Origin of the sequence: Blautia caccae (genome assembly GCF_040095955.1) — a bacterium.
GTDB lineage: Bacteria > Bacillota > Clostridia > Lachnospirales > Lachnospiraceae > Blautia > Blautia celeris.
In genome coordinates, this window is record NZ_JBBMFP010000007.1 from 115343 (window position 1) to 173013 (window position 57671).

The 57671-nt window shown below is 46.3% G+C and carries 44 protein-coding genes and 3 riboswitches (2 of these 47 running past the window's edge); of the genes, 34 read left to right on the plus strand and 10 right to left on the minus strand.

What is annotated here, in order from left to right; genetic code table 11:
* From murA to WMO65_RS09675, 19 genes are all read left to right on the plus strand, one after another.
* Window positions 1-53 carry the final stretch of a UDP-N-acetylglucosamine 1-carboxyvinyltransferase gene (murA, locus tag WMO65_RS09585; protein WP_033142610.1) on the plus strand. Its footprint begins 1240 nt before the window's first position, so only the last 53 of its 1293 coding nucleotides appear in the window; the start codon falls outside the window, past its left edge; the stop codon is at window positions 51-53.
* 92 nt (window positions 54-145) lie between these two features.
* Window positions 146-985 carry an AraC family transcriptional regulator gene (locus WMO65_RS09590; RefSeq protein WP_187370559.1) on the plus strand — a complete coding sequence of 280 codons (840 nt, stop codon included), beginning with the start codon at window positions 146-148 and terminating at the stop codon, window positions 983-985.
* Window positions 986-1056: 71 nt separating this feature from the next.
* A complete protein-coding gene (locus WMO65_RS09595; protein ID WP_148392007.1) occupies window positions 1057-1869 on the plus strand; it encodes a leucine-rich repeat domain-containing protein in 813 nt (270 codons plus the stop codon).
* A gap of 447 nt (window positions 1870-2316) precedes the next feature.
* A riboswitch (cobalamin riboswitch) is annotated at window positions 2317-2501 on the plus strand.
* 151 nt (window positions 2502-2652) lie between these two features.
* Window positions 2653-3177, plus strand: coding sequence for a hypothetical protein (locus WMO65_RS09600; protein ID WP_148392006.1), 525 nt, complete (start codon window positions 2653-2655; stop codon window positions 3175-3177).
* A 78-nt stretch (window positions 3178-3255) separates the two neighbouring features.
* A complete protein-coding gene (locus WMO65_RS09605) occupies window positions 3256-8502 on the plus strand; it encodes a hypothetical protein (RefSeq protein ID WP_148392005.1) in 5247 nt (1748 codons plus the stop codon).
* Window positions 8503-8517: 15 nt separating this feature from the next.
* Complete coding sequence (locus WMO65_RS09610) at window positions 8518-12573, plus strand: Ig-like domain-containing protein (RefSeq protein WP_148392004.1); 4056 nt, start codon at window positions 8518-8520, stop codon at window positions 12571-12573.
* A gap of 65 nt (window positions 12574-12638) precedes the next feature.
* A complete protein-coding gene (locus tag WMO65_RS09615; RefSeq protein WP_148392069.1) occupies window positions 12639-13823 on the plus strand; it encodes a DUF4430 domain-containing protein in 1185 nt (394 codons plus the stop codon).
* The gene (locus WMO65_RS09620; RefSeq protein WP_148392003.1) at window positions 13816-14862 is read left to right on the plus strand and encodes an energy-coupling factor transporter transmembrane component T; all 1047 of its coding nucleotides are present in this window, start codon (window positions 13816-13818) and stop codon (window positions 14860-14862) included. The genes WMO65_RS09615 and WMO65_RS09620 overlap by 8 nt, the downstream gene beginning before the upstream one ends.
* The gene (locus WMO65_RS09625) at window positions 14816-16615 is read left to right on the plus strand and encodes an ABC transporter ATP-binding protein (RefSeq protein WP_207708204.1); all 1800 of its coding nucleotides are present in this window, start codon (window positions 14816-14818) and stop codon (window positions 16613-16615) included. Before WMO65_RS09620 ends, WMO65_RS09625 begins: the two co-directional genes overlap by 47 nt.
* The gene (locus WMO65_RS09630; protein ID WP_243128790.1) at window positions 16612-17481 is read left to right on the plus strand and encodes an ECF transporter S component; all 870 of its coding nucleotides are present in this window, start codon (window positions 16612-16614) and stop codon (window positions 17479-17481) included. The genes WMO65_RS09625 and WMO65_RS09630 overlap by 4 nt, the downstream gene beginning before the upstream one ends.
* 3 nt (window positions 17482-17484) lie before the next feature.
* Window positions 17485-18309 (plus strand): class B sortase, encoded by an 825-nt coding sequence (srtB, locus tag WMO65_RS09635; RefSeq protein WP_148392001.1) that lies wholly within the window; start codon window positions 17485-17487, stop codon window positions 18307-18309.
* Window positions 18310-18341: 32 nt separating this feature from the next.
* Window positions 18342-19430, plus strand: a complete 1089-nt coding sequence (locus WMO65_RS09640; RefSeq protein ID WP_148392000.1) for an adenosylcobinamide amidohydrolase — start codon at window positions 18342-18344, stop codon at window positions 19428-19430.
* 74 nt (window positions 19431-19504) lie between these two features.
* Window positions 19505-19695: riboswitch (cobalamin riboswitch) on the plus strand.
* A gap of 339 nt (window positions 19696-20034) precedes the next feature.
* The gene (locus WMO65_RS09645; protein ID WP_148391999.1) at window positions 20035-20586 is read left to right on the plus strand and encodes a DUF2284 domain-containing protein; all 552 of its coding nucleotides are present in this window, start codon (window positions 20035-20037) and stop codon (window positions 20584-20586) included.
* Window positions 20587-20852: 266 nt separating this feature from the next.
* Window positions 20853-21881, plus strand: coding sequence for a LacI family DNA-binding transcriptional regulator (locus WMO65_RS09650; RefSeq protein WP_148391998.1), 1029 nt, complete (start codon window positions 20853-20855; stop codon window positions 21879-21881).
* Between the two features lie 174 nt (window positions 21882-22055).
* Window positions 22056-23327, plus strand: a complete 1272-nt coding sequence (locus WMO65_RS09655; RefSeq protein WP_148391997.1) for a uroporphyrinogen decarboxylase family protein — start codon at window positions 22056-22058, stop codon at window positions 23325-23327.
* Between the two features lie 33 nt (window positions 23328-23360).
* The gene (locus WMO65_RS09660; protein WP_148391996.1) at window positions 23361-24695 is read left to right on the plus strand and encodes an ABC transporter substrate-binding protein; all 1335 of its coding nucleotides are present in this window, start codon (window positions 23361-23363) and stop codon (window positions 24693-24695) included.
* 21 nt (window positions 24696-24716) lie between these two features.
* On the plus strand, window positions 24717-25589 hold the full coding sequence (locus WMO65_RS09665; RefSeq protein ID WP_054352961.1) for a carbohydrate ABC transporter permease: 873 nt from the start codon (window positions 24717-24719) through the stop codon (window positions 25587-25589).
* Between the two features lie 9 nt (window positions 25590-25598).
* On the plus strand, window positions 25599-26429 hold the full coding sequence (locus WMO65_RS09670; protein WP_158587241.1) for a carbohydrate ABC transporter permease: 831 nt from the start codon (window positions 25599-25601) through the stop codon (window positions 26427-26429).
* A gap of 31 nt (window positions 26430-26460) precedes the next feature.
* Window positions 26461-29310, plus strand: a complete 2850-nt coding sequence (locus WMO65_RS09675) for a beta-N-acetylhexosaminidase family protein (protein ID WP_148391995.1) — start codon at window positions 26461-26463, stop codon at window positions 29308-29310.
* 124 nt (window positions 29311-29434) lie between these two features.
* Here the strand turns inward: WMO65_RS09675 and WMO65_RS09680 are convergent, their stop codons facing one another.
* The 5 genes from WMO65_RS09680 to WMO65_RS09700 all read right to left on the minus strand — a co-directional run bounded on the left by WMO65_RS09680 (window position 29435) and on the right by WMO65_RS09700 (window position 33892).
* The gene (locus WMO65_RS09680) at window positions 29435-30181 is read right to left on the minus strand and encodes an EFR1 family ferrodoxin (RefSeq protein WP_148391994.1); all 747 of its coding nucleotides are present in this window, start codon (window positions 30179-30181) and stop codon (window positions 29435-29437) included.
* A gap of 29 nt (window positions 30182-30210) precedes the next feature.
* Entirely contained in the window at window positions 30211-30555 is a 345-nt protein-coding gene (locus tag WMO65_RS09685) for an ArsR/SmtB family transcription factor (RefSeq protein ID WP_103731387.1), read from the minus strand.
* A 15-nt stretch (window positions 30556-30570) separates the two neighbouring features.
* Window positions 30571-31344, minus strand: coding sequence for a nitroreductase family protein (locus WMO65_RS09690; protein WP_148391993.1), 774 nt, complete (start codon window positions 31342-31344; stop codon window positions 30571-30573).
* Window positions 31345-31569: 225 nt separating this feature from the next.
* On the minus strand, window positions 31570-32838 hold the full coding sequence (locus WMO65_RS09695; protein WP_103731385.1) for a nickel-dependent putative hexonate epimerase: 1269 nt from the start codon (window positions 32836-32838) through the stop codon (window positions 31570-31572).
* A 31-nt stretch (window positions 32839-32869) separates the two neighbouring features.
* Window positions 32870-33892: a zinc-binding alcohol dehydrogenase family protein gene (locus WMO65_RS09700; protein ID WP_033142621.1), complete on the minus strand. Its 1023-nt coding sequence runs from the start codon at window positions 33890-33892 to the stop codon at window positions 32870-32872.
* A 357-nt stretch (window positions 33893-34249) separates the two neighbouring features.
* Here WMO65_RS09700 and WMO65_RS09705 point away from each other — a divergent pair, with 357 nt between their 5' ends.
* The 6 genes from WMO65_RS09705 to metK all read left to right on the plus strand — a co-directional run bounded on the left by WMO65_RS09705 (window position 34250) and on the right by metK (window position 41755).
* Window positions 34250-34945, plus strand: a complete 696-nt coding sequence (locus WMO65_RS09705; protein WP_033142622.1) for a GntR family transcriptional regulator — start codon at window positions 34250-34252, stop codon at window positions 34943-34945.
* A 208-nt stretch (window positions 34946-35153) separates the two neighbouring features.
* Complete coding sequence (locus WMO65_RS09710; protein ID WP_103730931.1) at window positions 35154-36551, plus strand: GntP family permease; 1398 nt, start codon at window positions 35154-35156, stop codon at window positions 36549-36551.
* A gap of 244 nt (window positions 36552-36795) precedes the next feature.
* Complete coding sequence (locus WMO65_RS09715; RefSeq protein ID WP_033142623.1) at window positions 36796-37491, plus strand: FadR/GntR family transcriptional regulator; 696 nt, start codon at window positions 36796-36798, stop codon at window positions 37489-37491.
* Window positions 37492-37755: 264 nt separating this feature from the next.
* Window positions 37756-39477 carry a dihydroxy-acid dehydratase gene (gene ilvD / locus WMO65_RS09720; RefSeq protein WP_054352972.1) on the plus strand — a complete coding sequence of 574 codons (1722 nt, stop codon included), beginning with the start codon at window positions 37756-37758 and terminating at the stop codon, window positions 39475-39477.
* Between the two features lie 5 nt (window positions 39478-39482).
* Window positions 39483-40253, plus strand: coding sequence for an SDR family NAD(P)-dependent oxidoreductase (locus WMO65_RS09725; RefSeq protein WP_033142625.1), 771 nt, complete (start codon window positions 39483-39485; stop codon window positions 40251-40253).
* Between the two features lie 70 nt (window positions 40254-40323).
* Window positions 40324-40424: riboswitch (SAM riboswitch) on the plus strand.
* A 143-nt stretch (window positions 40425-40567) separates the two neighbouring features.
* Window positions 40568-41755, plus strand: a complete 1188-nt coding sequence (gene metK, locus WMO65_RS09730) for a methionine adenosyltransferase (protein ID WP_033142626.1) — start codon at window positions 40568-40570, stop codon at window positions 41753-41755.
* Between the two features lie 52 nt (window positions 41756-41807).
* On the opposite strand, the gene WMO65_RS09735 is transcribed toward metK, so the two are convergent.
* From WMO65_RS09735 to WMO65_RS26540, 3 genes are all read right to left on the minus strand, one after another.
* Window positions 41808-42050, minus strand: coding sequence for a helix-turn-helix transcriptional regulator (locus WMO65_RS09735; RefSeq protein ID WP_033142627.1), 243 nt, complete (start codon window positions 42048-42050; stop codon window positions 41808-41810).
* Window positions 42051-42164: 114 nt separating this feature from the next.
* Window positions 42165-43559, minus strand: coding sequence for an ATP-binding protein (locus WMO65_RS09740; RefSeq protein WP_148391992.1), 1395 nt, complete (start codon window positions 43557-43559; stop codon window positions 42165-42167).
* Between the two features lie 129 nt (window positions 43560-43688).
* Window positions 43689-43802 (minus strand): DUF6783 domain-containing protein, encoded by a 114-nt coding sequence (locus WMO65_RS26540; RefSeq protein ID WP_353963995.1) that lies wholly within the window; start codon window positions 43800-43802, stop codon window positions 43689-43691.
* A gap of 47 nt (window positions 43803-43849) precedes the next feature.
* On the opposite strand from WMO65_RS26540, the gene WMO65_RS09745 reads away from it, so the two are divergent.
* From WMO65_RS09745 to WMO65_RS09770, 6 genes are all read left to right on the plus strand, one after another.
* Complete coding sequence (locus WMO65_RS09745; protein ID WP_033142628.1) at window positions 43850-45346, plus strand: sensor histidine kinase; 1497 nt, start codon at window positions 43850-43852, stop codon at window positions 45344-45346.
* Window positions 45339-46028, plus strand: coding sequence for a response regulator transcription factor (locus WMO65_RS09750; protein WP_033142629.1), 690 nt, complete (start codon window positions 45339-45341; stop codon window positions 46026-46028). The genes WMO65_RS09745 and WMO65_RS09750 overlap by 8 nt, the downstream gene beginning before the upstream one ends.
* Before the next feature lie 295 nt (window positions 46029-46323).
* Window positions 46324-47196: a hypothetical protein gene (locus WMO65_RS09755; RefSeq protein WP_148391991.1), complete on the plus strand. Its 873-nt coding sequence runs from the start codon at window positions 46324-46326 to the stop codon at window positions 47194-47196.
* 310 nt (window positions 47197-47506) lie between these two features.
* Window positions 47507-48424 carry an ABC transporter permease subunit gene (locus WMO65_RS09760; RefSeq protein WP_033141246.1) on the plus strand — a complete coding sequence of 306 codons (918 nt, stop codon included), beginning with the start codon at window positions 47507-47509 and terminating at the stop codon, window positions 48422-48424.
* Between the two features lie 9 nt (window positions 48425-48433).
* A complete protein-coding gene (locus WMO65_RS09765; RefSeq protein WP_033141245.1) occupies window positions 48434-49306 on the plus strand; it encodes a carbohydrate ABC transporter permease in 873 nt (290 codons plus the stop codon).
* Between the two features lie 37 nt (window positions 49307-49343).
* Window positions 49344-51104, plus strand: coding sequence for a type 2 periplasmic-binding domain-containing protein (locus WMO65_RS09770; protein WP_148391990.1), 1761 nt, complete (start codon window positions 49344-49346; stop codon window positions 51102-51104).
* A 90-nt stretch (window positions 51105-51194) separates the two neighbouring features.
* Here WMO65_RS09770 and WMO65_RS09775 read toward each other — a convergent pair whose 3' ends face one another.
* Window positions 51195-53042: a cache domain-containing sensor histidine kinase gene (locus WMO65_RS09775; RefSeq protein WP_148391989.1), complete on the minus strand. Its 1848-nt coding sequence runs from the start codon at window positions 53040-53042 to the stop codon at window positions 51195-51197.
* Window positions 53043-53056: 14 nt separating this feature from the next.
* Window positions 53057-54646, minus strand: a complete 1590-nt coding sequence (locus WMO65_RS09780) for a response regulator transcription factor (RefSeq protein ID WP_187370558.1) — start codon at window positions 54644-54646, stop codon at window positions 53057-53059.
* 155 nt (window positions 54647-54801) lie between these two features.
* Here WMO65_RS09780 and WMO65_RS09785 point away from each other — a divergent pair, with 155 nt between their 5' ends.
* The 3 genes in view from WMO65_RS09785 to WMO65_RS09795 are tightly spaced (at most 16 nt apart) and all read left to right on the plus strand, a layout consistent with a single transcriptional unit that may run on beyond the window.
* Window positions 54802-55821 (plus strand): Gfo/Idh/MocA family oxidoreductase, encoded by a 1020-nt coding sequence (locus WMO65_RS09785; protein WP_148391987.1) that lies wholly within the window; start codon window positions 54802-54804, stop codon window positions 55819-55821.
* A 16-nt stretch (window positions 55822-55837) separates the two neighbouring features.
* The gene (locus tag WMO65_RS09790; protein ID WP_148391986.1) at window positions 55838-56734 is read left to right on the plus strand and encodes a D-psicose 3-epimerase; all 897 of its coding nucleotides are present in this window, start codon (window positions 55838-55840) and stop codon (window positions 56732-56734) included.
* Window positions 56721-57671, plus strand: partial view of an L-fucose/L-arabinose isomerase family protein gene (locus tag WMO65_RS09795; protein ID WP_148391985.1) — the 5' portion only. Its footprint extends 468 nt past the window's final position; only the first 951 of its 1419 coding nucleotides appear in the window; it begins with the start codon at window positions 56721-56723; the stop codon falls past the right edge of the window. The genes WMO65_RS09790 and WMO65_RS09795 overlap by 14 nt, the downstream gene beginning before the upstream one ends.

The window sequence follows — 57671 nt, forward strand, 5'->3', positions numbered from 1 at the left end:
AGAAGGTTTCCAGTGAAAAGGATATACAGAAATTCCAGCTTCGTGTAGGTTGACAGGAAATAAAAAAACAGGGATGCTGCGCAGGGCGTGCGGCATCCTATTTTGTTTATCGAAATATGTCGAAAAAGCATGGGGGAAGGTACATATGAAAAAGATCATGGAAGATAAGATACTGGCCTATATAGAGACACATTTGGATATGGAGTACGGGCAGGATGATATTGCAGAAGCTTTCGGCTATTCCACAGATCATTTTCGCCACCTTTTCCGCATGTATTACGATATGCCTCTGGGAGAGTATATACGCAGGAGGCGGCTTCTCAAAGCAGCAGCCAGGATTGGGGACGGAGAACAGATTGGGAATGCCGCGTCAATGTATGGTTTTGAGACAGCAGCCGGGTTTGCCAAAGCGTTTAAGAAGGAATTTGGTTTTCCTGCCAGTGAATTAAAGCGGCAGGATGATATCAGGCTGGATGTGCTGCCTGAGCCGGAATACGACAGGAATCAGATACGCATTTCATTTCTGGAGACACAGGAGCTGAAGATGGCCGGACGGTCAGTCATTCCGGAGGAAGGAGCAGATATTGACCTTCTGGAGGAGGTGGCTTACTGGCTGGACCATGAGTTTCCGGAAATAGATAACGCGGAGCTTTCCGGAATGCAGTGTTTCAAGGATGATTACATAGCCATGTGGTATCATCCCCTGGACAGCCAGGAGATCACATATCTTATGGGGCCTGTCGTCAAAAATTTCTCCTGTGTGCCCGAGGGTCTCATAACTGTGACCATACCGGGGAGGCGCTATGCTGTGTTCGAGACAAAACAGGATTCAGACAAAAAAGAGCTGGCAGAGACCGTGAGATATCTCTGCAAATACATATTCAGGGAATGGGTGCCTGCAAATGATGTCATTGCAGACAGAATGGGTTTTACATTTGAACGGTATTACGGAAATAAAGTTACTGTTTATCTTCCTTTAATATAACCAGTTTGGACAACAAAAATATTCCCTCTCTATGTTATAATGGCACATATGCAAGGCGGGAGTGAAGAAAGATGGAATATTGTGTACTGGAACGAAAAAATGTTATTCGCGCAGCGGAGGAGGATATGCAGATACCAGCCTGTTACCAAATGCTGGGCGTGTGTTTTCTTAAGAATAATATCAAGGTAAAGAACATAAAACTGCCCGCTGTCCGTGTCGTGGGTACAGAGGCGTTTTTTAACTGCACAGCTCTCAGGCATGCAGCGCTGCCCAGAGTATATGTGATCAAGAAGGGTGCCTTCGGCAACTGCAGCAATCTGAGGGAGATACTGCTGCCGAAGACGGTGAGGGAATTGGGAAAAGGCGTATTTGACGGATGCAGGAGGATGGAGAAAGCCCTGTTTGACCCCATGGGAAACTGCAGGATACTGCCGGACATGACATTTGCCAACTGCCGTGCCCTTTCCAATGTCACACTGCCCGAGGTGATGTGGACCATTGGGAATCAGGCATTCTATAAGTGCGAGTCCCTGGAGGATATAAAATTTCCCGAAAAACTGCACAGGATAGAAAACCAGGCATTTTATCAGTGTGGCTTCAAATCCCTGCATTTTCCGGAACATCTGGAAATGATCGGTGAGAGTGCATTTCTAAAATGTAAGAAGCTGGAGTATGTTTTCATTCCGCCGTCGGTGCAGAAGATAGGAAAATGGGCTTTTCATGGCTGCAATAACCTGAAGGTGCTGGAAATCCTCCATGACCCACAGGATGTGGGGGAATGGCTGACCAATAAGAACTGTGTCATCCGCTGCCGCCGGGGAAGTAAGATGGAGACCTATGCGGCGCAATACGGCATCCAGGTGGAATATGCCGACGGCATCTGAGAAATAGTGACATATGGTTACTGTTCACTGCGTGCCCAGTAACACGCTTCGCGATGCACACAAAATGCAATAAATTGCATTTTGGCGCTGGCTAACTCGGGATTTTGCTTCGCAAAACACCTCCCGGGACATTGGCCGTGAATTGTAACGACATATGTACAAAGTAAGAAAATTATTGCGCAGTATATTGACAAATATTACCAAATGAGTTAGAATGTAGCCATATCGAGAATATAGAAAAAAGATTGCAGTTTATTCTGATGCATAATGTCAGAATAATAATGGGAAATCCGATGAGAGTCCGGAACAGATGTAAATCTACTGTAAACAAAGTCAGTACCCGCTGTTTTCCTGTCATGTACAAGGGAGCAGTCTGGGTATATTTATTATGAATCCATAATGCCTTCCTGTATGTACGGGAAGGCGTTTTATAGTTTGAACAGAAAAATTAAATATATCTTCTGTGGTCAGGGCAATAGCCCTGTTTAAAGGAATCCGGTGAGAATCCGGGCAGAACATCCCTGCTGTAAGGGGGACGAACAAAGCAGCAAAGCCACTGGGAATCATTCCCGGGAAGGCGCTTTTAGTAGGACGAACCCAAGTCAGAACACAAACACAGTTGTGGCAAACCAATTATTTGCAGTGTCCGAAGGCATGACGGACGTGTATTTTTTGTACCATTTTTTGAAAAACTTAATAGATTATGATAAGACGAGGGCCCAGTCTTGTTGTGATAGATAGTGCCGGAAGGCAAAAACAAAAATATCATAAGGAGGAAACAAAATGAAAAAAGGTATAAAACGGTTTTTAGGTATCGTATTGGCAATGGTGATGGTGCTGTCGATGAGCATCAGTGCATTTGCGGCTGATACTGATGTTTCGGTAACGGTAACATTGAACGCAGTAGCGGACGGTACACATCCTGCTTTGTCTGGAGAAACCACAGTTTATGTGGCACCTGGAACAGATGTTGAGACAATTGTAAAAGAAGCTTTACCAAAATTAAATCTTAATATTACCCAGGGATACTGGAAGGTGGTGCCGGATTGGCAGGATCCAACAATCACATATAATGCAATAGATGGACTGTATATTGGCGGAACTGGGGAATCGAACCTGTTTTATCAGGGGGCAGCTTACGAATCAGATACAGCATACTATGGTGTTGGCTGGACATATTCTGGCAAAGATGGAGAAACACCTTTGAATGAAAATAATTATATGAGCCAGAATACTATTAACAATGATGGTTCCAGAGTTATACTCAGCTATGCTAACTATTATTATCCAAAAGCAGCTTCTAAATAAAAAGCTATTTTAGAGGTCAGGGCGGTATTTTTATACCGTCCTGTTTTTGGATGAACGAATATATTCTGGAGGAAGATTATGAAAAAAGTATTAAAAGTTTTAAGTTTTATATTTTTAATATCACTGTTTGGATTTGATGTGACCAATGTATGGGCTGCACATGCTGCGGAAGATAATGGCCTGGTACAAATGAGTATAAAAATAGGAAATAAAGAGATTGAATTACAGCCATCTGAGGAAAATTCAAGTATATATGTAGGAGATGGAGGCTTTCAACAATTTTCCGGCGGGTATAAGGTAATCATAGAAGGTATTCTTACAGATTCTGAGAATAAAGTTTCTGAGGTATTTAGTTCGTTAGATATTTATAATGAAGCCGGTACTATGTTTCATAGCTCAGATAAAATAATAGAAAATAAAGTGGTGGATGGCAAGACTCATTTTATCATAACGTATTCTAATATTATGAGTAATAGCCAGATGTACTCCGGAACAGCAATAGTGGGCGCATTTTATTTTGATATTAAAACGGAGAGCCAGGACGGGAAGGAAAATGAATATATTGCTGTATTAGATAATAAGCAGTCATCTTTTGATGAAAATTCCGGGTATCCCATATTAGTTGAATATGTAGGTGTAAATAATAATGAGACAGGAGAGATCCTGTCAGGGGACACAGAGATGATAAACACCTCTGACAGTAAATATCATTATGCCGTAATACCAGACGATGTGAATGATTTTTCTATAGTGGTTAACAGAAAGCAAAACAAAATGGAGACGATAAATTTTAGTGCCATTACAAAAAGTTGTTTTTATTGGATGGGTATAGGAAATAACCATATCTCTGTAAACGGCAGTTCATTTCAGCGGTTTGATGTGAATAGCAATATTTATCAGGGAAAGTATAGCAGTCCGGCAATACAGGCACATAAAGGATTGAATGTAGTCAATCTGTCATTTATGATAGGCGTACCGCCTATAGGCATGGATTTAGATTGGAGCACAATGCCTCCGGTAATGAAAATCCTGGATACAGACATTAACGTACCTGGGTTAGACAAATCAGGTAATTTTAAGGGGAGATATGTACTTAATATACCTTACATCTTTTATTGGGATGGGGAGGAGACGGAAACAGTACAAAGCAGTGATACAAGTATATCTGAAATAAAACCGGTATCTTTTCCGGAAAATTATGTATTTCCCATAGAATATAAGATAGCCTTAGATAAGGATACGGGTGATTATATTCTCAATATTCCTAAAACATCAAAAAATAATAAGCTGCTTTTAGGGATACTTCCTTCATCTGCGGGAGCACAGGTAAATGTCATTGGCAATGAGAAGAGCGAAGGCGGATATTTTGACGACGGTAAGGGGGAATGCGGTAATTACTATGGGATTAATTTAGAGGACCCCAGTATTGAAACAGATGAGAATGAAAATAAAATAATTAAAGTTGAAGTTACGGCGCCGGATGGGAAAAGCAAAGAGATACATAAAATAAGGGTAATGCGTAAATCAAGTGAATGTGTATTAAATTCTCTGTCTATAAATGGCGGTTCTGTGGATTCGCTGGATGAACAACTAAAAAGCGGAGAAAAAAGCTTTATACTTGAGCTTGATTCTGACGATGGTCCGCTGACATTTGAAGATATACAAATATCAGATAATGCCTCTTGTACCGTAAATGGAGAGGAGATAGAAGGAAGCGCGGTAACGGTAAATGCAGATGATATCACCCGTCTGGAAGTCACGGCAGAAGATGGATTAAATTCAACATTATATATTTTCCTTCACCAAAAGCAGGATGGCGCACTTCCATATTATTCTATATCAGATGAAACAAAATCTCTGGCAAAAGATATACTGGAAGGCTGGTATGACCGCCCGGAAAAGGATAAAAAGAATTTGGCTGGTTCCTGGCCCATATTTATGGCAAGTGCAACAGCTACAGAGGAAAATAATAATTTAGATGGTGCGGCTGTTAATGATGTGAACAAAAATACATATAATCAGCCAACGGATTATGCCAGGACAATTCTCCAGTTGATCATAACGGGTGAAAATCCCTATAATTATAATGATGATAAGGGAAATAATCTGGTTGAACATTTGGAAAAGAACTGGACGGGGCCTTATGCAAATACAATATGGGCATTAATGGGACTGAGAGCGGCAGGCGCGAATATACCGGATGGATTGGTAGATGATGTAGTAGGACTGGCTGCTTCAGATACCTTTGATCTGGACATGCGGGCATGGGCATTGGGGGCTGTCGCAGATTTGGTGTCCCCGACAAAGCTGGCATCGCTGGTAGAAGGATTCCGTTCGACACTGATTACCGAGGGAGACGAAGCCGGAATGTTTTACAACTTCTGGTATAAGTATGCGAATACCATATCTCACGGCTGTGTACTTGAAGGAATGGCAGCAGCAGGAATAGATATTGAAAAAGTCTTTGCAGTAAGCGATACAATTACACCATTAAAGGCGCTCCAGAGATATCAGTTGGAGGATGGGTCCTTTTGGTATGATATCAGCCATACAGAATCTATGTGGTCAAAAGATGCGATTATAGGTTTGGGAGATACTGTACATGGTGATAACGTATGGAGTCGTTATGCCCTGACTCTTGACAAATATGATAACCTGATTGATACGGCCATGGAGTGTTATGGCGAAGACGGTTCCTCTATTACTGATGAAACCAAGAGAAAAGCTCTGGAGGATGCTCTGAATACAGCAAATTCGGCACGTGCAGATGCGGAAAGCATTCAGGGGCTTGGGGACGAATATTATGCGTTATACGCAGCCGTTGCAGATGTGGATTATACATTGGTAGGACAACCTCAGGTAAGAGTCTGCAGTTATGAAGAGTCCCTGCAGATTGACGCTGTAATTGAGTCTATCAGTAAATTGGAAGATTTAGCTTCTGTAACAAAAGAATCAGTTCAGACTGCCGGAAGTGCCTATGAAGCCCTTGGCGGTGATGATGCAGAATTAAAGGAAAAGCTTCAGGGGTATGTTACAAATAAGAGCATTTTGAAAAAAGCAGAAGCCTATCTGAATTTCTCCGAATTAGTGGATGTTGTGGGAGAAGTAACCTTAGAAAGCGGACAGGCTATTCAGGATGCGGAAGCTGCATATGAAAACTTAGATGTGTCCTATAAAGACGATCAGTCATTTGCGGACAAGTACCAGGTATTGCTGGGCAGCAGAAAAGTATATGATGTACTGTCAGCTATTGCGGCTCTGTCGTCTGAGATCACTTTGGATGATGCAGATACAGTGGAAAGCATCCGCACATCATATGACGCTCTTACAGATGATTTGAAATCAAAAGTTAGTAATGCGTCCGCTCTTATACAGGCTGAAAAGACAATAAAAGATTTAAAAGCAGTTAAGAGTGTGGAAGCGCTGATCGCAGAACTGCCTTCTCCGGATGAGGTGACGGCAGAGGATGAGGCTGCTATTCTGGAGGCATACAGTAACTATAATCTGCTGACATCTGAACAGAAAGCAATGGTAAATGCTGAATTGTCGGAGAAACTGGAAACGGTTTATTCTGCACTTGATCAGGCGAAAAAGGATGCGGCAGCTGTAAAAGATGTGATTGATAATATTGCAAAACTGGAAAATTTTGATGATGTCACACTGGAGGATCAGGAGTTTATCAGAAATGTGCGCAGTCTCTATGATAATTTGTCCTCAGATGCACTTCGTTCGCAGGTGAGTAATTATGATCTGCTGGTTGCGGCGGAGAAGAAACTTGAGACACTTGCCAAAGAAAATTTGTTGAATAAAGTTGAGAACCTCCCGTCACCGGATGAATTGGAAGGAACAAAGCCGGATGGATCTGATATCCAGATGACAGAAGAAATCCTGCGGGCAATTGCTGATGCAGTCAGCACATATCAACAGATGGATGATGCACAGCAGAAGATATTTGCGAATGAGAATCCCGATGCATATGAAAAGTTAATGACATTAAATACGATTGCGGAGCAGTACGAAGGATACGTGAATGAAGTCCTTGCACCTATTGTTGCAAGAATCGCAGCGTTTGAACTTCCTGTAACAAAATTCAATCTGGGAGAGGCTGGCGATCTGCTTACAAAATATGAGGCCAATGAGGATGCACGTACTTATCTTGACAGCATTGTCTGGGAAGACGGAACAAAGCTCGTTGACAAGATGGCTGCTCTAAAAGAGCAGATAGGACAGGTGAATGAGGATCTTACGCAGGCAGCAGCAGTAGATGCTATGATTGAGAAACTGCCGTCTGAGGTGACTGCAGATAATCTGTCGGATGTGAAAGCGGCACTGGAAGCGATCAAAACTGCTTATGAGGCATTAAGTGAGCAGGCGCAGGAGTATGTGAATGATACAGGCACATGGAACACTGTGGAGTCATTGGTAAAGAACTTCGAGAAATCACAGGAGAATGCAGAAAAAGTACTTGAAATGATGAAGGATGCTGTGGATGAAGATGCTTATGAGCTGACATCTGAAGAAATTATTACAGTGTTGAAAAGTGCGCAGGAGGCATACGATGCCCTGACACCGGCTGAACAGGCATTGATACCGGCTGATGCTGTTGGGAACATGGAAACTTTGAAGGAGAAAATATCCAAGACTAAGACCAAGGATTCTTCAGAGAACAATCTGGTTACATACAAGGGAAACATTCCATGGGATGTAGTCATCGAGATAGAATCAGTGGCACAGTCAGATAATTCCTATACAACACTCAGTGGAAAGCTGGATACAGATAAGAAAGCTTCTGTTATGAAAGTATTTGAAATCAAAGCGTACAGAGTACTTGCCGATGGAACGAAAACAGATTTCATGGTAAGCGGAGGATTAACCTTTGTTGTACATACAGGAAATGATCTTACGGGTAAAACCATAGTTCTCGCTCATCTTCTGGACGATGGAACCATCGAGTATCTGGACTGTAAAGCAGATGGCAGTGATCTTACATTTACTGTGAAAAGTCTGTCCGCGTTTGCAGTCGGAGAGGTCAAGACAACATCCGGAACAGATGATGAAGAGAAGGGTAACAACAATAATAACAATAATAACAACACAAACGGAAGCGGAAATAATTCTGGTTCCGGAAATAAATCAACATCCGGCTCTTCCAACAATAATTCTTCAGGAAGCGGTAATAAGTCCACTACTACAGGAGGAAGTACCGGTGTACCTAAAACAGGAGATACACTGGCATCTCAAATGGACATTATGAATCTTCTTGTACTTGCCGGAAGCTTTATCCTGTTTGCATGCCTGAAAAAAAAGAGAGAGAATAACAGATAAGAAAAGAGGAAGCATATGAACAGAGGGAAAATGACATTAAAAAGAATATGGGCTTTCCTGATGGCATGCTTTCTTGGGCTGGGATTGGCGCTGGGAAATCCGGCGCCGGTTATGGCCAAGGATGCGTCCAGCTCCGTGATTTTATCCGTAGAGCGTTTTGCTCTGGGGAAGGGATGGGTGACAGTGCCTGATGTGGTGCCGCTGCAGAACGGAGATACGGTGGCTACGCTTCTGGAACGGTATATGGAAGAACAGGGATACCCTTGTATTGTTAAGCGGGATAGCTCCTATGGGTGGTACCTGGAGGGAATTACTGATGCGGATGGGGATGGACTTCCTCTCAGCATACCTCAAATTATCAAAAACAAAGCAAAAAAAGATGGATATAAGCTGGATGACAGCCTGATAAATGAGTACAAACCAAACCTCACAGAGTATTCATATTCAAAAGAAAGCGCAGGAACCACAACATCCGGATGGATGTATTCGGTCAATGAAGAGTTTCCGGGATATAGTATGAACGGTTATAAACTGCAGGGCGGAGATGTTGTCCGGGTGCAGTTCAGTTTATATGGGACGGGGCTTGATGTGGAAGGGACTAATGCCTATGATTCCATTTACAAAAAGGCTGATAAATCACAATTACTGACTAAGATTGCTTATATTAATCAGGATACAGAGTCCTGGCTTCCGGAAGAAGCAGACAGAGAGGCATATGATACAGCGCTGACAGTAATGCAGAAGCTGAATGCCTCACAGAGTGAAGTGGACAAAGCACTGGAAAATCTGCCTCAGACACAAACAGTTTGGCCGGAGACCGTGGTTTTGTCAAGCAGTACCCTTAGTTTGTATGATAATGACAGTGCAGTGCACCTCAGTGCGGATATATATCCTCAGGAGACTTTATTTAAAAAAATTGCCTGGAGTTCTTCTGACGAATCCATAGTCAGTGTTGACAATAATGGAAATATTATACCTCATGCACCTGGAGAGGTGGATATTACAGCAACCGCTCAGAACGGCGTGAGTTCTTCATGCAGGGTTACGGTTACTTACAGGCCATATACAGCCATTGGATTGGATAAGACGGCATTATTCTTTCAGGCAGAACAGACATACCAGTTCCAGGTGACCGGCACACCATCTAATGCGACAGAAGAACTCCAATTGGAGTGGAGCAGCAGCGACGAAAATGTGGCTGTAGTTTCCCAGGAAGGGCTTGTGACTGCAGTCTCAGCGGGAAATGCAGTTATTACGGCTGTAAAAGCAGGAAGTCAGATATCTGCGTCTTGTCAGGTCACAGTGGGTAATGCTATGGAGATGGCAGAAGCAGCAGCGGGGCTGATCAGAGCACTTCCGAAAGCCGGAGAACTGACGATTCAGGATTCCGCTCAGGTGGCAGTAGCATCGGGAGTATATCAGTCGTTGTCTGAGGAGGCTAAAACGTATCTTGAAGACCGGGCAGAGCTGGAACAGAAGCTGGACAGGTGTGTATCCATGATGGAGGCTCTGCAGAAGAAGTATGCAAATGTAGCAGCAGCAGAAGAACTGATAGGGCAGATTCCTTCTTTATCGGCACTGACCATTGACAGCAGCAAGACAGTGGAGGAAGCCCTGACCGTATATGAAGGTTTGAGGGCAGAAGAAAAGATTTTGATCGATACTTCACTTAAGAACAAGCTGGACAGCGCAGTAAAACGTATGGAAGAATTAAAAGAGCACGTGAATACAGTAAACAGTATCCTGGCATCTCTTCCTGAAACGTTAACCCTGGAGGAAGCTGAGCTGATTGGTCAGGCCGCAGAAGAGTATAATAATTTGGATGACGCGCAGAGGGCACAGCTTTTTACCGGTGCCGAGGAACGGCTGTCACAGGCACTTTCTGCATTGAACCAGTTGATCACTGAGGCAGCGGAGGTCATGGACACTACTGCTAAAGTAAATCTTGAGGCGGCAGAGACAGCAAATTTTCTCAAAGCAGCAGAAGCTTTTGATCAGTGGAAGGATTTGCTGGCCGTAAGTGAGAGTACAGCCAAAAAGATTCAGGATGTTAAGAATTGGATTGGAAGCAGTATCCATAGCCAGAACGGTGTGACTGCAGATAGTTACTGGTATATTAAAACAAATGCAGAAAAAACCGGGGATACCCGGGAGGCTGAAAAAGCAATCCGTAAAAAATATAAGAACGCAGAGGATTGTAAGTCAGCATGGAATTTGTCTTATACTGACATCAGAGATGGTAATAGTTATGAGCAGGAAAAAAATGTAACCATGACTTTTTCAGTGAGCAAACTGTCTTCTATGGAGAATCCTGTCCTTTTTTCCTATAAAGATGGCAAACTGAAAAAAATGAAGGCGGAGATAAATTCTAAAGCAGATACGATTTCCACCAAGGCAAAAACAGATGGAATGTATTTGATAGTGAATGTCCCTGTTCCTCTTACCGGGCTGAGTATGGAGAGTCAGATCCAGATTACAAAAGGCAACAGTAAAACGCTGACTCCAGAAAAAGTACCGGCAGATGCAACCAGTAAGGTGAATTATGTGTGGAAAAGTTCAGATTCTTCCGTTGTATCTGTGGACAGCAGTGGTGTAATTACAGCTAAAAAAGAAGGTACAGCCACTGTGACAGCTTCGGTTAAAGGCAGATCATCTATTAAGGCATCTGTAAAAGTAAAAGTCATAACAAAAGCGGACTCTCTGTCCCGTTCCGTGTCAGATGTACTGGCAGAGACAAAGGCATATGTTCTTGCCACAGATAAAAACCCCACTGTTGGAAGCGAATGGTATGTGATCGCTCTTGCACGGGGAGGGATGGATTTAAATGACAGTTATTTTTCTACATATTACAATCATCTGGCAAATTATTTAGCAGTGAAGAAGGGGGTGCTGACTGACACTAAAAAGTATTCTGAGTACAGTAAAACTATATTAACAGTAACTGCAATAGGCAAAGATGCGCGGAATGTGGCAGGTTATAATCTTCTTGAATATCTGTCGGATTTTAACAATGTCAAGGCACAAGGCCGCAACGGCCCTATTTGGGCTTTGATCGCCCTTAATTGTCATCCGGATTATACAATCCCTGAAAAGTCAGGAGTATCCAATCAGACAACAGAACAAAAACTGATAGATTATATTGTGGATGCACAGGTAAGGGACGGCGGCTGGACACTGACCGGATCAACAGCAGATTCGGATATGACAGGAATGGCACTTCAGGCTTTGGCACCCTATTATAAGAAAGACGGATATGATAAGGTGACAAAGGCAGTTGATAAAGCTCTGGATAATCTCAGTTCCATGCAGTTGTCAAGTGGTGGATTTGGTACCATGAATGTGGAAACCTCAGAGTCGGGAGCACAGATTCTTACAGCGCTGAGCGCATTAGGGATAGATCCTCAGACAGATGCAAGGTTCATTAAAAATGGTAAATGGATTGTGGGGAATATGATATCTTATCATATTAAAGACAGCGGGTTTATGCACGTGAAGGACGGAGCGGAAAACAACGGTGGTGCCGAGCAGGGAACAGTGGACGGTCTTGCAACAGGGCAGGGGTTCTATTCCCTGGTAGCATATCAGCGTTTTCTGGATAAGAAGACAAGCCTTTACGATATGTCGGATTTGATTGTGCAGCCGGGAGGCCCAGGTGATGGAAGCGGAACCGGTCTGCCGGAGGAAGAAACTTCAGAATCAGTGCAATCGAAGCAGACGGGAACTTCTCAATCGTCATCTTCAGGCAGCAGTAAGACAGCATCAGGAAGCAGCAATAAGAAGACAGCGGCCGGCAGTACAGCTAAGAAAAAGACTGAAGAAAACGATTCCAAGAAAAAAGAGAAGGATACACTCTGGAGTTTCAATGGGGACACATATGAGCCGGAAGTCAGAGAAGAAGCCGGAACGGATGCGTCTGAAGATACAGAAGAAACAGCAGCGGACAGCAGCGGAGGTGAGAGTAAACAGGGACTGGCCAGGATTTTCAATAAAAATACACTGCCGTATATTCTCTGTGTAGCCTGCGGAGCAGCAGTCATTGGTGTCTGCGTTTATTTTAAAAAGAAAAATTAGCATTGAAAAGAGGGAAAGTGCATTAGGGCACTCTCCCTTTTGGTGCTGTGTTGGAGGCGAAACAAATGAAAAGGAAGAGAAAAGTATTCCTGGTCCTTTTAATTGCTTTTGTAATTTTAATAACCGGAGGATGCAGCCAGAAGGTAAAAAGTGATCAAATCACACAGCTTGACAGAGTAGAAACCACAGAGAAAAAGGGTACATCAGCCAAAAAACTTGAAAAGATAAATCAAATACCAGATGACGGTATTATTACAGCCGCTCAAATGGATACGATATCCGGTGAAGATGGTCAATTCCAATTTTCCGGAAAGGATCAGGATAAAGGGATTACTTATGTATGGACCTATGAAGGAAAACGAATCAAAAACCCTGTTGATCAGAATCTAAAAGTTGAATTTTCTGATGCCAAGATAGAAGAGGTAAAAAAAGCCGGGGGAAATGCTCCGTATGGCCTGGCCATTACACTGCAGAAAATGAATTTGGCGGCGCCGGCAGCTCTGGGCCTTACTTTAAATGAAAAGTGGGATGCAGATAATGCCGTTTTATGCAAATATGTGGATGGAGAAGCAAGGAAGGTTTGTGATGTGGTTGTAGGATCTGTCTCCGGAGTCGGGGATAAGGCGCTGACTAATCTTGCTTTTAATGTTTTAGAAGTAGGTGACACTTATTATATACTTGCCGGCAAAAGTAAAGAAGATAATGAGGAAAACAAAGGCGCAGAGGAGAAAACAAAAAATAACGGAAACAATAATCAGCAAAGTCATGAGGTAGACAATTCACCGACAGGTAATAATCAAAATGACTCAGAACAGGCTGCAGAGACTCAGAGCGGGCAATCGTCCCATACCTGCACCATATCGATTGAATGTTCCACAATTCTCAATAATTGGGATGATTTAAATGAAGCAAAAGCGGATTTTGTACCCTCAGATGGGTGGATTCTATATACCTCTGAGGTAGAGTACTCTCCGGGTGAAACTGTGTATGATGTCTTGTACCGGGTGTGTAAAGATACTTCCATCCAAATGAGTGCAAAGTATACACCTGCCTATGGTTCTTACTATGTGGAAGGCATCAACCAGCTCTATGAGTTTGACTGCGGCGAATTGTCCGGCTGGATGTACAGCGTGAATGGCTGGTTCCCAAATTACGGCTGTTCTCAGTATGAAGTCAGCGATGGTGACATAATCGAATGGCGCTACACCTGTGATCTGGGCCGTGATGTGGGAGATCAGTATTATGAATAAACGGTCGGATGCATTTTCAGCCTGCCATCCTGCTGTAAATTTCTTTTACTTCATGCTTGTACTGCTGGTCACCATGTTTCTCAGCCATCCGGTCCTTCTGGGCATTTCCTTTTTGGGCGCATTTTTCTACGCGGTGCGCCTGAAGGGGTGGAAGGCTGTGGCAAAATTCAATTTGATCTTCACGCTTCCCGCTATGGTGATCGTGGCATTTATCAACCCGGCGTTTAACCACTATGGCGTCACTACGCTTTTTTATCTGAAGACAGGGCCGGTGACGTTGGAGGCTATTGTGTATGGAATCGTTCTGGCCTCCATGCTGTTTATTGCTATATTGTGGTTTTCCTGTTATAACGAGGTTATGACCACAGATAAGTTCGTCTACCTGTTTGGCAGGGTGATTCCGGCGCTTTCCCTGGTGCTTTCCATGGTATTCCGCTTTGTGCCGAAATTCAATGCACAGGTAAAGGTCATACGAAACGGGCAGAAATGCGTGGGACGTGATATGAGCAATGGAAAACTGATAAAGAAAATCCGTTATGGACTTACGATCCTTTCCATCCTGATCACCTGGGCCTTGGAGAACGCCATAGACACCTCAGATTCCATGAGGGCCAGAGGATACGGCCTGAAGGGCCGCTCTTCGTTCTCCATCTATCACTTTGACAGAAGGGATGTGACGGTCACAGGTATTCTGGCCGGGCTTCTTGGGGTATGCCTCTTGGGATTTCACTATGGGTTTTCCTTTGCGCAGTATGATCCGGTGATTAAGATTGGCGGTATCCCGCTGACGCCTTGGAGCGTAATTACCTATCTGGCCTGGACGTTTATATGCTTTTTCCCCTTCCTGCTGGGATTATGGGAGGATGAGAGCTTTAAGAGACTGGAGAAGGAAATGCGTATGGATAGGGATATCCCCTGGTACTTAAAGGAAGATGAACCGGGCAGTGAGCAGAAGGTTTTGAAGACAGACATGACATTTACAGAATATATGAATGGCGGGAAAGAAACAGAGGGAGGAACGGAATGTGAATTGTATTGAAATAGAAAAGTTCAGTTTTCTGTATCCCCAGCAGACGGTACCTGCGCTGGCCGGGGTTGATATGACAGTGGAGGAGGGCAGCTTTGTTGTGCTGTGCGGAAAAAGCGGATGCGGAAAAAGTACACTTTTGAGACAGATGAAGACAGTCCTTGCCTCCCATGGACAGAAAAGCGGATGTATACGGTATTTTGGAACAGAGCTTGAAGAGGTGGATGAGAGAACCCAGAGTGCGGAGATTGGTTATGTGCTTCAGAATCCTGACAACCAGATCGTGACGGACAAAGTCTGGCATGAGCTGGCTTTCGGACTGGAGAGTCTTGGCTATGACAGTGCCACCATACGGCTCAGAGTGGCTGAGATGGCTTCTTATTTCGGAATACAGGCATGGTTCCTGCGCAATGTAAACGAGCTGTCAGGAGGCCAGAAGCAGCTTCTGAATCTGGCCTCTGTTATGGCTATGCATCCGAGGCTGCTGATCCTGGATGAGCCTACATCCCAGCTTGACCCCATAGCAGCCTCGGATTTTCTGGAGACAGTGAGGAAGATTAACAGGGATGTGGGAACCACGGTCATCCTTACAGAACACCGCCTGGAGGATGTGATCCCCTGGGCAGACCAGGTATATGTCATGGATGGCGGCAGAATGATCGCTGACGGCACGCCCTCAGAGATAGGGCGGAAACTCAAGGAGCTGGGGCACGATATGTTTCTATCCATGCCCACGCCTATGCAGGTATATGCCGGGGTGGAGAGCAGCCGGGAGTGTCCCCTGACCGTAAGGCAGGGAAGGAGATGGCTGGAAAAGGAGCTTGAAGACCTTCAGCTAAAGGCCGCCGAGTGTGAAGAAAACAAAGGCGGAAACGGCAGGGAAACAGAATCCGTTCATCATGAGGCAGAATCCGTCAGGAAGAAAACCCATGTATCTTCAGAGAAGGAAATACCGGAAATACGTCTCAGAGATATCTGGTTCCGCTATGAGCGTGAGCTGCCCGATGTGGTGAAGGGACTTTCCCTGGATGTAAAGAAACGGGAAATCTTCGCGCTGGTGGGCGGCAACGGCACCGGCAAAAGTACCACCATGAATCTGATCGCCCGTATCCGCCACCCGTACAGAGGGAAAATATGGCTGGAGGGGAAGAGTATAGATAAATACACGGATAATGAGCTGTATCATGGCTTCCTCGGCGTAATGCCCCAGAATCCCCAGAGTCTTTTTGTGAAGAAGACAGTGCGGGACGATCTGTATGAAATGATTGACGGGAAAAAAGAAAAAAAGAGCGACGCTTTTTCCATAGAAATGAGCAAGAGAGATGCTATTGCGGGAATTGTGTCCCTGACAAAGCTGGAGAATCTTTTAGACCGTCATCCCTATGATCTGAGCGGCGGAGAACAGCAGCGGCTGGCACTTGCAAAGGTGCTGCTGCTGCGCCCCAGAATCCTGCTCATGGATGAGCCTACGAAGGGGATAGACAACCACTATAAACAAGAACTGGGAGAAATCCTGCGGAAGCTGACAGAACATGGTGTTACCATTCTTCTCATTTCCCATGATGTGGAATTCTGTGCGCAGTACGCGGACCGGGTGGGTCTGTTCTTTGAGGGAAATGTGGTGACAAATAAACCGGCAAAAGAATTTTTTGCGGGAAACAGTTTCTATACAACCGCTGCAAACCGTATGTCACGACAGTTCTTTCCTGACGCGGTGACCGTGGAGGATGTGGTTGCAGGAGTGGATGCATACGTCAGGAGGTGAACAGTATACTACGGGATGATAAATTAGATGATTTTCTGGATGTATTTTGGGATGAGAAGAATGCGGACTCCGTGGATACGGATTTTTGGGAGGAGCCTCAGGAAAAGGAGAAACTTAATTATCTGGAATACAGTGACTTGATGGCTGTCCCGAAAAATAAGGGGAAACTGCCGCCCAGGACTCTGGCGGCTATATTTCTGATCGTGGTCATGATACCTGTGACCATATGGGTGGGGATACATTTTTTCAATGACAGGAAATATCTACTGATCAGTCTGTTCATTGTGTTCTATTCTATGATACCGTTTTTTCTAACCTTTGAGAGCCGAAAGCCACAGGCCAGGGAAGTGTTGATCATCGCAGTGCTCACAGCCATAGCGGTGGCCGGCAGGGCGGCGTTTTTCATGGTACCCAGTTTTAAGCCGGTCATGGCGTTTGTGATCATATCGGCAGTGTGTTTTGGGGCGGAGTCCGGATTTTTGGTAGGGGCACTTTCCATGCTGGTGTCAAATATGCTGTTTGGGCAGGGGCCATGGACGCCCTGGCAGATGTTCTCCATGGGCATCATCGGGTTTCTGGCCGGAATACTGTTCCAGAAAGGATGGCTGAAGGCCAGGAAGGTTTCTCTCTGTATCTTTGGTTTCTGGGCAGCCCTGTTTATTTACGGAGGAATCATGAACCCGGTGTCGCTGCTTATGTCCTCCTATGCCATAACGAAGAGGAACCTTCTGGCTATCTATATATCAGGGCTGCCGGTGGACATGGTGCACGGGGCTGCGACGGTTATCTTTCTTCTGCTTGCCAGTAAACCCATGATCGAGAAGCTGGAGAGAATCAAAATAAAATACGGTTTGATTGAGGAGTAGAGTATGACAGAAGAGAAAAGGACGGAAGAGAAAGAAGCGGAAGACATAAAGTCTGCGGATAAAAAGAAAAAAAATAGGATTCTGAATATTGTGATACTGTGTGCGGTATGCATCATCGCCTATGGAGTCTTCAATATGATATCCCTGCAGAAGCAGTATAAACGGGCCGGGGAGGAATATGCCCGGGTGCAGAAGACTGCCGGTATGGATCAGGCAGAGGATGTTCCGGCTGATCCGAAGAAGGATGACGGGGATGCGGATGTTCCGGATGTGCAGGTGGATCTGAAGGCTCTTCAGAAGGAGAATCCGGACACGGTGGCCTGGCTCTATTACCCGGCTCTTGGTATTAACTATCCGGTCATGCAGGATGAGGATAATACATATTATATCAAGCATACATTTTCCGGGGATAAGAACGCGGTGGGAAGTATTTTTCTGGATGCGTACGGAAATAAGGATTTTTCAGATGCAAATACCTTCATCTTCGGCCACAACATGAGGGATGGCTCCATGTTCGGCAGTATGAAGAACATACGGGATGAGGGGACCGTCAAAGAGAACCCGTATTTCTGGATCTATACAGCGGATGGCTGGAGCAGATACCGGATATTCTCCTATCATGATGCCAACGCCACAAAAAAAGATATGGCATTCCAGATCAAGTTTGAAAACGAGCAGGCGCATCAGCAGTTTCTGCAGACCATACTGGACGCTTCAGAAGAGAAGCTGGGTGTGGAAGTGACGATCAAGGATAAAGTGGTGACCCTGGCCACCTGTACCAGTGACGCATCCGTAAGGCTTGTCATTCACGGGGTACGGAAGGATTAAAAAGTATAAGGACGGCGAAAAGGAAAAGATATATGATGCAGGATAAAAGGTTTCTGCCCGGCAAAGGGGATAAACTCTATAGAGATGAAAAATATATTGCCGCGGTTTTCGGAGGAAAAAGGAAGGTTCTGAGCACCTCGCCCCAGAACGGGGGATTGAGGACAGACTTAAAAGCTGTATATAATTATGACGGCGGACAGGAGGGAGAAAAGGAGATACGGCTTGAGGGAGGGACCTATGAAAGTCATATGCGTTATGTCTCTGACAGCATCATAGGTTTGTCAGCGGACTCGTCATCAGGTATTATGACAGCCGCCTCTATGAAAAATGCCTCTTATGTCAGGACACAGTACAGGGATATTGCCGTCAGTGTGATCGCAACAGGCGGTATTGAAGTCAACGGCGGGCGTGCAGGGGACCGGGCATCCTGGTACGAGAAGGACGGGGCCTGGGTGGACCTGGACGGGGAATGCAGGCATACACTGGGAACAATCAATCTTATGATCTTCCTGAATGCGGACCTGACAGACGGAGCCATTGCCAAGGCCCTGATAACCTGTACAGAGGCAAAAACAGCCGCGATTCAGGAGCTGTGCATAGCCAGCAGATATTCCCACGGGCTCGCCACGGGTTCCGGTACAGACGGCACGATCATTGTGGCTGACATGGAGTCTGATTTTAAGATCACGGAGACGGGCGCACACAGCAAAATAGGAGAAATGATAGGATGTGCGGTGAAAGAGGCTGTGATGGAATCCCTGTTTCTGCAGACCGGCGCAGGTGCCAGGATGCAGCACAATGTCTTCCGAAGGCTGGAGAGATTCTGCATAACGGCAGATGCGGCAGCCTCCCGTGCTGTGGAGACGGGCGTCATAGAGCCGTCAGAACAGGCGGATTTTAAGCGGCAGGCAGAAGAGTGGGCCGGCTGCGGAGATGCAGTTTCATGGGCCGCTCTTGAAGCGCATCTGCTGGATGAGAGGGAGTGGGGGATGCTGAAGGAAAGGGAAGTGCTGGATGCGGAGAGGAAGCTTCTGTGTGCATTCGGGATGGACAGTCCCCGTATGGGAGAGGATGCTGTTCTCATGGATCATATTATTTTTGCGATTAAAGAAAGAATATGAGCCGGAAGAATTGACAGATACCGGCCATTGTGCTAAAGTAATCATGTGTATAAATTCCATATCAGCTTGCCAAGTGCATCAGGATTTAGTTTTGCCCTCTTTTAGAAAATCCTGGTGAAAAGGGAATCAGGTGTAAGTCCTGGACGATCCGGTCACTGTGAGCGGGGAGCGAAGCGCATAAGTCCATTGTATAAGAGATTATATGAGAAGGAGCGCCGAACGAAGATCCGTGAGTCAGGAAACCTGCTTGGATGAGTAAAAGGTTGAGACTTCCGAAGAAAGTTTTCCATCCATTATGTTATTTGATATGGAATGCCTGCTTAGAACGTGAACGAAACGGGAACCTGTGTGAGGAATTTATGCATCCATGAAAAGCAGGAGGAGCCCAAGAGACGATTTTGCTTCTATATGTTTTATCCTCCGCACCCCAAATGTATAGATTGGTCTGACATCATCCGCTCATGGGCCTCCTGCAGGTAAAGGAAATAGTGTTAGAAGCTGCTGCGGGATAACTGCCTGTCAGCAGCTTTATTTATGACAGGGACAGCCGGCAGAGCGTCCGTGCGAGACAGACCGGAGGGATTCAGAAGGGAGAATCAGTAATATGCGTGAAGAAGATTTGATTGCAGTCGCTGAGGATGCGGGGTTTGCGAAAGCCGCCGTAATGAACACGGAAGATTTAGAATTTGAACATGAGTTCCGCAAGTTCTGCGAACAGAACGACTGTGGAAATTATGGCAATAACTATGGATGTCCACCCTACTGCGGAACCCCCGAAGAGATGGAGAACAGAGTTATGCAGTACCGCCAGGCGGTAGTTTTCCAGTCCAGAACACCTGTTAACAACATCTTTGATGATGCGGAGACAAAACAAATCAAGAAGATACACACCCGGATGACACTGCGCACAGTAGAAGAACTCAAGAGAAGAGGACTGGATGAGGACGGCATGTTCGTCATGTGCGGACCCTGCAACCTGTGCGACGCATGTAATATGCCGGAAGGAAAACCATGCGTGCAGGAGCAGAATCGTTTTTCCTGTCTGTCTGCGTATTGTATAGATGCGGCGAAGATGGCGAAACACTGCAATATGAATATGCAGTGGAATGGGGATGTGGTTTCGTTTTTTAGTATGTATCTTTTTGATAAAAAATAAGAAATAACGGATTGCAGAGAAGGTCAGATACGGAGCAGTCCGGACTGATAATTATATGAATATTAGATGGTACTTCGTAAATGGAGTACCATTTTTTTAATGTGTTTTGTATCATATCTGCTGATTGAGACAGAGCATTCCCCAAAATTAGTAAATATTCACGAAATTTAATGACAAATTTCGCATATTATAGACAATTGCCAAAAGCGATTGTATAGATTATAATACAATTATTAAACGTGCACGGACACGGTGTAGGAGAAACCATGAAAGTTACAATCCGAGAAGTCGCAGAAGCAGCGAATGTATCAAGAGGGACAGTGGACCGGGCCTTAAATCACAGGCCGGGTGTAAATCCGCAGGTAGCGGAAAGAATCATAAAAATAGCAGATGAGCTGGGGTATAAGCCCGATATGGCAGCCAGAACACTGGCAAATAAAAAGTATACCAAGACAATAGGAGTAATCCTTTGTTCGGAAGGCAATCCCTTTTTTAATGATGTTATCAATGGTGTCAACAACGCACTGGAGGAAATGGGGCACTTTGGAATACAGAATATTGTCAGAAAGATTAAAGGGTTTGACGCAGACCTTTTACTAAAAGAAATAGATGGACTTCTGGCAGAAAAAATATCCGGTCTTGTAATAACTCCGGTTAATTCCCAAAATGTGGCGCAGAAGATTCAGGATTTGGAAGACGCAAATATACCGGTAGTGACTATAAATACAGACATATCCAGTGTAAAACATCTTGCGTATGTGGGGTGCGATTATATAACCAGCGGATGTGTGGCAGGTGAACTGCTGGGTATGATGAGCAATGGATTCGAGGAACATGTCGCCCTGATCATCGGTTCCAGTATGGTCATGGCACAGGAGCAGCGTCTCAGGGGAATAAAGAAAACCCTGAAAAGAGATTACAGTAATATAACAGTGGAAGCAGTTATTGAGAATGACGACGATGACCAGAAATCATATGAACAGGTGAAAGCGCTGCTGAAAGAGAAGCCTGAACTGACTACGATCTGTTTTGCATCAGCAGGTGTGGAGGGTGGTATAAAGGCCGTCCGTGAGTCGGACTGCGGAAGAAAGCTCCGTATAGTAACGTATGACCTTACGGATATTGTGCGGGAAAATTTGAAATCCGGTGTTGTCTCAGCCACCATTTGTCAGGAGCCCTTCAGGCAGGGATTTCTGGGAGTTGAAATTTTAGGGCGTTATCTTTTATATGGCACAAAACCAAAGGAATCTACAATAAAGACGCATATATTTATAGCAACAAAATATAACTTATGAAAATTTCTCTTTATCCGATCAAGGGTAAAGAGAAAAAATTTAACCTTTATCGTGCACGGACACGAAAGAAAAGATTAGTTTTAAGCGTATGCTTTTACTAATAAATTTCAAAGGGTTTTATGAAACTCGAGATAGTAAAATTCTTTGATGAACTACATTGGAGGAGGAAGAAAAATGGCAACCAGCAGAGAAAGGCTGAATCAGACACTGAATCATATTGAGCCGGAAGAAGTGGTCGTAGATATGGGGTCGACACCAATTACCGGAATCAATGCAAATGCTCTTGACCGGTTAAGGAGGGCACTGGGCCTGGAGGAAAAAAGAGTAAAGATCAACGAACCTCTTCAGTTATTGGGGGAAGTGGAAGAGGATGTTCGTCAGAAACTGCATCTTGACTGTGTGGAAGTATCCACAGGCATGAACATGTTCGGATTTTCCAATTCGGGCCGTAAGCCCTGGGTATTGCAGTCCGGTCTTGCAGTTGATGTTCCCTTGAATTTTAATACCACAGTAGATGAGACAGGTCGTACATATCTGTATCCCCAGGGGGATTTAAGCGTACCGCCATCCGGTATGATGCCAAAAGGGGGATTTTTCTTTGACAACATTACCAGAGGAAATATCGAGTTTGATGAAGACACAGACAGTGCGCGGGAGGATTTTAAGAATGACTTTGCTGTCATTACAGATGAACAACTGGATGAACTGAAACGGCAGTGTGACTATTACTATAACAATACAGATTACGGAATTGTTTACAGCGGTGCCATAGCCTCAATAGGTGATTTTGCAACGGTTCCCGGACCGAATGTGAAATATCCGAAAGGAATCAGGAACCTGTCAGATTTTATGATGGCTCATCATGTATGTCCGGACTATTTCCATGAGATTTTTGAGATGCAGGTGGAGACGGGATTAAAAAATGCAGAATTGATCCGCCAGGCCTGCGGTGACAAGATCCAGGTGATTTACATATCAGGGACAGACTTTGGAACTCAGAACGGGCCGTTTATGTCATTGGATTCCTTTAGAGAGTTTTACAAACCGTATTATAAAAGGATCAATGACTGGGTGCACAAAAATACAAATTGGAAAACATTTTATCATACATGCGGCGCAGTCATGACATTTTTACAGGACTTTTACGAAGCGGGGATGGATATTCTGAATCCTGTCCAGCTCTCAGCCAAAGGAATGGATGGCAAGATCCTGAAGGAAGAGTGGGGCGATAAATTTGTTTTCTGGGGTGGGGGTATTGATACCCAGCATACGCTGCCTTTCGGAACACCGGATGAAGTATATCAGGAGGTAAGAGAACGCCTGGAACTATTTTCAAAGGGCGGCGGATTTATATTTAACACAACGCACAATATACAAAGTCCTACAAGTGCAGAGAATATGCTGGCAATGTTTCAGGCAGTTGAAGATTTCAAGAATACGAAATAGGTCTCGTTTTGGAGAGGAAAGTGGGGAAAAACTATGAAAAAAATGGCGATGTTTTTGGGAACGGCAATGCTGATGACTACAATTTTAACCGGATGCGGCGGCACAAGCGAAGAGACAGATAATGGGGGGAAGGAAAATCAGGCGGATACAGGTACAGGGGGAGATACAGAGACAGTAACAGATACGAATTCAGATGATATTGTCATATGGGCATTCGCAGAACCACATGCGGAATATTTCAGATGGGTGACAGAGGAATATAAGAAGGAACATCCGGATGTTAATTTTACCATTGAGATCATGACAACAGATGCGCTTTCTGAGCGTTTGGCAGTGATCAATGCATCCGGGGGAGAAGGAGCCCCCGATTTGGTAGATCAGGAACAGGGTTTTTTCTCACGCTTTATGTCCGAGGAGCAGATGTGCTATTATCCTCTTGACGAATTTATGGAGCGGGACGATGTAACGGATAAGATGGTCAAGAACCGCTTGGACCTGTATGCTTATGATGGACATTATTACGGCCTGGAGCATGCTCTGTGTCTGGCATACAGAAAAGATTTATTTGAGGAATATAATATTGAAATTCCAACCACATGGGAGGAATATAAAGCTGCAGCAGAGGAATTTGCAAAACATGATATTTATATTTCGGCAACAAAGGATATGTCAATGGGCGGCGAACTTGACGAGATTGTTTTACTTCTGCGCGCTGCCGGTCTGGACTATGTGGACGAAAACGGCAAACTGAATATTACAGATGAATTTAAAAACATTGTCATGGATTATGTCCAAATGCAGCAAAACGGAATGATGTATGCCTGGGAGACACAGGACGAGGCATGGCCGGTGGTAGCGGAAGATAAAGTGGCAACCTATTTTACCGCTGACTGGGCAGCAGGGTGGCTCAGGGATAATGTTCCGGAACAGAGTGGAAAATGGCAGATGGCACCATTGCCGAAGCTTACAGATACAGCTTCTGTGGTATCCGTCAGGGGAGGTACAGGCCTTTGTATGACAAAGTATACGGACAAAGATAAAGAGGAGCTTTGGGACTTCATGAAGTTTGCACAGCTGGATAAAGATAACTGTGTAAAGAAATACGAAATGATCGCATTATATCCACCGGTTTACGATGCCATGCCTGAATGTAACAGTCCGGTAGAGTATTATGACAATCAAAATCTTGGAGAACTCTATGAAAGCCTTGCGGACGAGATACCTGTACAGTATCAGGCAGACTGGAGAAATGCCTTTACGGAATCCTTTAATTCCAATGCCTACGATCTGGTAGAGGGAAATATAAGTATTGATGAGCTGACAGATATATTGACAGAGGCGGTGAATGAATATAACGAATCAAAATAACATACAGGAGGACATGTAAATATGAAGAGAAATAAACGAAAAATTATGCCGTATCTTTTCATATCACCGTTTTTTATCCTGTATGCGATCTTTGGATTATATCCTGCAGTTTCAGGTCTGATATTGTCTTTGCAGACAAAAGCCGGACAGTTTACATTTTCCAATTATCAGACAGTGTTTATGGACTCCAGGTTCTGGAAGTCTGTAACGAATGCTGCCATTTATATGCTGGGGAGTATATTTATTATACTTCCCGTTGCATTAATTGCCGCGCTGATGCTGAACAGTAAATTTATGGGTAAGAAAAGCGGCTTTGTTTCAACCGCATTTTTCATTCCAAATGTAACATCTGTTATTGTAGTAGGCATTGTATTTAAATTGATCCTTAGAACTAATAACGGGTTGATCAATACAGCTTTACAGGATATGGGTATCATAGAAAGGGCGGTTAAATTTTTAAGTGATCCGGTGTGGGCGATTCCTTCCGTGCTTTTGATCGGATGTTGGAGATATTTTGGTATTAACAGTCTGTATTTTCTGAGCGGTTTACAGGGGATACCCACGGAACTTGGGGAGGCGGCCAGAATCGATGGTGCGGGCAAGTGGAAAGAGTTCTGGTATATTACACTGCCTTTGCTGAAGCCTATTATGACATATATCGTATTTATTGCGATTACGGGTTCTTTTGCCATGTTTGGCGAAGTCATCACCCTGGTTCAAAACGGTTCATCTGTGGGTTCAAGGGATTCCATGCTGTATCCCGTTATATACCTGTACAATATGATGTTTAAAAATAATCAGGTAAACCGCGCGGCTACGATGGGATATATGATAGCAGTTATCCTTCTGGTAATCACAACTATACAGAGATATCTGTTTCGTGAGAAAGACTGAGGTATGCGGATGAAGAAAAAAAGAGTGATTGCAAGTATCCTTTTCCATATAGTATTGTTGGTGGCTGTGCTGTTTATCCTGTACCCCTTCGTATTTATGATATCAGGAGCACTTAAGACGGATCTGGAGATGAACAGGCATATATTACGGCTGATTCCGAGGGAGATAACCCTTGATAATTTTAAAACCCTATTTGAGACTATCCCGTTCTGGAAGCAGTTTATGAACAGCTTTTGTGTGGCTGCGGCTGCTGCGGTTCTTGCTATGCTGGTTGACGGGCTGGTGGCATATGGATTCACAAGATTTGAATTTAGAGGAAAAGGTATTCTTATGAGCCTGATACTGGCAACGATGCTGATACCTCCGCAGGTGCTGATGGTTCCCCAGTTTCAGATGTATAAAACCATGGGGCTGTTCGGATCGTATGTACCCCTGATCATACCGGCACTGATAAACGCATTTGGAATATTTCTGCTGTGTCAGATCATGGGACAGATTCCAAAAGATTTATATGAGAGCGCAATGATTGATGGGTATGGTGAGTTTAAGATATTCATGAAGATAGCAATACCCTTAAGTAAGGCAGGAATTGGCATACAGGGTGTTCTTACATTTATGAATACATGGAATGATTTTATGACGCCTTTGATCTATCTGAATGCGGAGGAAAAGTATACACTGCCTATTGGCCTCATGCGTCTTCAGAGTTTTTATAAGATATCTTACGGGGCACCTCTTGCAGGGGCGTTACTGTCATGTATTCCGGTCATCATTATACTGGCTGTAGTGGGGCAAAAATATTTTGTGAAGGGACTGATGGCAGGGGCCGTCAAGGGTTAAGTAAGCAGAAGGGATAAGTGTGTAGGTAGATATGAAAAGCTATATAGTGACAGAAAAGGGAATGGACCTGCTGACAGGTCTGGCAGCAAAGGAATTAAGGCGTTATCTTTATGTGTTGGGTTTGGAGCTGCCGCTGATAGTGAATAAAATGCCGGATAGCGGGAATGCGATAATTGCCGCATGTAAAGGAAGCCGCTTATTAGAATCATATGGACATGTTCTGGACTATACAGATCTTGGTGAAGAAGGATATATTTTGTATGGTTCAGGTACCGGAAAGGATCCGGTCATACTTACCGGAAATACGGAGATTTCTGTACTTTACGCAGCGTATCATTTTTTGGAGCTGCTGGGAATCAGATTTTATCTTCATGGGGATACCATACCGGAAGAGGATTGTGCTGTTGACATATGGAATAGGAAGATAAATATCAGAGAAATACCAATTTTTAAGGAGAGAGGAATCCATCCGTTTCATGACTTTCCGGAGGGACCGGATTGGTGGAATAAGGATGATTATTATGCGATTCTGACACAACTGCCGAAGATGCGGGCTAATTTTTTTGCACTGCATACCTATCCTGAAAACAGGGAAGCACCAAAGGCAATGACCGCAGAACCACTGGTCTGGATCGGAAAGAAAGAAGACTGTAATGAAGATGGCACGGTAAAGTACAGTTATCCGGTCCAGCATTTTAAGACCAATGGAAACAGCTGGGGATATCATCCTATGAAGACAAAGGATTACCCTTGCGGGATGGGGAATATATTTGAGAAAGACTGTTATGGCCCAGATTATATGCAGGGGTATGAAGACGAAATATACAGTCATGAAATACACGAAGCAGATGTTCCGGCCGAGAAGTATAATCGGATGTTTAACGCTTATGGTAAAGTTTTGGCAGAGACCTTTTCTTATGCTAAAAAGATGGCCGTTAAGACATGTATAGGAACAGAAGCTCCCCTGACAATACCGGAAGCAGTAAGAAAACGTCTGGGTATTACAGAAGAGCCGGATAAAGAAATGATTCAAAGCCTTTATGAAGGTATTTTTGAAAGAATCAAAAGGACCCATTCCCTTGATTATTATTGGATGTGGACACCGGAAGACTGGACATGGCTTGGAAATACAAAGGAAGATACAGAAAAAACCATAAGGGACTTTTCCTGTGCCTTGGAGGCAAAAGAGAAGGTGGATGCCCCCTTTGAGCTGGCTGTCTGTGGCTGGACATTGGGTCCACAGGAGGACCGCGCGGCATTTGACAAGTATCTGCCGGAGAATATGCCATTTTCATGTATTAACAGAAATGTAGGCTTTGATCCGATTGAGCCTAAATTTCAGGATTTGAAAAAAGACAGGCCATCCTGGGCAATACCCTGGCTGGAGGATGACCCTGCCATGATTTCTCCCCAGTTATGGGTGGGCAGGATGCGCAGGGATGCCTTCGACGCCAAACGATACGGTTGTGACGGACTTCTTGGGATTCACTGGAGAACAAGCAGTATTGCGCCAAATATTAAAGCACTGATGGAAGCCGCCTGGGAGCAGCCCTGGGATGAGTCAGTGTCTGAAAAAATATGTCTGGAAGGATATGTGGGAGCGGATTCTTATACAGAGGAATACCCTGAGTGCAAGGGCGTTTTGAACACAGCCAGAAAGGGGTGTTCAGGGTATGTTTTAAAACTTCCGCCGGGAAATTATACAGTATGTATGGTATTCCAGAAGTGTGATGCAAAACTGGATATTAAGATCAAAAACCTGATTTTACGTGATAGAATGATCAGTGAGGAAAATAATGAAATTTGTGTCCCTGATATAGAGGTGGAACAGGATACGGTCCTTTCCATTGATTTTATGGTAAAAGAAGGATGCCCGGCAATTTCCGCTGTCACAATTGAGGGAGCGACCAAAAATAACCAGCTTGCGGGCAATGATTTCTCCAGGAAAATAAACTGCGGAGGCACAAGTTGGCAGGACTATGAAGCCGATTTGGAACTGTATAAAAAAAATGGACGCTGTGCTCCGACCGGCGACTTTTACCGAAATTTTTCTGTAGCTGAATTTGGTAAAGGAGCGGGGGAAAAAGCAGCAGATATTTTTGCAGAACAGGATGGAAATATGCCCAGGCCAAGCAGATGGGAAGATGGACCGGGGAATATATACTGCAATGAGATTCCCTGGGACGATATGAAGAAGCAGTATGACTTTGTGGATGAATTCGAGAAGCTGGGAACTTTGATACACAGTGCAGGTGAAAAATCACGTTATGATTATTGGAACCATACATTTCAGGCAATGAAGCGGACTGCTGAGATCGGATGTCTGTGGGGAAGCTTTGAAATACACTGTAAAGCAGACAGCCATGAAAGTGCATTGGCAGATTATAAAGAACTGCTCAGAGCGGTGGAAGAGCTGGAATATCATCTGCTGATGGCTGTAGAATCCAATGGAGACATGGGGGTTATAACGAATATACAGCAGAGAGCGGTTACGCCTATACTGAGACAATGCAAAGATAAACTGACAAAGTGGTATTCTGATCTGCCGGAGTTGAAGGGGAATGTGGTAGACAAGGCATTAAGACTTGTTGTTCCTACGGCCAGAACTTCCCTGCAGAGAGGAGAGGATTTAAGGCTGAAGGTAATTGTCATAGGCGGCAGTGAAATATCGCCGGTTTTGGATATAAGATATATAGGATGTTCGGAATACAGGAGGTATAAGTTTGCAAAGTGTGAAAGGTGGGTGTACTCCCTGACAGTCCCGGCGGCAGAACTGGCGGAAGATTTTGAGTATCATATTTCACTGGAGGAAAATGGCAGGCGGCTGGTATACCCCTGCAGTTCTAAACATCAGGACCAGACAGTAGTTATAGCAGATTGATCTGCCCATTTCTGGAATTACTATATATAGAAATACAGACAGGATATTTTCTGCAGAGATCAGCGGAAATATCCTGTCTATGTTTTTACGGATCAGCGGAGAAACAATCGCCCCCGCATTACTCCTATTTCGGACAAATATACCGCGGCAGCCCCATACTATGCCTCCCATACTCAATTGCCTCTTTCGGACAGCGGCAGATACATGCCATACAATGCGTACAATCTTCCCCCCACACCGGTTTCCCGTTATCCATATGGATATTCCCCAGCGGACATATATCCGCACATTTTCCGCAGGAGATACAGGAGTCCGCTGCGTAAAACTTCTTTGCATGGACAAACACCGGATAAAAGATATCGTTGACAATGCTGCTGTTTATTTTATCTTTTACGGTAAGGTGACTCTGCGGGAACTTTTTTCCGCCCTTTATCAGGCGTGCGGCATTGTCTATATGGTCTTCCGCAAGGCGGATGGTTTCCAGCGCGTCTTCTCTGCCGGGAGTGGAGAACATGGCTATATAATTCTCCGGCATGAGAAGGGGAAAGCATCCTGAAAAATTCATGTTTTTAGAACTGCATAGTTTCTTTAGATACTTTTCCGCATTTCCGATACTGCCGCCGCAGGTCATGAGAAAATAAATCTCCCTGCTGCCGGACAGCGCAGTCTTTTCCAGCCATGCATGCAGAATGCGGGGGATTCTCCATGCATAGGTGGGTGAGACGATAACCCACGGCCTGTCAGAGCGCATGGCTGAAAAGTCATGGTTTCTGATCCTTTCAAACAGATTCGTAACTTCATCTCCGATTTCTTTACCAATCCGCTTTGCAGCATATTCACTGTTGCCTGTTCCTGAAAAATATAAGATCATGGGACTGTCCTCCAAAATATAAAAAATTGTTATGACCGTGAGCTGATGTGCCGGATACTTCCATAGATAAGGTTAACTAAATCAGCGATTTCCTTCCACTGCGTCTCCTCTGCACTCAAATAATAATAGTTTTTTGTTCCTTCTTTCCGCATTGCGACGATACCGGATTCTTTGAGGATCTGAAGGTGATGGGATACAGAAGGTCTTGTCAGATGCGTCTTTTGCGCAATCTCTCCTACCCGAATACCTGACAGGTCGCTCTCCAGCAGAACAAGCAGGATGAGCTGCCTTGTATCATCTCCAATGGCAGAAAAGGCATTTCTGTTCTTTTGGAATCCGTCTACTATTTTTTTCAGTCTTTCTTCACATTCCATATTGCACTCCATTTTCTATAGATATCTTACATCTAAGGGTTCGCGCTGTGCCGGGCGGAGGTATTTTACATCCGGATATCCTAATACCAAAGTCATGGCAGCATGCTTTCCCCGTGGTATTTTCAAAGCCTTCCTGATTTTGAAAGAACGGTTGGCCGCTGTTGTAAAAAAGCCGCTGTATAAAACGCCAAGTCCGTTTGCCTCTGCAGCGAATTCCATATTCTGGGCCGCCAGAATACCGTTTGTTTTATTTTTCGCCAGAATGACAATAACGGCGGGGGCACGGAAAAAGAAAAAGTGTTTATCAATCTTATTACGCCTTGCCATGGGGCTGAATAGGTCAGCAGCAGGTTTTATTTTTTGAAAGAGGCTGACTGCCATCTGTTCTATGTTGTCTTTTTCTTTATCGAGGACAACAAAGGATACGTCCTGCATATTCTTTGCTGTATGGGTGAGTCTTCCGGCTTCCAGAATCTGGTCCATGATCTCTTTTGGTATCTTTTTATCCCGGAATTGCCGGATACTTCTTCGGAAACGGATCGTATCCAGAACTGCCGGGGGGTCTAAACGCACTTCAGGGTTCCTGTAAGTGTCCTCATGTTCATAACCGCTTATGGAAGCGGCCTCTTTGGGACAGACAGCGGTGCACTGCCCGCACATAAGGCAGTCATCCAGTACGATTTTGGCCTTTTTATTCTTCAGCTCTATGTTATGTGCCGGGCATGTCTTCACACATAACCCACAGCCAACGCATTTGTCTGTATCTATTCTTACCTGATGTTTTTTCACGGCTGAAATCCTTTCGTTTAAGTATGTTAACCATTATACAGAACAAAAATGCCGGATACAACATTGGTAAAGAAATCGGTTACCATAAAAATGATCCCCGGCCGCTGTTCATTTCGTGCCCGGCAGCACGCTTTGTAATGCACAGCAACGGGGTATTTCTGCGTATATTTACAGAAATACCCCGTTGTTTATAAAAAATGCAAAGATTCAATTTATATTTTACAGTCAGTCCACTTTCCAAAGCCCCAATGCAGGTGTCTTCACAAAATAAATCTCTTCCCCGTTCTCCAGTGTGTTCCACCCGTCGTGCAAAGTCTCCGGATCGTACAGGGATGCGGCTTTTTCATAATCCATCCACTGATAGCCCACACTCTCAATCTCTTCTTTTGAAAGATTTTCCGGTCTGGTACAGTATGTAATCCGGAATCTTCCGTCAGAGGAGCCCTGGATCAGATGGGCGGCAGCCATGATCCTGTTCTCAAAAGCACCTTCATTGAACAGTTTCAGCACATAGTCCCGGCCCTTGTAGCCGTATGTCCTGGTCATATGATCCATCTCTTCGTTTTCGCCGAAGGCCTTGACGCCGGGAGCCAGAATGATCAGGTCCCCTCCGTCGGCGACTGCCATTCTTGTGCGGTAGATGCCTTTGTTTCCCACCCATGTGGTTTTCAGTTCATAGGGGTCCAGATAGGTGACAAGTTTTTTTGCCCTGCGCTCCACATGGCAGATGTTCAGTTTTTCGGAGAGCTGGACCGCAAGCTCAAATGGTTTTCTGGAAGGCCCTGTGTAAAGTCCGTTCAGGCAGATTTCCTCATCCTTTAAGGTGGTGACAGTCTGAATATACACCAGGGGGAGTTTTCCGTCCAGGAAATGCTGCTGGGCATAGTCGAAGACTTTCCTTGCGGGGGAGTCCGCAACACCCAGGGCCTTCTCCATACCGCAAATGGCGCTGAGCATGTGGGATTTGTTGATCATCTGGCGTCCGCCCACACCTACGAAGATGTTCTTGCTGTAATTGGCCATGCCCACAACCTCGTGGGGAACCACCTGTCCGATGGAGAGGATCAGGTCATATCCTCCGTGGATGAGCTTTTCATTGACCTCCACTTCAATGTCCGTGGAATACAGCCCTCCGGAAATTTCCTCGATGACTTCCTTAGGCACTTTTCCGATGGAAACGGTGTCTGTCTGCCAGTGGTGTACTAAAAATGCTTCCTCAGGCACGACATGGCCGAACATCTTTTCCTTCTCCTCTGCGTCCATTGCCATGTGGGTGCCCAGGGCGGGCATCACATGTACGGTGGCGGTGGGGGACAGCTTCTTATAGAGAATCTGTGTCAGTTCCCCGGCATAGGAGTAGCAGCGGGTGAAATCCGGCGGTATGATAAGCACCTTTTTTAGGTCCGGGTACTGGGCCAGCAGTTCATCCATGCATTTCTCCACTTCAGCGGGAGTGATACCGGAAGTTTCATTTGTCAGGTATATCTCGTTCATAGATTCCTCCTGTTTCTGTCAATGGATTGATTTAGTCTTCAAACTTCAGGACAAGCTTCAGTACATCCTGGGGATGTTCCGTGATCATGGTCAGAGCTTCCATTATATCTTTGTAATTGTAGGATTTTGTCATGAGCTGTTCCGGATGGAGGGTGCCGTCCTCAAAACCGGCGATCACTTCGTCGAAACAGTTGTTGTTCAGACGTGAGCCTGCAATGGTCAGTTCCTTTTTGGTGATGTCAGCCATAGTGATCTGGGATGGAACATTCTTCAGTCCGAGAACTACAATACGTCCGGCCGGGCAGGCAAGCTGTACACTCTGCTCAAAGGAGGAGGGGATGCATACAGTGTCTACGATCACCGGGATTCCTTCTCCGTCTGTGAATTTCAGGAGACGTTCCTCCAGGTTCTCCTCAGATACCAGAACCACTTCGTCTGCACCCATGGAAAGGGCCTTGTCAAGGCGTTCTTTTACCAGGTCTGTCATGATGACTTCAGCGCCGTTTCTTTTAGCAACCTGCATAGCAGCAATACCGATAGGGCCGGAACCCATGATCAGCACCTTGTCGCCCTTTGTGATCTGGCCTCTTCTGTTGATCTCCACACCGATGGTGAAAGGCTCGACCAGTCCCAGGAAGGATTCATCAAAATCCTTGTGGAATTTGTGGATGTTGGCTTCCGGAGCGCATACGAACTCAGCAAAGCCGCCGTCCCTGTGAACGCCCATGACTTCCAGGGTAGAGCATACATTATGACGTCCGATTCTGCAGGCATAGCAGTGGCCGCAGCTTATAACCGGGTCAACGGCAACCTTGTCGCCTGCCTTTACGGATGTTACATTTTTACCTGTCTCTGTTACGATTCCACCGAACTCATGGCCGATCAGACGCGGATAAGTTGCCAGTGAATTGGTTCCGTTATATATACCGATGTCAGACCCGCAGATACCACCGGAGGTGATGCGCACGATCACATCATCATCATTTTTGATCTCCGGCTTGGGGACGTCGACGATTTCAACTTTGAATGGTTCGATTACTTTAATGGCTTTCATGTGATTAGAACACTCCTTTTTATTTGAAAAATAAACGTTGATATAGAACACGTTCTGTATATTGCAGCGCAACTGATATATTAATTCTCGGCTGTTGTTCTCAAGAATATGAAGAAAACAAGCCGAAATGGAATGGATGAATGCAATAAATTGATATATCAGTTATCCTGAAACTACTATAACAAATGCAGAAGCAAAGTACAATATGAAAAAGTGCCAACATATAAATGAGATTTATGTATAGAATTCACAAAACGTATGACGTCTCTTGTCTTATGATGCTGCTTGAGTTGACGCGGTGTCCAGGGTATGTTACGCTTCAGTAAAAGAGAGAATATACAGGACAGAGGACAGATTATGACCATTAAAATATCAGAGAAGAGAGAAAAGGAAAATAACCGGGAATATGCCTACAGGCTGCTGAGAAGCAACATCATGACGCTGCAGCTCATGCCGGGGGCCACATTAAATGAAGGGGAGCTGACTGAGCTGCTGGGCATCAGCAGGACGCCCATACATGAGGCGATCATTATGCTGAAGGAGGAATCCCTTGTGGATGTTTTTCCGCAGAGCGGTTCCAGGGTTTCCATGATTCATATAGATATATTGAAGGAAGGGTATTTTGTCAGATCCGTGATTGAACCGGAGATCATCCGCCAGATTGCAGGCAATATAAAGGAAGAGGGAATGAAAATCCTGAAGGACAACCTGGACAGGCAGAAGGCAGCGCTGGAAGATGAGGAGAAGATAGACCCCTTCTTCAAGCTTGACGATGAATTTCATCATCTGATCTATACCATGGCGGGAAAGCAGAAGACCTGGTATGCCATGAAAAAGGTCAGTTCTCATTACGACAGGGTCAGGTATCTGGATGCGATCATGAACAAGACTGACCTTACAGCCATTCATCAGGAGCACAGGGATATCTATCATATGCTGCTTCTGGGACTCTCCGTGGACTTTGATCTGAAGATTTTTTATGACAGGCATTTGGGTACCTACCGGAGACATTTCCAGGAAATACTTGAAAAGTACCCAGAGTATTTCTGCTAGCAGCGCGTTAAAGTGAAATGCGATATAAAAAGTGCACAAAAAGTTTATGGAAAATTTATAATAAACTTACATAATTTATATTTACCCTTGACGTGTGACGTCTGATTTGTTATAGTCGAACTATGGAATGGATGAGAGGTCATACGTGTTATTACTTGCTGAAGAAGTGACAGGGATAACAGGAAAAGGGAAAAGGAGGAAAACGTATATGTTTTCAGGAGAAATGGTAACAGGGCCATTGCTGATAGGTATTTTTATTCTTGCAATTGTAGTATTATTGTTGTTGATCATTAAATTTAAGCTGAACGCTTTTGTTGCGCTGTTGATCACCGCATTTGGCACAGGTGTGCTGGTGAATATGCCGCTGGCTGATGTGGCGCAGACCGTTACAGACGGATTCGGCGGTACTCTGGGCGGTATCGGTATGGTAACAGGTCTTGGTGTAATGCTGGGTAAGTTCATGTTCGAGTCCGGCGGTATTGAGTCAATTTCCAATAAGATATTAGGTGCATTCGGTGAGAAAAAATCACCTATCGCCGTAGCACTTTCAGGATTTATCACAGGTATTCCGGTATTCGGCGATGTTGTTTACATCATGTTTGCCCCAATGCTCCGTGTGCTTTCCAAAAAAACAAAGATCTCCATGGTAACATTTGCCTGTGCGATCTCTGTTGCAACAACATGTACTTTCGCATTAGTGCTTCCTACAGCGCCGCCGCTGGCTGTTGCTGAGGAGCTGAATATTGAAATCGGTATTTTCTTCTTCTATGCATTGATCTCCGCATTTGTGGGAATGATCGTGGGCGGTATCTTCTATGGTTCTATCCTGAACAAGCAGGACCACAAGAACAACCACTTCTATACATTTGAGGATCTGGATGAAGAAGAAGCAGAAATGTCCAAGAGCGGAAAAGGAAAAGAGCGCGCGAAAATGGGCGCAGGCAAGGCACTGTCCATCCTTCTTGTTCCCATCGTACTGATTCTGCTGGGAAGTTTTATCCCTCTTGCAGTGGGAAAAGATTCCGCGATCGTTCCGTTTGTGACATTTATCGGAAATAAAAACTTTGCCATGATGGCAGGTGTTATCTACGCTGCAGTCATTTCAAGAAAATACATCACTAAGACAGCCACAGACATTATGACAGAGGCTGCCGACCAGGTTGGTCTGATTCTGTTGATCACAGGTGCAGGCGGAGCTTTCGGTAAGGTTCTGCAGGCTACAGGTATCGCTGATTATGTTGCAGGTTCCCTGTCACAGTTCAGCATTCCGATTCTGGTACTGTGTTTCCTGATCGCACAGATCATCCGCTGTGCACAGGGCTCCACAACCGTAGCGCTTATGACAACAGCAGCGATCATGTCCAGCACAATTGCATCCGGCGGTGTATCCCCGATTCTGTGTGCAATTGCTATCTGTGCAGGCGGTATCGGCCTTTCACTGCCGAACGACTCCGGATTCTGGGCAATCAGCCGGTTCTTTAAGATTTCTGTTACGGATACTATCCGTGGATGGAGTATCGGCGGTTTTGTTGCCGGCGTGGCAATTCTCATATTTGTATCCATACTTTCTCTGTTCCAGGGCTTCCTGCCGGGACTTATGATGTAAGTGTGAGAGCATAAGGTTAAAGCTGCCGTCCGGGGGATGCGTTTCTCCGGACGGCATTTTTTATGCTGTGCCTGGTAGACTTTCTTTAAACGAACATGCTATAATATGTAAACAAATGCTGAAAAATGCAGAAAACCTTCGACAAAAAGTACCCCTGACAGGGTTCCGTCTGTGATACACGTACAGCAAAACAGTGGTTATGAGGGTGCAGGATCATTATAAACAGGTAAAGAGGTAATTATATATGTTAGAATCGTTGAATGAAAGTAAAAAATTACTGCCTGAGAGAGTGGCAGAGCAGATTATCAGCCTGATAGCGGACAGGGCGCTGAAGGCGGGGGATAAGCTGCCGAATGAATTTGATATGGCACAGCAGTTATCCGTGGGAAGAGGTACCATAAGGGAGGCAGTGAAGATCCTTGTCTCCAGAAACATCCTGGAGATCCGCCGGGGCTGCGGGACTTTTGTCTGTGAAAATCCCGGAGTGGTGGATGACCCGCTGGGATTTGCCTTTGTGGATGATAAGAAAAGGCTTGGCCTTGATCTTTGTGAAGTCCGCATGATCATTGAGCCGGAAATCGCAGCGCTTGCCGCAGAGCGGGCCATGCCGGAGGAAATAGAAGAGCTGCAGCGGATCGAGGATGAGGTGAAAGAACTCTGCGACAAAGAGGAGCCTCATATGCACAAGGACATTGAGTTCCACGAAATGCTGGCAAAGATGAGCAAGAATATGATCATGCCGAATATCATTCCTGTCATCCAGTCAGGTATTTCCCTTTTTATAAATATCACGGACTATTCCCTGACAAAGGAAACCGTGCGCACCCACCAGATGATCGTGGATGCCATCAGAGAACGCAATCCCAAGGCTGCTAAGGATGCCATGATAGAGCATCTGGCAAGCAATCAGGATAAGATAGAGAGACTTTCCGGGCTGTAACAGGCCCGGATTTTTTATTGCACACAGCGCAGAAGGAAAAAGCCCCGGGTGCCGTGCATGAAAGCGGCCTCTTGTTTTGTGAAATATGCATAAATTTCGGAGGGTAAAAATAAGCAAAAGGGATAAAATAAGTGAGCCTCTTGACCCCGGGGAAAAGAAGTGTTACTATACAAACAGATACGACGTATGATGTCTTCAAAAAAACCAATCCATTCCAAATCAAGCAGCGATTCATCAGATTCACTTAGTCAAAGGAGAACGATTATGAAGTTAAGAAGCCAGGAATTAAGAAAAATTGCACCGGAATTAGACCCGCTCCGTCTGGGAACAGGATGGAAGCTGGAGGATTTGTCAAAACCCCAGATTATGATTGAGAGTACCTTTGGTGACAGCCATCCGGGCAGCGGACACCTGCTGGAGCTTGTGGAGGAGGCCAGGGCAGGAATCGCTGAGGCGGGCGGACACGGCGCCAGATATTTTACCACGGACATCTGTGACGGCGAGGCCCAGGGCCACGATGGAATCAACTATTCCCTGGCATCCAGAGATATGATCGCCAATATGATCGAGATCCATGCCAACGCCACACCTTTTGACGGCGGCGTGTTCGTTGCAAGCTGTGACAAGGGAATGCCGGCGCACCTGATGGGCGTGGGAAGAGTGAACATTCCTTCCATTATTGTGACAGGCGGTGTTATGGACGCAGGTCCTGACCTTCTGACACTAGAACAGATTGGTAAGTATAATGCCATGTGCGAGCGCGGGGAGATCACGCAGGAGAAGCTGACCTTCTACAAGCAGAACGCATGTCCCTCCTGCGGTGCCTGCTCCTTCATGGGAACCGCATCCACCATGCAGATCATGGCAGAGGCACTTGGCCTGATGCTGCCGGGAAGTGCGCTTATGCCCGCTACTAGCAAGGACCTGCGTGTAGTGGCAAGGGAAGCGGGAAAACAGTCAGTATGGCTGGCAGAGCATGATCTGACACCGGACAAGATCGTGACCATGAAGTCCTTTGAGAATGCCATCATGGTGCACGCTGCAATCTCCGGCTCCACAAACTCCCTGCTCCACCTTCCGGCTATTGCAAGGGAATTCGGCATTGAGATCGACGGCGATACCTTTGACAGACTCCACAGAGGCGCACATTATCTGCTGAACATCCGTCCCGCAGGAGAGTGGCCGGCACAGTTCTTCTACTATGCAGGCGGCGTTCCGACCATTATGGAAGAAATCAAGGATATGCTGCATCTGGATGTGATGACAGTCACCGGTAAGACATTGGGCGAGAACCTGGAGGAACTGAAAAAGAACGGCTTCTATGATAAATGCGACAGCTACCTGGAAAAAGTGGGTCTGAAAAGGGAAGATGTGATTCGTCCTTTTGACAAACCTTTTGGAACAGACGGCAGTATTGCCATTCTCTACGGCAACCTGGCACCGGAAGGGGCTGTGGTAAAGCATACCGTAGTTCCGAAAGAAATGTTCGAGGCTACCCTGAAAGCACGTCCTTTTGACTGTGAGGAGGATGCCATCCACGCGGTGCTGACTCATGAGATCAAACCCGGTGACGCGGTGATCATCCGTTACGAGGGACCGAAAGGAAGCGGTATGCCGGAGATGTTCTATACCACAGAGGCCATTGCGTCTGACGCGGAGCTGGGCGCTTCCATTGCCCTTCTCACAGACGGAAGATTTTCAGGAGCATCCAAGGGTCCTGCAATCGGACATATCTCTCCGGAAGCGGCAGAGGGCGGTCCCATCGCTCTGGTTGAGGAGGGCGATCTGATCGAGGTGAATATTCCGGGCCGCGTGCTCCGCATAGTGGGAATCGCAGGTGAGAAGAAGACACAGGAAGAGATTGAGGCTGTTTTAAAGGAACGCAGAAGCAAATGGCAGCCAAAACCTGTAAAATATGAAAAGGGTGTCTTGAAAATCTTCTCAGAAAGGGCCGTCTCTCCTATGAAGGGCGGATACATGGAGTAAAGCAGATGCACGCACAGGATTTATTTGATATCAGCGGAAAAAAAGCCATTGTGACCGGCGGGACAAGAGGACTGGGTTACGGAATGGCGGAAGGCTATATGGAAGCAGGCTGTGAGGTAGCGATCGTGGGTACCTCTGACAGTGTGTTCCGGGTGGCTGAGGAATTTAAGAGCCGTGGATTTAAATGCCACGGAGTCAAGGGAAATCTGGGGGACAGGGAGGATATATACCGTGTTTTCCGGGAGTGCCTGGACAGTCTGGGCGGTGATGTGGATATTCTTCTCACTGCCCACGGAATCCAGAGACGCCACAGTGCGGAAGAGTTTCCGTTGGAGGAGTGGGATGAGGTCATCCGCGTGAACCTGACCAGCATTTTTATCCTCTGCCAGGAGGCAGCCAGGGTGATGCTGAAAAAGGGTTACGGCAAGATCATCAACATTGCCTCTATGAATTCCTTTTTCGGCGGCCAGACCATACCTGCATACGCGGCATCCAAGGGTGGTGTGGCACAGCTTACCAAGGAACTCACCAATGACTGGCTGGCAAGAGGAATCAATGTGAATGCCATTGCGCCGGGGTATATGGCGACGGAGATGAACAAGGCGCTTATGGATCCGGAAAATCCAAGATTTGCGTCTATTTCTGAGAGAATCCCGGCACACCGCTGGGGAACCGGGGATGATATGAAGGGCGCGGCTATTTTCCTGGCCTCCCATGCAAGTGATTACGTGAGTGGTGCGGTGATCCCGGTCGACGGCGGGTATCTGGTGAAATAAATCCATTACCCATTGACAAACCATAGAAAAAGCGTTATCGTATATAAGACAAGTGAATAGGTTATAATTTCTCTTATTCAGAGTGATGGAGATACATAGGATCTGTGAAGTCACGGCAACCCCTTGCAAAAGGAAGGTGCCAACCTGAGCGAAATAGTCGAACAATAAGAGGATTCATTTATGTAAGATATGGGTCCGCTTAAGCGGACCCTTTTTATTGCATACGGCGAGCAAGAGGAACATAACCGCAGGCGGCCGCGCTTCGGCGCAGGAATCAGCCGCAGGATAAATCAATCTTAAAAAAGGAGAACAACATGGAAAAAAGATTATTTACATCCGAATCAGTAACTGAAGGCCATCCGGATAAAATGTGCGATGCCATTTCTGACGCCATTCTGGATGCATTGATGGAAAAAGACCCCATGAGCCGTGTGGCCTGCGAGACCTGCACCACAACGGGTGTGGTTATGGTAATGGGCGAGATCACAACGAATGCCTATGTAGATATTCCGAAGATCGTAAGGGAGACCGTACGTGAGATTGGCTATACGAGAGCCAAATACGGCTTTGACGCGGATACCTGCGGTGTGATTACCACGATTGATGAGCAGTCAAAGGATATCGCCATGGGTGTGGACAAGGCTCTGGAGGCAAAGGAAAACAGCATGTCTGAGGAAGAGATCGACGCCATCGGCGCCGGTGATCAGGGTATGATGTACGGCTATGCCACAGATGAGACAGAGGAGTTCATGCCTTATCCCATCTCCCTGGCACATAAATTGTCACGCCAGCTGACAAAGGTTAGAAAGGATGGCACACTGACTTATTTGAGACCGGACGGCAAGACACAGGTGACGGTTGAGTACGATGAGAATGACCGCCCGATCCGCCTGGATGCAGTGGTACTCTCCACACAGCATGACCCGGATGTCACACAGGAGCAGATTCACGAGGATATTAAGAAATACGTGTTTGACCCCATCCTTCCGGCAGACATGGTGGACGCAGAGACAAAATTTTTCATCAACCCCACAGGACGTTTTGTTATCGGCGGACCTCACGGGGACAGCGGCCTGACAGGACGTAAGATCATTGTGGATACTTACGGCGGATACGCCCGTCACGGCGGCGGTGCTTTTTCCGGTAAAGACTGTACAAAGGTGGACCGCTCCGCAGCATATGCCGCCCGTTATGTGGCAAAGAATATGGTGGCAGCAGGTCTTGCAAGAAAATGTGAGATTCAGCTTTCCTATGCCATCGGCGTTGCGCATCCCACATCCATCCAGGTGGAAACATTCGGCACAGGTAAACTTTCAGACCAGAAGCTGACGGAGATCGTACGTGAAAACTTTGACTTAAGGCCGGCCGGAATCATTAAAATGCTGGATTTGAGACGTCCAATCTACAAACAGACCGCAGCTTACGGACATTTCGGAAGAAATGATCTGGATCTGCCCTGGGAGAGACTGGACAAGGCTGAAGACTTAAAGAAATATTTATAAGAAATTAAAAGGTTCCGCATTCTCTGCTTGAAGGAATGCGGAACCTTTTCTGCTATTGCTGCTGCTCACGGAAATTGAACAGGTCTCTGGGCTGTATGTCCAGTGCATCTGCAATATCAAACAGACTTTCCAGGGAAAGGGATGTTTTGATCCTGGGCGCTTCGATATTACTGATGTGTGTACGGCTCAGACCAACGGCATTTGCAAGCTGTAATTGTGTGAGCCCTTTCAGTTTTCGGTAATACGATATAGTCAGTCCCAGTTCCCGAAACTGGCGTTCTCTTTTCTCGTCCATTTCTGCCGTGTCTCCTTTTTTCTTTTAGTATATCCAAAAGGAAACTTGATAAAAACTAACTGATAATTGACATTTATATCGTAAAAATTGTCATGTGCATCTATTTTACCAATTTTAGCAGATATCTGGTGTGCAGACAACGGCATCTGCCCGGGTACACATCTGTTCCAGTGTAAAGACTTTCACAGTGTCCCCGAAGATGGTTTCCATGCCGGAGACAAAGTCGGATTTGGCAAACAGGCAGTACCAGATTGTACTGTGCGGGAACAGCCCGGCATGTTTTTGAAGACCCTGCAGGCCCTCCAGATCGATCCACTGGTCTGTCCAGAAACAGTCTCCCAGAAGCATGTTGCTGTCATCCGAGGCAGCGATGGGGACGTACTCGGTGCGTTTTCTGGTGGGATGCTGTCCCCACCAGCTTCCCGCGTGGTCATAGGGGAAAGGAGCCTCTCCCAGACAGGCGAGAAGATCCAGATACTGCCTGCAGATATCCTCAAAGGTCTCTTTGGAGTAGCTGTCCAGGGCAGGGAGTATTTCCTTTTCAAATACATCTCTTCCGCACCCGAGTTCAATGGCGCTGCGGTGAGGCGCGGCAAAGGTATACCAGAAGCGGAATACGCCGTCAGCGATGCGGTAAAGCGTCCTGCGGCTTCCCGCGTCTTCCGTGACGGGAATGATCTTATCCACCAGACCAAGCAGGTCCAGGGTATTCATAAGACTTCCCGCGGCGCTTGGGGTCAGTTCTGTCCGCTCGCAGATCTCGTGGAGCTTGCGCCTTTTTGCGCCGAGACACAGAAGGGCAGAGTGGGCCAGTTCCGGCTCGGACAGATGTACTTTTAAAAACTTGGTGGGACGTCGGTAAAAGGCACCTTCCTCCGTGAAAAATAACTGATACAGATTCTCCTGAAATGGCCTGCCATTGACAAAGTAGGCCAGATAGCCGGGCACGCCTCCCGTAATGCCGAATATACAGATTTGCTGTTCTATGGGCAGATGGCGGAAGAGCTGCCGCGTCTCAAAGAAAGTAAAGGGCTTTAAGAGCAGTGGATTGGCAGCCTGGGTGCTTTCTTTTTCGTACAGGGAAGCAGGTTTACATAAAATTACAAAAAGTTTGGAAGTTTTCCACTCTTTTGTCATATAAGACTGGATCAATGTGGATAGTCTGCGGTTTTTATTGATGAGATGTGGAAAATCGTCAATAATAAAGAGCAGAGGTTCCTCTTTGGCGGATCTTCCTATGGTGCGGAACAGTTCCGCGAATCTTTTGGCAGCTTTCAGTTTTTCCAGAGCACCAAGCACACGGATAGCCTCTTCCTTCAGGGCCAGGAAGTTTTCACGGTCCGTAGTCTCCAGGGGTTTGAAATACAGGGTGCGTTTTCCGGCTGAAAATTGTCTGAGAAGAGTGGTCTTTCCCATACCGGCGTCACAGTAGAGGGAGGCGGACTGAAAGCAGTTCTGCCCGTACAGTTCATTTAATTTTGCGAGATGGTTATCTTTATCTAAAAACATAGTTTCTCCTCGGTGGGTCCTGCGGTCTGGCCGCTTTTCCTGTTGATTATATTTTAGAAGGTGTTTCAGGTAAAGTCAAAGGATTTTGCAGGGTTTTTTATAGAAAGTTTAGATTTGATTCACTTTTGTTTAGAAGAAAATGCAGCAAATTATGCTATAATATTTACCAGAAGACATTATGCCCGTTTTAGAGCGTGTTTGAAAATTGCTTTCGGCAAGCTGTGCGCCACAGTTTGTCGGAATGAATTTTCAAACACGCTCTAGGGCAGAGGACAGAAAGGTGCCGGAACATGAAATTAAAGACAAGGATTATCGTTTCTTTTTTCATCATCATACTGGAGCCTCTGCTGTTTACCGGTGTGGCGTTCTGGGGTTTCAGCCAGTATCAGCTCAAGGCCATAGAAAAGCAGTATGGAATTGAGAATGCCACATATGAAAGCCTGACCAACACGGCAGAGGTGATCAACAGCATGACGAGCGGCGCTATCGGCCGGTTGTCGGAGGCAGCCAAGGAATCTCCCAAAGATTTGGAAAATATCGAATATCTGGATTCCATTAACAAGGAATTGGAGCAGGTACACTCCTATCTTATTGTGCGGGAAGATGATAAAATAAGATATATAGGATGTGATCCCTACCCGTCGGAGCTTATCAGCAGGCTGCCGGATTACAAGGATGACAGCGGTGACAGCAGCGATGGTTTTTATCTGGGAGGCAAGATAAAGGCGCTGGTTAAGCAAATTGACTTTGAGACCAGCGAGCACGGAAAAGGCAGTCTTTTTGTGGTTTCCAGTGTGTTTAAAACGCTGCCGCAGATAGAGGAGCTGATTCGGAATATGCTGGCAGCCGTGGTGATCATCCTCACGGTTACGGCCCTGGGGCTTACCTGGTGGATTTACAGGGGCGTTATCTCACCCCTTGATAAGCTGCGGACAGCGACCCAGAAGATCAAGGAAGGGAACCTGGACTTCTCTATTGCCAGCGAGGGTGTGAATGAGATATCTGATCTGTGCCAGGATTTTGAGGCCATGAGGCAGAGACTGAAGGAGAACGCTGAGGAGAAGCTGGAGTTTGACAAGGATAATAAGGAACTGATCAGCAATATTTCCCATGATTTGAAGACACCGATCACTGCCATCAAGGGATATGTGGAAGGAATCATGGATGGCGTGGCAAATACACCGGAAAAGATGGACAGATATATCCATACAATCTATAATAAAGCTAATGACATGGACAGACTGATCAATGAACTGACGTTCTACTCCAAAATGGATACCAACAGGATACCCTACACCTTCAATAAGATTTCTGTGACGGAATTTTTTGATGATTGTGCAGAGGAGCTGGATTCTGAGCTGGAATCCAAGTCCGTACAGTTCCAGTATTCCAATTATGTGGGACCTGAGGTGCTTGTCATTGCCGATGCGGAGCAGATTAAAAGGGTTATAAACAATATTGTGAGCAACTCCCTCAAATACATGGGCAGCAGCAGAGAGCGGAGGATCAACCTGCGGGTGAAGGACGTAGGGGATTTTGTCCAGGTGGAGATTGAGGACAACGGAAAAGGAATCGCAGCGAAAGACCTGCCCAATATTTTTGACAGGTTTTACCGTACGGATGCTTCCAGAAATTCTTCTAAGGGAGGAAGCGGCATTGGCCTCTCAATAGTCAAGAAGATCATGGAGGATCACGGAGGCAAGGTCTGGGCAACGAGCAAGGAGAATATCGGAACGGTTATGTACTTCGTTCTTAGAAAATACCAGGAGGTACCGATGAATGAGTAAGATATTAATTATTGAAGACGAGGAGGCAATTGCCGACCTTGAAAAGGATTACCTGGAGCTGAGCGGCTTTGAGGTGGAGATTGAGCACCGCGGTGACGTGGGGCTTAAGAAGGCGCTGGAGGGAAATTATGATCTGTTCATTCTGGACCTGATGCTTCCGGAAGTGGACGGATTTGAGATCTGCCGTGAGATCAGGAATGTAAAGAACAATCCGGTGATCATGGTCTCCGCCAAAAAGGACGATATTGATAAGATCCGCGGTCTGGGTCTGGGAGCGGATGACTATATGACAAAACCGTTCAGTCCCAGTGAGCTGGTTGCCAGAGTGAAAGCACATCTGGCCAGATATGAGAGACTGATCGGTACAGGTGTGCAGGAGAATGACATTATTGAGATCCGCGGCCTGAAGATTGACAAGACGGCAAGGCGTGTGTGGATCAACGGTGAGGAGAAGAATTTTACAACCAAGGAGTTTGATCTGCTTACCTTTCTGGCACAGAATCCCAACCGGGTATTTACCAAGGATGAGCTGTTCAAGGAAATCTGGGCCATGGAGTCCATCGGTGATATTGCCACAGTGACAGTGCATATTAAGAAGATTCGTGAAAAGATTGAATTTAATACGGCGAAACCGCAGTATATTGAGACCATATGGGGTGTTGGATACCGGTTTAAGGTGTGAGAGGATTTGAGGATAGCAGTTGTGAGTTTTATGCACTGCTATCCTTTTTTACTGCCTGTTGAAAGGAACCTTTCTCTGTGATATACTGAATACACTTATGATTTATCAGTTCATAAGTTCTGCTTTTCGGCCGAGAGGCTGTCAAATGGGGAGTTCCCCCGAATTTACCAAATCAAAATAAAATAAGGGCCGTTTTTCAGGGGAAGGTCTTGAATAATCTATAGGTTTTTTCTATACTATAAAATATAGAAGCAAGTCTTCCTTAGGTCATATGGCCTGTAAAAGGAGGGCATTTATGGCAGCAAAAGAGAACCAGAAGTACAAAAACAGTGTATTTGTGGATTTGTTTTTCAAGGATGAATCTGCGGAGAAAAATGAGATTTCACTTTACAATGCACTGCATGACGAACCCCTTCCGGAGGGGACGAAAGTCCGGAAGATCAGAGTGGATGATGTGCTTTATATGAATTTCTGCAATGACGTATCCTTTGGTATTGAGGATAAGGTAATGGTGTTTGGCGAACACCAGTCAACGATCAATGAGAACATGCCGCTGCGGGAACTGCTGTATATAGGAAGGGCCTTAGAACAGATTGTTCCGGTGCGTGACCGGTACAGAAAAAAGACGGTAAAGATTCCGACCCCTGAGTTTTATACCTTTTATAATGGGAAGGACCCCTGGGCAAAGGAGAAGATGCTGTACCTCTCGGATGCATATGTGCAGAAGGAGGATACCCATTCCCCCATGCTGGAACTCTGTGTGAAGGTCATCAATATCAATCCGGAGCAGGGCCATGAGATCCTTGACAGGTGCAGCATACTGAGGGAGTACAGCGAATTTGTAGAGATTCTAAGAAAACACCAGCAGACAGGCAGCTCTGATGCATACAAAAATGCCGTAGAGGAATGTATGAAGGCAGGAATACTGACCGATTATCTGAAAAAGAAAGGCAGTGAGGTGGTAAATATGCTGATAGCAGAGTACGATTATGATTTGGATGTGGAAGTACAGCGTGAAGAAGCTTATGCGGCTGGAAGACAGGAGACGCTGAAGGAATTAGTAAAGAGAAAGCTGGAAAAAGGAAAATCCATAGATGTAATTGCGGAAGAACTGGAGGAAACCACGGAGGAAATCGCCAGGATCATCAAGAGTATGCAGGAGGCATGAGATATGGCCCCCGAGACATTTCTATAAAAGAAACCATTTCTTCCCCTGCGTGATCACTGCAGGGGAAACACCTTTCATGTGATCAGTTCTGATATTATAAATCAATAAATTTCCTAAAAATCATAAAAATCCCCTATATTTCTAATCCTCATAATGATTTATTTTCCGTTTTAACGGCCCCTCTTTTTTTATATACGAATTTTCTCCGGAAAATCATAATTCTCTCCATTGAGACACCCCCTTTCGGACAATATAATAGAACCATCAACAAGAGATACGAATCCGGAGCGTATAAAATAAGAGAGGAGGAATGAAAGTGGGAAAATTTAGGGCTGGAAAGATAAAACCAAAGTACAGGCTTTTTTTCATGGCCCTGCCCTTCATAATCTTTGTATTTGCATTTGCTTATGTACCTATATTTGGCTGGATGTATGGCTTCTTTGATTATAAGCCGGGACTGGCGCTTAGTGATATGGAGTTTGTGGGACTTAAGAACTTTATGAAAATCTTCACTGATTGGAGAGATCTGTCGAGAGTCCTGCGCAATACGCTGGTTATGAGCGGTCTGGGACTGCTTGCGGCACCGATACCCATGTTTTTTGCAATATTTTTAAATGAGATACGGAGGCCGTTTTTTAAAAAATTTGTACAGACGACAACCACACTGCCTTACTTCATCAGCTGGATCATTGTATTTGCGCTGAGCTTTGCCGTGTTCTCCAATGAGGGTCTGATCGCCAATATCCTGAAGATGATGGGGTCAACAAAGGCTTTCACCAATATTCTGGGAGAAAACGACGCGGTATGGTGTATGCAGTGGGTACTGGGAATCTGGAAATCCGTTGGATGGAATGGAATCATCTACATAGCAGCCATCGCCGGTATCGACGCGGAACTCTATGAGGCTGCCAGAGTGGACGGTGCGAGCAGGTTCCAGCTTATCAGGAATATTACGATTCCAAGTCTGTATCCTACATTTTTTGTACTGCTGCTGCTGAGTATCAGTAATCTGCTGAATAACGGATTTGACCAGTATTTTGTATTCTTCAACCCACTGGTTGCGGACAGGATCGAGGTTCTCGATTATTATGTGTATAAAGTAGGTATCCTGATCAATGATTATTCTTATTCAACCGTACTGGGTATGCTGAAGACACTGTTCAGTGTGGCTATGTTGTTTGGGGCAAATCAGCTTTCAAAAAAAGTCAGGGGCGAGTCGATCGTATAGGAGGAAGAAATGAAACAGAAATTTACAGTATTTGACGCAATCAACTACCTGTTGTTTATCCTGATCACGATTGTCTGTATCTACCCGTTCTACTATGTGGTCATATATTCCATAAGCAATCCGGAACTGGCATCAAAGGTAGTTCTGCTGCCGAAGGGATTTTCCCTCCAGACGTATAAGACGCTTTTTTCTCTGAATAATATTGTGGGAGCTTTTGGAATCTCTGTGGCGAGAACGTTTTTAGGGACTGCGCTTACCGTGGTGTGTACGTCATTTCTGGCGTACCTGGTGACAAAGCAGGAGATGTTTGCAAGAAAATTTGTTTACCGCTTTTTTGTTATCACAATGTATATCAATGCCGGACTGATTCCCTGGTATCTGACCATGAGGGCATACGGGCTGAAGGATAACTTCCTGCTTTACATTCTGCCCACAGCAGTTTCCGCATATTATATGATTCTGATAAAAACGTATATGGAGTCTCTGCCGATTTCCATGGAGGAATCAGCAAGGATTGACGGGGCCGGCTATTTCAGGATATTCCGCTCCATTATCTTTCCGCTGTGCAAGCCAATCGTGGCAACCATTGCCATCTATGCTGCGGTAGCGCAGTGGAATAACTGGACAGACAATTACTTTCTGGTAAATGATGAAAATTTACAGACAATGCAGATGATACTTTACAACTATATCAACCAGGCCCAGAATGTGGCAAATGTATCTTCACAGACTATGGCCGACACTGCAAACGCTGTAAAGATAACGCCGATGGCGATTAAAATGTGTATTACGGTGATCGCAACCGTACCAATTATGTGTGTATATCCATTTCTGCAGAAACACTTTGTAAAGGGAATCATGATGGGGGCAGTGAAGGGATGAGTACAGCAGGAAAAATACAGGTTTAAGGAGAATGAGTATGAAAAAAAGAATGAAGAGACTTACCGCATTATTTTTGAGCACAGCCATGGCAGTGTCCATGCTTGCAGGATGCGGCAGCAAAGACGAAGCGAAGAAAGACGCAGGGGAAAAAACAGAGAAACAGGAGGAGGGAAAGGACAGCAGCAGCGGCGGTGAGGTGGAGATCACCTTCTGGGATAAAGATGCTCTGGAGACAGGACCTCAGAATACCACCATCGCAGACGCTATAGCTGAGAAGACAGGGGTACGCCTGAATGTCATCAACGGTGACGCCCAGAAGTTCAAAGTGCTTCTGGCCGGCGGTGACCTTCCGGGCATAGTGAACAGCAATTACGGGGATCTGGGTGTGGATGCCCAGGCACTCTTACAGAGCGGACAGCTCCTTGCTCTGGATGATCTGATCGAGGAACATGCACCGAACATCAAAGAGAAATTCGCGGATGCCATTGAATACTCCAAAGAATTTCTGAGCAATGACGGGAAACTGTATTATCTTCCTGTCCAGATCAACAAGGCCACGGACACAAAAGTGGTGGACCGCTCAGGTGCCAATCTTGCCCTCTATACAAGATATGATCTGTACAAAGAGATCGGTTCCCCGGAGATTAAGAGCACAGATGACTATCTGGAAGCTTTAAAGGCTATGCAGGATGCAGAACCGGAGACAGAAAACGGCAATAAGACCTATGCCATCTCAGGATGGAGTGACTGGGGCCTCTGGATGTGGACCATTCCTTATCAGGCTATGTCAGGCGTTACAAACTGGTCCTACGGCATGTGCTATGACATGGTAAATAAAGAGCCGCTGGCAACCTACTATTCCGAGCCGTTCTGGAACTGCATGGAATTCTACAACAAAGCATACAACATGGGAATCCTGGACCCGGAAATCTTCACACAGAAATACGATAACTATATGGACAAGCTGAAAAACGGACAGACCTTTGTGACCTATGCAAACTGGCTGTACAATACGGCGAATGACGCTTACGCGGCAGCCGGAACCCCGGAAAAGGGCTTTGAGATCGTGCCCACCGGCCTGGATTATATGTACGGTGCCTATGAGGGCGACAAACCTTTCGGATGGGCACAGGATTATCCGCTGGCACTGACAAAGAACTGTGAAGACCCGGTAAAAGCCATTGAGATGATTGATTATCTGTTCAGCGAAGAAGGCGCAAGGCTTTTAAACAGCGGTGTTGAGGGGGTTCACTGGGAAGTAGTGGACAGTGTTCCGCAGATGACAAAAGAGTACCGCGACGGCGTGGCTGCAAATGCCACTTATGCACAGAGTGAAGGCTTTGCCTATACAAAACTTTCTGGCCTCAGCTCCAGCCAGATCTTATCTGACGGATATCCGGCCAGTCTGTTAAAAGCTGCCGAGGAAGTTAAAAAATCCACCACCAAGATTGACGAGATCTTCATTGCAGACAGCGGTGTTGCTGATGCCAAGTATCCGGGACAGGTGATCGAATCCAAGATCGCATCCGGTGAATATAAGCTGAGTACAGAAGTGGACCTGACACCAAACCTGATCAAGGAACCTTCTGATGAGACAAAGAATCTGTCCGCCCAGGTGGATGAGTATGTGAAGGTTGGAGTGGCTGATGTGATCATGTCAGACCCCAAAGACTTTGACGCCAAGAAAGATGCGTTTATCCAGTCTGTGGAGGATAAAGGATATGCGGATGTGGTGAAAGAGATGGAAGGTATCTGGTCCGAAGCACAGAAGACAGCAAAAGAATTTGCAGACAAATAAAGGACGCTTCCGAAGATAAACACGTACTCGTACGGAGAAGGCGCTGCCCGGGAGTGTGCTTTGACACACTCCGGTACGGGCGGCGCCTTTTTATACCCTTTCGGTAACATTTACAAGAGTCAGTGTGACAGAAGTCCCGCGTCCCGGAGCAGATGCAACGGTAAGCCCGCAGGCATTGCCGTACTGGAGTTTGATGCGGCGGTTGGTGTTCAGGATACCGATACCGATGCCCTGGGGCAGGGAGGCCCGGTCCAGGGGTTTGGTGCAGTCCTCATTGGAGGCCAGAAGTTCCTGAAGAACCTGCAGTCTGTCCGGATCGATGCCGAGGCCGTTGTCGGTGAGGACAAGGAAGATCGTGTTGTCCTCCCTGTGCCCGGTAAGGGTGATGGTGTTCTTTACCTCCGGGGATGGATTCTGATGGGATATGGCGTTCTCCAGCAGTGGCTGCAGGATGAATTTCGGCATCAGGCAGGGCAGGATGGAGGGATCGATTTCCGACGTAAAATCAATAGGTGTTCCTGTCCGGTAATTCATGATGCGCAGGTAGTTTTTCAGATAGTTCAGTTCATCGCTGAGGGGCCAGGTGGTCTTGGTGTTTCGGAACAGAGGCTGCAGCAGATTGCCCAGAGCGGTCACACAGTCAGCCACATTTGTGGCCTTGCTGACGATAGCCATCCATTTGATCGTGTTCAGAGTATTGTAGAGAAAATGAGGGCTGAGCTGGTTCTGCAGGTTCTGTACTGCCAGTTCGTGGCGTTCCTCCTGTATGATCTCATTTTCATCTATCAGATGCTGGATGTTCCGGGACATCTGGTTGAACTGGTCAGTCAGGAATTTAAAGTCCGAGGATTTGGCAGCCTCCATTCTGACTCCAATCTGCCCGCTTCCCATGGTCTTCATGGCAGCGATCAGGCTGTTGAGCGGTTTGGTGATGGCGTATATCCAGAACATGCTGATGATCAGAGCCAGGACCAGGAACACGGCCAGCAGAGTGATGATCATGACCTTTAACTGATGGATATTCTCAAACAGGATCTCATAGGGCATCTCATAGACAATGGAAAGCCCGTAATGCTCATAGGGATAATAGATGATCTGATTGTTCTTGTTCAGAAGATCGTTGTCCCCCAGAGACAGGGTAAGATGCACGGTATTGTCCGTATCCAGCGGACTGGTCACAGCCTTTGTGCCGATCAGTTCCTTGTTCTCAGCGGAGATGACAAGGTCGTGGGCATCCAGCAGCAGGCTTTCCCCTGATACGTTTTTCTTGTCATCGTGATACAGGGAACGGAGGTAGGACTCGCGGATATTGATGACTACATAGCCGGAGGTCTGTCCCGCAGTCTGAAGCCTTCTGCCCAGAGTGATGTAACGGGTGTCCATCTTAGAGGAATACGTTCCTCCGAAGAAATCGCTGTATCGCAGGCCGCCGCATACGATCGGCCCGCCTTTCTCCTCCAGGTCCTTTTTCAGTTGGGTCTCATAGAAAGAGCCGGTCAGGCTGCTGTCAAAATTAAAATAATTTTTATTATCGCTGGAACCGATGATGAGGCCGTTGTCACCGTAATAGACAATGGAATGTATGTAATCGTAGCTTGTCATCATCTCGGAAAAGTAGTCGTACACATCGTTGATGAACTGGACATCGTCCGGGGAGCTGATCTGGTCCAGCTTCATTTCCTCTGAGAAGTAGGAGGATACCAGGATATTCCTGCTCACAGTATTGACCGTATTCAGCACAGTGGTCAGATTGACCTCAAGCTGGGACAGAGAACTGAGCGTGGCTTTTTCCGACTGCTGCAGAAGCGTGGTGGATGTATAGCGGTAAAAAAACAGGGCAAACAGCAGAAGGATAAAAACACTGGTGAGCATAAAGGACAGGATCAGTTTTGATTTCAGCTTCAGGCTGATGGCTTTGTCTTTCAGCAGTCGGAACATGGACAGGTACTCCTTTACTCATTGGATGTGGTGAAAACACAGGACTTTTTGTATTCATTGGGTGTCTTGCCGGTGAACTTCTTGAAGGTCTTTCCATAATATCCCTCATCGGAAAAGCCGCATGCGTAGGCAATCTCATAGGATTTCATGGAAGTATTCTGCAGAAGCTTCATGGATTTTTCTATGCGGTAACGGTTCAGATACTCTAAAAAGGAAGTCCCCAGTTCTTTTTTGAAGATGCTGCTGAAGTAATTGGGGCTCAGTCCCACAAGGCCGGAGACTTCGTTCAGGGTGATCTGACGGTGGTAATTATTCTGAAGGAACTGCAGTGCCTGGAGGATTTCCCGGCTGCAGGACATACGTTCCCGGGACAGTTTTTCCAGCTTCTGCGCGTGTGCCACAAACTGTTCCAGCATCTCGTAATAATTCTTGCAGGCAGAGAGCGCCTGCAGAAAATCGCGCACCCACAGATAGGAGTCGCCGTCACCGGGACCCTGGTTGTGCAGGTAGACGATATAGCTGTCGTAGAAGATGTTCAGCACGGCTTTGGATGAGAATTCTTTCTTTAACTGCTCCTCCAGGGGCTGTAAAAGGAAACCGGAGGTGAACCCCGGGTCCATAAAGGCGTTCAGTGTATGTCTGGTCCGTGTCAGCAGTGTCTGGCACAGGGAAGTCTTCCAGGAACTGTCATAGTGGTTCACTGAGCCGGGAAAGAGAAAGAATTCCTGCTCATCCAGCAGAAGGCACTGCTGATACAGCACCCGCAGCCGGGAAAGGTCCTGTGTCATCTCGCTGATACAAAAATGCGGCGTCACATTAAAATAGTTTTTCAAAACCGTCATGATCTCACTCAGCACCCCTGAGATCAGATGGAAGGAACGCGTCTCTTTCTCGTTGTGGAAGAGAAGCAGATAGCGGGAGCCTGAGACATGGACTACAAGTCCGGAACCGCTTTTTGCCAGGATCTCGTTGATGATATTCAAAAGAGAGAACTGAATAAGCTGTCCGTGGCTGTCCTGGTATAAGTCCTGGAGCTGTTCGTACTGGTCAACCACCATCAGTGCGGTTACCAGGTCATGGGGATGGATGGTGACAGAATATTCCCTCAGGGTGGACAGGCACTCGGACAGGGAAGGGACATTGTATGTAAGATGGCTCAGCAGACTGTGTTCCAGGACATCATAGAGATTGACGGGAGCCATGGAACTGCCTTTGGTTTTTGTGACTTTATCAAGAGTCTGACAGGCGTTTTCCAGAACCTCTTCCATCTCCTCTGTGGTCATGGTGAGTTTCAGGATATAGCCGCTGACACCAAGCCGGATCGCCTCCCTTGCCAGGGAAAAGTCGTCCAGACAGGATAGAATAATGATCTCCGTGGGGCTCCCGGTATCACGGATTTTGCGGATAAGTTCAATGCCGTCCATAAAGGGCATTTTAATGTCAGTGAGCACCAGATCGGGCTGATGCTTCCGGTAAAGCTCCCAGGCAGTCTGCCCGTCGGCTGCCTCATCCACTACATACATATTGAATTTTTCCCAGTCGATGGATGCGCGTATGCCGGTCCGCACCAGCATCTCATCCTCAGCGATCAGTACCTTATACATGTGTAAATTCCCCCGTATTTCTTTTCTCAGAAATGATATGGCAGCCATGCGGGGATAGACCTGCATGGCTGCGTGATATCTTTAGTATATCAAGAATCGGGAAAATAACAAGCGTTAAAACAAAGGAAATAAATAGGAAGACAGGAGTAAATACAATGAAAAACGGAAAAGTCAGTTTAGGTTTGATAGGCGCTGGCAGGGCAGGAATGATCCATGCCAGAAATTTCAGGGCCGCTGTGCCGAATGCAGCGCTGGCCGCAGTGGCGGACCCCTGCAGGGAAAATGTGCAGGCAGCGCTTCAGGAACTGGAGATAGAGAAAGGATATGAGGACTACAGGGAACTGCTGAAGGATGAGGAGATTGACGCGGTGATCATCGTCACTCCCACCAAGTACCACTGTGAGATCGCCGTGGAGGCAGCCAGGGCGGGAAAACATATCCTCTGCGAGAAGCCCATGGCGATGACGGTGGAGGAGTGTGAGATCATGGAGGAGGCCGCTGCCCGATACCATGTGAAGCTTCAGGTGGCCTTTATGAGACGGTTTGACAGTGCCTTTATGGAGGCCAGAAGCGTTGTGGACGCAGGGGATATCGGCGATGTTGTCATGGTCCGGTCCAATACCAGAGGTCCCAGCATACCGAAGCCCTGGATGTATGACATCAGCAAGAGCAACGGCCCTCTGGCGGAGGTGAACAGCCATGATATTGACACCCTGCGCTGGTTTACGGGAAGTGAGTTCAAGACGGTCTATGCCATGGGCGGCAATTACCGCTGCCCGGACGCGAGAGCGGAATTCCCGGATTTCTATGACAATGTCATCCTGTCCGCAGGGTTTGAAAACGGTATGCAGGGTATGATAGACGGAGCACAGGGCGTTCTGTACGGCTATGATGCCAGGGTGGAGATCCTGGGGACCAGGGGATGCATTTTCCTGGGAAAGACACAGGAAAGGCCCATCACGGTGTGCCGCAGTGATATGCACAGATACGAATCTTTTACCAACAGCTGGAAGTTCCTGTTCAAGGATGCCTATCTGGAGGAGGATATGGATTTTGTGGACTGTATCCTCACAGACAGGGAGCCTAAGGTGACAGGGCATGACGGCAAGATGGCAGTGAAGGTAGTGAACGCGGGAAATCTTTCGATCACCTCCGGCAAGATCATCACATTATAACAGGGAGGATGCAGGTATGAACAAGATAGGAATTTATTTTGCCTTCTGGGAGAAGGAATGGGAGGCAGATTACTGCAGATATATTGAGAAGGCCAAAAATCTGGGCTTTGATGTGCTGGAGCTGGCGGCGGGATGCCTGCCGGACATGACAGCAGCGCAGAGAAGGGAGATTGCATCCAGGGCGGAGGATGCGGGGATTGACCTCACCTACTGTATCGGCCTTCCCCCTCAGTATGACCTGGCCTGTGAGGACGCATCTGTCAGAGCATCGGGAATCCGGTATGTGGGAGAACTGTTAAAATGTATCCGCCAGATGGGCGGTGATACGCTGGGCGGTATCATTTACTCCTGCTGGCCGGGCGGTACGGTCACATATGACTATAAGCAGAAGGCCAGAGAGAGAAGCCTGGACTCCCTGCGGGAACTGTCCCATATGGCAGAGGAATATGATATCAATTACTGCCTGGAGATCGTGAACCGTTATGAGCAATATCTGCTCAATACAGCCGCCGAGGGCGCGGACTTTGCCCGTGAGCTGGACAGCCCCAAGGTAAAGCTTCTTCTTGACTGCTTCCATATGAACATTGAGGAGGATTCCTTCTCCGAGGCCATAAAGACGGCAGGAGAGCTTCTGGGACATTTCCATATAGGGGAATGCAATCGCAAGGTTCCCGGCAGGGGACATATGGACTGGGACGATTTGATCCGGGGGTTAAGAGACATAGATTACCGGGGGAAAATCGTCATGGAACCCTTTGTGCGTCCGGGCGGACAGGTGGGAAAGGATATCAAAATATACCGTGACCAGAGCGGAGATGCTTCCGAGGCACAGATGGATGAGATGGCAGAAGAGGCATTGACATTCATCAGAGAAAAATTAAGATCAGGAGGAGATCAGGATGGAAAAAATTAAAGTTGGTCTTTTGACCATGTCAGACGGCAGGGAGTATCTGCATGAGGAATACGCACAGTTAAATATGGATTACCAGAGAGAAATCAAGGAGGCGCTGGAATCCACGGGCCTTTTCGAGGTGACAGCAGGGGATGTGCCTGTGCACAGCAATGAGGAGGCAAAAAGAGAGGCCAAGAAGCTGCAGAGGGCAGGTGTGGAGGCGACGATCTTCAATTATACGATCTGGTGTTATCCGCAGTTTACCGCAGTGGCTCTGAATTTTGCTCCGGGCCCTTATCTGCTGTTCTGCAACCTCCACCCCTCTGAGTGCGGTATGGTGGGAATGATGGCGGCAGCGGGAACCTTAGAACAGTTAAATGTAAAATTCCAGAAGCTGTGGGGTTCTATTAATGAGCCGGAGGTTCTGGGAAAGATGGTGGATTTCCTGAAGGCAGCAGCTGCTGTCAAGAGACTGAAGGGAATGACGTTCGGCAACTTCGGCGGACGTCCCCTGGGCATGTACACAGCCGTGGCGAATCTGGAGCAGTGGCAGAAAGAATTCGGGATCGATGTGGAGAATGTGGAGCAGGATGATATCATCCGGGCAGGAGAGACCGTGGAGGAGGAAAAGGTGGAGCATGCCTTTGCGTGGCTGGAATCCAATGTGGGGAGCATTGCGTATGACGGCATCGGCCTGACGCCTGAGAAGCTGAAGCTGCAGATCCGCTCCTACTACGGACTGCGGAAGATCATTGCGGACAGAGGCCTGGATTTTGTGGGCATCAAAGCGCACGGGGACCTGACAGACCGCTATATCACCATGGATATCGCGGAGGCATTCTTAAATGACCCATATGATTTTGACGGTCCCAAGGAACCCATCGTGGCTGCCACGGAGTCGGATATGGACGGCGCTCTGACCATGCAGCTATTCAAGCTGCTCACAGGGAAACCGGTC

Bases quoted from the DNA above. Each gene is read 5' to 3' on its own strand.
- WMO65_RS09590 (WP_187370559.1), top strand. From the start codon at position 146: ATGAAAAAGATCATGGAAGATAAGATACTGGCCTATATAGAGACACAT.
- WMO65_RS09595 (WP_148392007.1), top strand. From the start codon at position 1,057: ATGGAATATTGTGTACTGGAACGAAAAAATGTTATTCGCGCAGCGGAG.
- WMO65_RS09600 (WP_148392006.1), top strand. From the start codon at position 2,653: ATGAAAAAAGGTATAAAACGGTTTTTAGGTATCGTATTGGCAATGGTG.
- WMO65_RS09605 (WP_148392005.1), top strand. From the start codon at position 3,256: ATGAAAAAAGTATTAAAAGTTTTAAGTTTTATATTTTTAATATCACTG.
- WMO65_RS09610 (WP_148392004.1), top strand. From the start codon at position 8,518: ATGAACAGAGGGAAAATGACATTAAAAAGAATATGGGCTTTCCTGATG.
- WMO65_RS09615 (WP_148392069.1), top strand. From the start codon at position 12,639: ATGAAAAGGAAGAGAAAAGTATTCCTGGTCCTTTTAATTGCTTTTGTA.
- WMO65_RS09620 (WP_148392003.1), top strand. From the start codon at position 13,816: ATGAATAAACGGTCGGATGCATTTTCAGCCTGCCATCCTGCTGTAAAT.
- WMO65_RS09625 (WP_207708204.1), top strand. From the start codon at position 14,816: ATGGCGGGAAAGAAACAGAGGGAGGAACGGAATGTGAATTGTATTGAA.
- srtB (WP_148392001.1), top strand. From the start codon at position 17,485: ATGACAGAAGAGAAAAGGACGGAAGAGAAAGAAGCGGAAGACATAAAG.
- WMO65_RS09640 (WP_148392000.1), top strand. From the start codon at position 18,342: ATGATGCAGGATAAAAGGTTTCTGCCCGGCAAAGGGGATAAACTCTAT.
- WMO65_RS09645 (WP_148391999.1), top strand. From the start codon at position 20,035: ATGCGTGAAGAAGATTTGATTGCAGTCGCTGAGGATGCGGGGTTTGCG.
- WMO65_RS09650 (WP_148391998.1), top strand. From the start codon at position 20,853: ATGAAAGTTACAATCCGAGAAGTCGCAGAAGCAGCGAATGTATCAAGA.
- WMO65_RS09655 (WP_148391997.1), top strand. From the start codon at position 22,056: ATGGCAACCAGCAGAGAAAGGCTGAATCAGACACTGAATCATATTGAG.
- WMO65_RS09660 (WP_148391996.1), top strand. From the start codon at position 23,361: ATGAAAAAAATGGCGATGTTTTTGGGAACGGCAATGCTGATGACTACA.
- WMO65_RS09665 (WP_054352961.1), top strand. From the start codon at position 24,717: ATGAAGAGAAATAAACGAAAAATTATGCCGTATCTTTTCATATCACCG.
- WMO65_RS09670 (WP_158587241.1), top strand. From the start codon at position 25,599: ATGAAGAAAAAAAGAGTGATTGCAAGTATCCTTTTCCATATAGTATTG.
- WMO65_RS09675 (WP_148391995.1), top strand. From the start codon at position 26,461: ATGAAAAGCTATATAGTGACAGAAAAGGGAATGGACCTGCTGACAGGT.
- WMO65_RS09680 (WP_148391994.1), bottom strand. From the start codon at position 30,181: ATGATCTTATATTTTTCAGGAACAGGCAACAGTGAATATGCTGCAAAG.
- WMO65_RS09685 (WP_103731387.1), bottom strand. From the start codon at position 30,555: ATGGAATGTGAAGAAAGACTGAAAAAAATAGTAGACGGATTCCAAAAG.
- WMO65_RS09695 (WP_103731385.1), bottom strand. From the start codon at position 32,838: ATGAACGAGATATACCTGACAAATGAAACTTCCGGTATCACTCCCGCT.
- WMO65_RS09700 (WP_033142621.1), bottom strand. From the start codon at position 33,892: ATGAAAGCCATTAAAGTAATCGAACCATTCAAAGTTGAAATCGTCGAC.
- WMO65_RS09705 (WP_033142622.1), top strand. From the start codon at position 34,250: ATGACCATTAAAATATCAGAGAAGAGAGAAAAGGAAAATAACCGGGAA.
- WMO65_RS09710 (WP_103730931.1), top strand. From the start codon at position 35,154: ATGTTTTCAGGAGAAATGGTAACAGGGCCATTGCTGATAGGTATTTTT.
- WMO65_RS09715 (WP_033142623.1), top strand. From the start codon at position 36,796: ATGTTAGAATCGTTGAATGAAAGTAAAAAATTACTGCCTGAGAGAGTG.
- ilvD (WP_054352972.1), top strand. From the start codon at position 37,756: ATGAAGTTAAGAAGCCAGGAATTAAGAAAAATTGCACCGGAATTAGAC.
- WMO65_RS09725 (WP_033142625.1), top strand. From the start codon at position 39,483: ATGCACGCACAGGATTTATTTGATATCAGCGGAAAAAAAGCCATTGTG.
- metK (WP_033142626.1), top strand. From the start codon at position 40,568: ATGGAAAAAAGATTATTTACATCCGAATCAGTAACTGAAGGCCATCCG.
- WMO65_RS09735 (WP_033142627.1), bottom strand. From the start codon at position 42,050: ATGGACGAGAAAAGAGAACGCCAGTTTCGGGAACTGGGACTGACTATA.
- WMO65_RS09740 (WP_148391992.1), bottom strand. From the start codon at position 43,559: ATGTTTTTAGATAAAGATAACCATCTCGCAAAATTAAATGAACTGTAC.
- WMO65_RS09745 (WP_033142628.1), top strand. From the start codon at position 43,850: ATGAAATTAAAGACAAGGATTATCGTTTCTTTTTTCATCATCATACTG.
- WMO65_RS09750 (WP_033142629.1), top strand. From the start codon at position 45,339: ATGAGTAAGATATTAATTATTGAAGACGAGGAGGCAATTGCCGACCTT.
- WMO65_RS09755 (WP_148391991.1), top strand. From the start codon at position 46,324: ATGGCAGCAAAAGAGAACCAGAAGTACAAAAACAGTGTATTTGTGGAT.
- WMO65_RS09760 (WP_033141246.1), top strand. From the start codon at position 47,507: ATGAAAGTGGGAAAATTTAGGGCTGGAAAGATAAAACCAAAGTACAGG.
- WMO65_RS09765 (WP_033141245.1), top strand. From the start codon at position 48,434: ATGAAACAGAAATTTACAGTATTTGACGCAATCAACTACCTGTTGTTT.
- WMO65_RS09770 (WP_148391990.1), top strand. From the start codon at position 49,344: ATGAAAAAAAGAATGAAGAGACTTACCGCATTATTTTTGAGCACAGCC.
- WMO65_RS09775 (WP_148391989.1), bottom strand. From the start codon at position 53,042: ATGTTCCGACTGCTGAAAGACAAAGCCATCAGCCTGAAGCTGAAATCA.
- WMO65_RS09780 (WP_187370558.1), bottom strand. From the start codon at position 54,646: ATGTATAAGGTACTGATCGCTGAGGATGAGATGCTGGTGCGGACCGGC.
- WMO65_RS09785 (WP_148391987.1), top strand. From the start codon at position 54,802: ATGAAAAACGGAAAAGTCAGTTTAGGTTTGATAGGCGCTGGCAGGGCA.
- WMO65_RS09790 (WP_148391986.1), top strand. From the start codon at position 55,838: ATGAACAAGATAGGAATTTATTTTGCCTTCTGGGAGAAGGAATGGGAG.